The organism is Pontibacter virosus (genome assembly GCF_003096355.1).
GTDB lineage: Bacteria > Bacteroidota > Bacteroidia > Cytophagales > Hymenobacteraceae > Pontibacter > Pontibacter virosus.
This window is the reverse complement of sequence record NZ_QEKI01000011.1, coordinates 94,761-142,000: the sequence shown is the minus strand read 5'-3', so window position 1 is coordinate 142,000 and position 47,240 is coordinate 94,761. Positions and strand designations below refer to the sequence as shown.

Below are 47,240 nucleotides of genomic sequence, written 5' to 3'. Positions count from 1 at the left end.
TCGCCCTCGGCGGTGGGGAGCGTCAAGTTCGAGCTGAGCGGGGCCCAGAGCAAGACCTTCACCGACAGCAAGGCCCCCTACGCCCTGCACGGCGACAACGGCAGGGGCAACTACTACTTCGGCAACTGGAACCCGCCGGCCACCGGCGCCTACACCCTCAAGGCCACCCCCTACACCGGCGCCAAGGCCACCGGAACGACCGGGACTCACATGACCATCAACTTCACAATTGTGAAGGGCGATAAGGTGGGCAAAGAACTTTCTAAGGTACAGGTAACACCACCAGGACTTATAAAACACCCTAGTGGCACTCACCCAGTCCTTGAAAAACTAAGTGTCTACCCTAATCCCTTTTCAGACAAAGCCAGAGTACGTTTCATTGCTTCAGAGAACGAGGATTATACTGTCTCACTTTATGACAGCAAAGGTACATTACTGAGGGTGATACATCATGGCAGAGCCGTATCCGGACAAGTTTACGAACTAGACTTTGATGGATCTGATTTAGGAAAAGGACTTTATATGATTAGGCTACAGTCAAGTAGTGAAAACGAGACATTTAAGTTAATGCTCGAAAGGTAACACCCATTATCAGCAGTATTTTCGCTATTGCTCTAATTTAACTTCATCCTCGTCCCTTCCAAATTATATTCGGTGAAGGGGCGAGGATTAGTTTTTAACCTTTTTAATCATTGATAATTTTTAGAATTCCCCTTAGGTTCCAGACTCACGAAATATTATTTTTCTGTTAAAGGTTAGATGATAGAATGATCTAAATAGCTTTAGTGCTATCGTGGAGAAAATGTTAGAAAATCAAACTGGGCTTTATTCTTTATATAGGTGAGGTTAGTAAGCAAAGGAGATCGAAAACAAGAGCTTGATGAAAGTCGCTGACAAGAATACTATATAGCATCCTTATTGTACTACAGCTAGCTTTACTGTTAATAGCTAATAGAATTTGAATAATGTGTACCTAGTTACTGTAAGGTATTACAATATAAAATTTTAAGTTTAAAATATAGCATAATATTTTAACCCTTAATTTCATTATAAATAAACATTGTTTCTCCACTGAATTGATTAGCTCTTAAATTAAAGATATAATGCGAATTTCTATAGTTTAATAGTGCTTAATAACTTGCACTAATTACACTATAATTTATCGCATAATTTTATTGAACTGGATTTTGTTTTATGTAAATGTATCTGTTTATTATTATATACGTAAAATTAACTAAGCATTACTCCCAGTAAGTCTGCTTCAGATAAGATCCCAGATAGGCTATATTATACTTTCTAAAGATGTAACTATACCCTTAGCTTGCCTTTTACTGTCAGTTATTTCTGTATGTCTTAGAATATAATGTATGAAAAAAACAGCTACACTTATCCTACTTTTCACCCTTGCATTATCATTTGAAGTATTGGCACAGTTCATATCTATAACTGACTTAAATCCCTTGGAAGCCAGAGATTATGCAACAAGAGAAAAGCAACAGGCAAAGGTGTTTACCCATGCCGGTAAACAGTGGTCTATTCTAGCAAACTCCACTGGCACGCATCTTTGGCAATTAGAAGGCATCACCTGGATACACGCTTTAAATTTAGTTACAAAAAATTCCAGGGCTGATTATGTTATAGATGGTGATGTAGTGCATATTCTTTTATACTCAGGTGTATCCTCCCAATTTATCTCAATTGTGTATGATCATACGGTAGCAAATTTTACATATGCTGGAGAAAAAAAGCAGGTCAGTGAAATTCGTTTGGAGGATGGAATCAAGGTTGCCTCTATTGATCGGGATAACACCGGGCGATTGTGGCTCGCTTCTAGTGGGATCAGCGGTCACATAAACGTGAGATGGAGTGATGCACCATATACTAACTGGAGTTCACCTATAACGATTGCTTCCGGTATAAGAGAAGATGATATCGCAGCCATCATTGCGCTGCCTCAGACAAACAAAATCGGGGTGCTTTGGTCTGATCAGAAAGCAAAAAGATGGGGATTCAAAACACACAAGGACGGTGAGAATCCTGCCATATGGTCAGATGACGAAATTCCTGCTTCTCAATCAGCTCTAAATACTGGATCCGGTATGTCTGATGATCACATAAGCATGAAAGTAGCAAGCGACGGCACATTATATTGTGCTGTAAAAACAGGGTACAATACTGCCGGTCTTCCACTTATTGCGTTACTCGTTCGACGGCCTTCAGGAGAGTGGGATAATATGTACGAAGTGTCTGATCGCGGAACTCTTCCGATCTTAATACTAAATGAGACTTTAGGGAAAATAAAAGTAATATATACAACTGATACTTACGGTGGTGACATCGTCTACAAAGAGTCCTTGATATCTAATATTTCCTTTTGTGATGAATACACACTTATTAAGGGGAACTACAATTACGCAACAAGTATAAAGCATAACTATAGTAAAGATGTCATTATATTAGCTTCAAATGAAAACAGTGTTGTCGGTGTACTCGCAACTGACGACTTATCCAAACAAGGCGGCCCTCAGTCTTCTAGTTGCAATTTAGATAATGTTGAGCGGGATTTTTATGCTTACCCCAATCCTTTTGCATTACAAACCACTGTAAATTTCACTCTAACTAAAGAGCAGGATTATACTTTAACTCTTTTTGATAGCAATGGCGCTAAAATTTCACAGGTGTCAAATAAAACAGCTACTGAGGGGGAGTTAAATAAATTAATAGTTGATGCCACTTCTTTAGCCAGAGGATTATATATTCTGAAACTTGAGACTAGCGACAAAGTAAGAACTTTAAAACTAGTACACGAGCGTTGAACCGGGCAAAACACTTAATTATATCCTTTCATTCCCTCATTCCCGTATTACCCCATGTGAATACATGGGTTCTATGAGCATACCGGAAACAAACGGCATTTTTGCGGCGCATTATTTATTGAAGGAGCAACTGAGTTCGGGCAGGGTTGAAGAGGTCTGGAAAGCAGAGGACTGGACGGCAGAAGGGGCTCCGGTGACGCTGAGGCTGTATGCACCTCACATCCGGCTTGACCACCACAGCCTGGAAATGCTGCAGAAGGAGCAGGAACAGCGGGCGCTCCTACATCACCCTCACTTACTTATACCTTCTAACTTCGGTGTTCACCAGGGTATACCTTTTGAGGTGGCTCCGTTGCAGTCACAGCATACGCTGGCGCAGGCCGCACCGCTACCAGAAAGAGAGATCGCTCAATTAATCTCACAGGTGGGCTCTGCTTTGGGTTACCTGCACACTCAACAACCTCCTTTACCACACCGGCAGATTAACCCGGATAATATTATATTAGATGCCGAGGGGAATTACCTCCTGGCTGTGCCTGCATTAAGCAGCCAGTTGCGCACGCTTCTGCACCGCGCCACCGGTACCCCACTGGCGCAAGGTACAGCTTATGCTGCACCGGAGTTGTTTGGCCCCCACCCGGCACACTCAGGCGCGAGTGATATATTCGCTCTCGGCGTGAGTTTGTACGAGTTGTGCACCGGCGAAACACCATGGCTGGGCAACGGTGGCTTGAGCTTAAGCCAGGGAGCAGAAATTCCGATCATTTCAGCGCCCTACTCTCGCATATTGAGCAACCTAGTGAGGGCCTGCCTGCACCCCGATCCTGAGAAAAGGCCTACAGCCCAGGTACTTGTTGAAGAAGCAAACTATTTTCTGGAATATGGCAAATGGAAATCTTACGGCTCCTTTGGGAATGTGACGGCAGAGTCTATTGTGTATAAGAAGAGGTCTTGGCTATGGCCCGTGTTGCTTATTCTGCTGCTCATAAGTGCCCTTGCTGCGGCCGGATACTACTTTTATGTATGGAAGGCACCTGACAAGGAGTTGGCTGCTGATACTGGTGTAATTACGAACACTCCCATTATACCTGATATTGCAGACACAGCAGTAGCCGACAGTACCCCGGCAGTGGCTAAGCCCGACACACCAACAAACAGACAACCCAGTCAAAAGCCGCAGGCTGCGACACCACAAAAACAAACTCCTCCGGCTACTAAACCGGCTCCATCACGTCCGGTGCAGCCTGCCTACCCACAGCCAACCAGCCTCGAGGGCTACCTGAACGGCTTACTCAACGAGGAAATACCGCTGCAGGTACGCGACCGGTGGCGTGCGCCCATCGGCAAATATTTCTCGCCTGATGCCATTATCTATGCCCGTATGCACGATGCTCCCTTAGGAAGCTTCGGTGTGAGTGAGTTTATTGACATTCTTTTGAGCACTGAGGAGGGCAACAGTATCATTATTGACAAGATCATCTACGACTCAGAAGAAGAAGGCGCTATAGATGAGATCAACGTGAGCATCATAGCCGTTCAGTAAATTTTTGTTCAAAGGCTCAATAGTTTCGGCTTTTCTAGCCACAGAGTAATTGTCGGGATCTACCCTGATCAAAGCACTTTGGTCTCTTTTAGCTCTTTTACTTTCTGGTAGACTCACTATACCTGAAAAGAAATGAATAAGATGATTGAAGTAATAGACCTTGTAAAATCCTCGGTCCTAAAGCTGGTGGCTTTCGCTTTTAGATGTGCTAGGTCAACTACTATCGACCTAATAGAAAACTTTACGTTTAAGCTTACAGTAGTATAACGCAGTTAAGTTTTAGTTTAACTCACCAGGTATAAACAAGCGATTCTCCTCCATGAAAACCTACCTTCTTTTCTTCTCGCTTTTACTCAGCTTATACCCAGCCCTGGCACAGCAGCCAGTCAACTCCCGCGAAAGGGAGGTGGTTTTTCGTTCTGTGAATGTCATCCCGATGGATAAAGAGAAGGTACTTGAGAACCAGACGGTGGTGGTGAAAGACGGGAAGATAACCGCTATTGGAAACAACGGCAAGGTTAAGCACAGCAAAAATGCGCTGATCGTGGATGCCAAAGGGAAATACCTGATGCCCGGCCTAGCCGAGATGCACGCGCATGTTCCTCCTGTCGATGACCTGGAGCCGATGAAAGAGGTGTTGCAGTTGTTTACGCTGCACGGCATCACCACCATACGGGGTATGCTGGGGCATCCGCGCCACCTGGAACTGCGCAGCAAACTGCAGTCAGGTGAGTTGGTCGGTCCCCGGTTTTATACCTCTGGCCCCTCTTTGAATGGTAACAGCGTGAAAACCCCTGAGGCCGGCACCGCAATGGTCAGGCAGCAGAAGCAAGCGGGCTACGATTTCCTGAAACTTCATCCCGGACTCAACAACGAGACTTTTGCCGCCATCGCCAGCGCTGCCAACCAAGAGAAAATGCCCTTTGCAGGACACGTATCTTACGAGGTTGGTGTATGGCGCGCTATTGAAGCGGGCTATGCCTCCATCGACCATATGGATGGATTTATCGAAAGCCTGGTGCCGGGATTGGAGTCCATACCCGAGCAGGAGGCTGGCCTCTTTGCCATGTACATCGGCGACCAGGCAGATACCACCCGTATACCTAAACTGATGAACGCTTTGCGGGAAAAGAACATTTGGGTAGTGCCCACACAGGCCCTTGCCGAGCGCTGGATGTCACCTGCAGAATCTCCTGAGGTACTGGGCAACAAGCCTGAGATGAAGTACATGAATCCCAAAACAGTACAGAACTGGGTGGCCACCAAACAGAAACTGATGGCAGATCCGCGTTATGATGCTGATGCTATAAAGAGGTATGTAAACCTCCGCCAAAAGCTGATCAAGGCTTGCAACGACAACCAGGTGGGGCTGCTGCTCGGCTGCGATTCCCCGCAAGTGTTTAACGTACCCGGCATCTCCACGCATCAGGAGCTCGAATACCTGGTAGCAGCGGGACTCAGCCCATATGAATCCCTCCGGACGGGCACGGTCAATGTGGGCAAATACTTTGATCGTGACGACATAGGCGTGCTGAAAGTGGGGGCTGTAGCAGACCTGTTACTGCTCCACGGCAACCCGCTCAACGATATTTCCCAAACCCAGCGTATAGCAGGTATAGTGATCGGCCATACCTATCTGCCAGAAGCCTACATCAAGCAAGAGCTGAAGAAAATGGAGAAAGCAAAATAAACGACAGCGCCATAACCAAAAGCCTGCTGACTTGTTAGGAATCCGATACTCTGAAAAAATCAAGACACATTAACTGTAAATCTATGAAATTGAAATCCATATTCTTGCTTAGTGGCCTGCTGCTGATGCTGACGGCTCAGGCCCAGCAAACAAAGAACACCGACCGCATTGAAACCGAAAAAGGACCCCTTGTCATACAGCCTGTGCTGCACGGTACATTGGCTCTCACCTGGGGTGGAAAAACAATTTACGTTGATCCGTACGGCGGTGCAGAGGTATTTAAAGGTATAGCCGCCCCGGACCTGATCCTGATCACGGACATCCACGGCGACCACCTCGACCTGAAAACCCTGGAGGCGATCAATACCGACAAAGCTACTTTTGTGGTGCCACAGGCCGTGGCCGATAAGATGCCTGAAAACTTAAAGAAACGGGTAGTAGTAATCGGCAACAACGACCATACCGAGCAGCACGGCATTTCAATTGCGGCACTGCCCATGTACAACCTGCCTGAAACCGAAGACTCCCGTCATACCAAAGGACGTGGCAATGGCTATGTGCTGGAATTCGCTGACAAAACCGTATACCTCTCAGGTGACACGGAAGACATACCAGAGATGCGTGCCCTGCGCAACATCGATGTCGCCTTCGTTTGCATGAACCTGCCTTATACCATGGATGTCGACCAGGCTGCTTCCGCGGTGCTTGAATTTAAGCCGGCCATCGTATACCCTTATCACTACCGGGGTCAGGACGGACTGAGCGATGTGGAAGCCTTCAAGCGAAAAGTAAACGAAGGTGACAAAAACATTGAGGTACGTCTGCGCAACTGGTACCCGGAAAACAGCAAGCAATAGCCGCACACAACCTGACGCCCCACATGCACGACTTTAGGCTGTACATTGAATATATTGCCCGTGCCATAGAAGCGATTGGCGTCCTGATCATTGCGATCGGGGCAGCCATTGCGCTCATTCACTTTATATTTCCACTGCGCCACAACTCCCGCCGCTCTTACAAAGTGCTCCGCCACGAACTCGGCAAAGCCATCCTGCTGGGGCTTGAGATACTGGTTGCCGCCGACATCATCGCGACCGTGGTGACAGAGGCCACCATGGAGCGTGTGCTTACCCTAGGTTTGATCGTGCTGATTCGAACCTTCCTGAGCCTCTCGCTGCAAGTAGAGCTTGAGGGCCGTTTTCCGTGGCAACCCAGAAGACCCGAAGCAGAACACCCCCTCTAGCGCCCATTGCCGGTAAGAGAGAACGCAACATTGCCTGATTAAATCTTTGTCTTTACTAGGGAATAATCACCTAACCGATCGGCTATAATTTAACTTTCGGGTTTGCTCTCGTTTTAGAGATTTTCATTCACAACAAATAGGATTTAGAAAGCTGCCCTGCCTAGGTTTAAAGGCGTTAATACGTCATAACCCCTATGCCAGGAGAGGCATGATGACTTGACTACAAAGCTATTGCTACTAGAAATCAGAACTTTAACAGGGCAGCTTGTGTTAACGGTGGATGAAAAGCCATTGTGCCCGGATGATCGGCTACGCAAGAAGCCAGATCTTTTAGATCTGTTTTGGCAATAAAAAATAAACTTTTGAAGTTAGTGTAAAAAGGTTTTTGGATTCACAGCATAAAATCAATCATTCGACTTTCTCAAAAAAATATTATTTTTATATTTACCGCAATTCAACTTTTACCATTATTCAAAAAAAACATGAAAGCATTCTTTCTTTCCTTATTGATTGTGCTGACTGTAGCGGCACCAGCAGTGCAGGCACAGGGAACGGCTCAAAATGAGAACAAGTCGGCCAATGCTCTTACCGGGCAGTTTAACGATCTCAAAAGCAAGTCCAACTCCTACATGGAAGGCAACAGAGAGTATAAGGTAGTGAATGTAGGCCTGCTTAACTCATTCTGGCAAAGTGTGCAGGCTACGATCAAAGACGTAGAGCAGAAACAAATTAAAGACCTGAATGCGACCCGCCAGGATCTGGAGACGGCACAGGCCCGCATTACCGAGCAGGAGAAGGAAATTGAGGCCCTGAAGCTAGACAATGCTCAAAAAGAAGCTGCCGTGCAACAGAGTGAAGATGCCGTGAATAACCTGCATGTGCTGGGCATTCCGATTCACAAGCAAATCTATGTGATCATCAACACAGCCATTATCGCCCTGCTTCTTATTGCACTGGGTGTGGTGTATACGCAGTTTAAGAGCAGCAAGAAGGTGACTGACCAGAAGAAAAAAGAGTTTGACGACATCGACCGCGAGTTCGCCGAATTCAAGAAAAATGCCCGTGAGCGCGAGATCAAGATCAAGCGTGAGCTGCAAACTGAAATGAACCTGGTGGCAGAACTCAACGATCAGGTTGCCGCCCTACAGAAGAAAGCACACGTGTAAGCAACGCCTTACAATAGCCAATATGCAGAACAGGCTGCCCTATACTTTGGGGCGGCCTGTTTTTTTATGGCCAGAAGTGATCGTAAAACTTCTTTTTGCGCTTTGTTTTTCTATCCCTGCCATACATGTAGTATACAAAGTAACCAACGCCATAAAGGATTAGTACCGATATGATGATTATGATCTCCATGCCCCTTTATACGTAAAAGCTGCACAAAAGACAGCCAGCCGTTGCTCGGCCCTGTACATCACATCTCCTCAGCATACCTGCCATAGAGCAGCCTATAGTTCTACCTGACTAGCTATACCAGACCCAATTCTACATTTGACCGATGTAAGATCGATTGGGTTCTAATCTGCTTTAAGTGCTACGACACATTTAACAGCTATCTTATATTATAAGCTGCATCCGATTTCACCCGTCTGGCACCACACAATCCCACACTTCAATGCACTTTAGCCTAAGTTCAACATAGGGGCACGAGTCTGCCAAAATCTATCGGGTTTAAGTCAAATCTTGCATTGAGCAGCATATTTTACCTTGGTTTGTTTCCCTTTCTGCGTATTTAACGTATAGAAGACAACTTTTTTATCTTTTAATCATATAACATACATTAACCCACGATTCAATTCAATCTCTATTCATGACGGTATGCCAGGTTTCTTGCAACAGGAGGTATACGGTACCTTGAGCTATACCTTCCAGATCAAGAGCAAGCAATTTGCTTCCTGATTTTAGATTAACTGTTATGTTGAATACCTGAATGTCAATGCGCTTTAAATAAATTTTATGATGCACTAAATGGGATCATTATGAAGAACACCTTTACACTCATTTTATTCATGCTATTTGTACTCGGCACCTCAGGGGCCTGGGCACAGCAGCGGCAAGTCAGCGGACGAGTAACCGCCTCTGACACAGGCCAGGGCATGCCGGGAGTTAGTGTGGCCGTAAAAGGCACTACCACCGGTGTGGCAACCGATTCGGAAGGCAGCTACCAGATTCAGGTGCCCGACAACAATGCGATACTTGTCTTTCGTTTTCTGGGCTATCAGACAAGGGAAGTAACGGTAGGCAGCCAGTCCACCGTCAATGTAACTCTGGCGACAGACGCACAGGAGCTCGGCGAAGTAATGGTAACCGCCCTGGGTATTACCCGCGAAAAGAAGGCCTTGGGGTACGCGGCTCAGGGCGTGGATGCCAAGGAGTTAACAGAACACCGACAACCCAACGTACTAAATGCCATGCAGGGCAAGGTGGCCGGCGCGACCATATCGAGTACAGGTGGTGCGCCGGGCCAGGGTACCAAAATCCAGATCAGGGGCATTAACTCCATTGATGTGAACAAAAGCAACGAACCACTCTTTGTGATCGATGGGGTGATCATGGATAACAGTACTTCTACCTTTGGGCAGAGTGCTGAGCTGCGAGGTATGAGTAACCGCCTTGCCGACCTGAACCCTGATGACATCGAGAGCATCAACGTACTGAAAGGTGGCGCGGCCACAGCCCTATACGGCTTGCGAGGAGCCAACGGGGTAGTCGTGATCACGACTAAAAGCGGACAGCAAGGTGAACTGCGCGTGAACTACACCGGCACTGTAGGTATAGAGGAAGTGAACAAGTTCCCGGACATTCAGGACACCTATACCCAAGGCTATACCGGCGTGTACGACCCAAACAGCTTCTGGCCATCCTGGGGCCCAACCGTAGAAGAAGCACGACGCCTGGACCCTACCCACCCGGAAAAGCTACACAATCACTTTAAAGATGCCTACGAGATGGGGCACCAGTATCGCAATAGCCTCTCCTTCTCAGGTGGTACAGAAGCCATCACTTTCCTGTCTTCGCTTTCACATTTCCGACACGAAGGAGTACTTCCGTTTACTGACTACGAAAACTTCTCTGCCCGCCTCAACACCGATTTCAAGATCAGCGATAAGGTACGATCCGGCGCCAACTTTAACTATATCAACTCAGGCGGTTTCCGCTACAACGCCGACCGCTTTAATGAGAGTTTGAGCTACTGGTCGCCGCGCTGGGATGTGAAGGATTACCGCAAGCCGGACGGCACCATGTTGAGCTACGGCAACGACAATCCTGTGTATGGTGCTGCCACAAACCGCATGGAAGATGATGTGAACCGCTTTATCGGTAGCTTTCATGTAGGGTATAGCCCTCTCAGTTGGCTGGATCTGAGCTACCGTGTGGGTCTGGACAACTATACCGACGATCGCACTCGCACTGCGCCCGGGCCCAGAGGTTTTGCAGACGAGCGGGTGTATGAAGACAACGACCAGGGCTTCGTATATGAGTATACGACTAAGTTCCGCACCATCAACTCTTCGTTCCTGGCCACCGTCAACACTAGCTTCGGCGAGGATTTTAACGCCACTTTCCGACTGGGACACGAGCTGTACGACAGAAGGGTGAAGGGCTTTGGCGTAGAGGGTGATAACCTGACCGTGTTTGACTACTTCGACCTGCGCAATGCCCGCCTCCTTCGCTCCACGCAAAACCAGTCAGACTACCGGCTGATGGGTGTGTTCGGGGAAGCATCGATGGACTACCGCAATTTTTTGTTCCTGACCCTAACCGGTCGTAACGACATTACCTCCACCCTGCGCAAGCCGAACAACTCTTTCTTCTACCCATCGGTGAGTTTGAGTTATGTTTTCTCGGATCACCTCCAGTTGCCGTCCTACATCAACCAAAGCAAACTGCGCCTGTCTTATGCAGGTATAGGCAAGGACGCCGCGGAGTATGCCACCTCATCTGGTTTTGCGCCTTATGCCGGATTACCGACCGGATACACCGGTTTTACAAGAGCGGCACTGCTCGGCAACGAGGGACTCAAGCCGGAGTTTACCAACACTTTTGAAGCTGGCCTGGAAATGGCGTTCCTGGACAACAGGCTGGGCTTTGACTTCACCTATTACCACTCCCTTAGTAAAAACCTGATTATTAACATCGATGTGGCTTCGTCCACAGGCTATGTGCGTGCCGCTGTGAACTCCGGCGAAATGCGCAACAGAGGGATAGAAATAATCTTAAACGCAACGCCTGTTCGCACCGAGAGTTTCACCTGGGATACTAAGCTGATCTACTCTGCTAACCGCAACAAGATCCTGAGCATCCGCGAGGGCCTCACCGAAATTCCCTACGCCTCGCAGTTTGGCTACGTGGGTTCTACCGTTACCATGAAGCTTATACCTGGACAGCCCTTCGGCAACATCTACGGATCGCACTGGCAGCGCTACTATGGTCCGGGGGAAGAGCCTGACCCGCTGTTCATCGACACTGACCGCCCTATCGTGATTGGGGAAAATGGCTTCCCGGTGCGCGCACCCCTTACCAGCCAGAAAATTTTGGGCAATTCCCAGCCTGACTGGATCGGGGGCCTCACCAATACTTTTACTTACAAAAACCTGAGTTTGACCAGCTTGTTTGACGCCCGCGTAGGCCACGAACGCTACAACCAGATGGGCAACTTCTTCTCTGCCTTCGGTATAGCCGAGTACACCGAAAACCGCAACGAGACTAAGGTGTTTGAAGGCGTACTGGCCGATGGCACCCCGAATACCAAGCAGGTATGGCTCGGTCAGGGCATCGGTCCGGATGGCGTCAACTATGGCGATGGCTTCTACCGACGATTCCACAGAGGGGTGTCCGAAAACTTTGTGGAGGATGCCTCCTGGGTGCGCCTGCGCTCCCTTACGCTGAACTACTCATTGCCCAACAGCTGGTTTGAAAATACATTCATCCGAAACGGCTCAGTTGGGCTTACGGGTAACAACCTGGTGCTGTGGACTGATTTCTCAGGCTTTGACCCGGAGAACAGCGCCACCCCAAGCGGCAGCAACGTGGACGGCTTTGCCGGCTTCACTTACCCGGCTGTAAGAAGCTACCTGTTTACGCTCAATGTCGGATTCTAAACCTAAATGAAGATCATGAAAAAGATGTATCGATATGCGATGGCCCTGCTCCTGACAGGGGCTTCGCTTGGACTCCAGAGCTGCGAGGATTACTTTGACCTGCACGACAACCCAAACCTGGTGTCGAATCCGCCGCTCAATGCCATGCTTTCCACAGCCACCCACAAAACCGGCCTCAACAGCCAGCGTGTGGCCGCTACCACGGCGTTTTATGTGCAGTACCTGGCCAGCCCTGTGGCAGGCAACGCCACCGATACCTACCAGGTAGTGGACCTGACCGGTTCCTGGGATGCGATCTACCTGGCCATGGCTGACATCTACGACATGAAACAGCGGGGCCAGGAAGAGGGCGCCTCGGACTATGTGGGTGTTGCCAACATCCTGATGGCTTATCACCTTAACTTAGTGATCGACCACTGGGGAGATGGTCCTTATTCGCAGGCCTTCGACAACAGCACGCTCACGCCTGCCTTCGATTCTTCGCAGGACCTGTATGCTGAGGCCCTGCGGCTGCTCGATGAAGGTATAGCGGAACTGAACAAGACGGACTCGCGCATACAACTAAGCGAAGAAGATGACCTGATTCATGGGGGTGACAAGACCCAGTGGATTCGCACGGCCAATGCCTTTAAGGCCCGTATGCTGAACAAAGTAAGCAAACAGCCATCTTACAATCCGGGAGCGGTGCTGAGTGCTGTTGAGAACTCCTACCAGTCTAATGCAGATGACGCTGAAATGATGGTGTTTGCTGACATTAACCCATGGGCTGCTGTGTCGCGCAGCAATACCTCCCTCATACTGGGTGGTTGGCTTTCGGAGCAGTTTGTCAACCAGCTGAATGGCACCACCTACGGCGTGGTGGATCCGAGGCTTACGCGCATCACCGAGCCAACTGTGACGGGCACCTTTGTAGGCACGCCAAACGGCGTAGGCAACGTTGGTCCTGCCAACAACACCGTGCGAGACGAGGTGTATATTTCGCGCAACTCTCCCCTAACCGGTGACCTTGCGCCTGTCACTATTGCTTCTTATGCCGAGATGAAATTCATTGAAGCGGAGGCTGCTTTCAGAGCCGGTGACCAGCAGCGTGCCTACACGGCTTACCTGGATGGTATACGCGCGCACATGGACAAATTAGGCGTGCCAGCCGGAGAGCGGGATGCCTACCTGAACAACCCAGCCGTAGGCGTAGGTGCTGCCAACCTCACCCTGGACCTGATCTTCAAGGAGAAGTATGTCGTGACCTACCTGAACACGGAAGCTTGGACCGACGCCCGACGCTACGACTACCAGTACGCCAACTTCGACCTTCCAGCCAACGCTGATCTAACGACCTTTATACGCAGAATCGCCTTTCCACAGGGGGAGGCCAGCAAAAACCCAAACACTCCGGATTCGCCAGCCTTGTCAGAGCCCCTGTGGTGGGACCAGTAGAAGTTTAGGTGTTTGAAAGTTTAGGAGCTATTTAAACTTTCTCACTATAGTAGTAACAAAAGGCAGCAGCTGTTCGGGGTGGATCGGCTGCTGCCTTTCCTTTTAAGGTGATCAGTCAACTGAATGCCTGTTATGGCAGCTGAGACGATCAACTTCCGGATACGCGTCTTCTGGCCTTTTCAAAAGCTATTTTGTCCTGATTGGCTTAGCCACATCAACAGGTATGGCCAATCCTCTCAGTACTGCAATTTGAATTTGTCGAGCTTGGGAAGGTGTTGTTTTTTGCGTTGCAGCTCGTGCTCGTAGAAGGCACGACCCAGGTTTTGCATGAAAGGATAGCCCACTGTTTCGTACTCATACTTGCCGTCATTGAATACTTCGTTTTCATTTACCAATATAACCGCTGTCAGCATGAATTCCACCTGCTTGTCAAAATCTACGATGTAGGCATTGTCTGTCAGGAAGCCATAGGCGTTGCCGATCTTGTTGAAGATGCGGATGTTTTCAGGTATGCGCTCCTTCGAGTTGCCGTACATCAGGAACTTCACATAGCCATCCGGGTACTCAATCGGGTCATAAGCCGGATAGTCGCTTTCGCGGGGCAGCATACTCATGTATTTGTAAAGGAAGGTATAGTCATCCGCTGTCAGGTTGAAGCGCTGCTCCGCTGGCACTTCCTCCGGGAACAGCACGGCTTTAAGTATACCCTGCAGGGCCTCTATCGAGATGTAGTTTTTGACCGTGAAGTCCATCGGACCTTCCACCAACTTGTCGCCTGCTATATGCCCCTTGCCCAGCACCCCTTCAAACTTAGCCTGCGTGAATGGTGTCGGATTGTTGACGAGCGGCTGCTCATAGATAAGCTGATCGTTTTTGTAGAACCGGAAAGGGTTAGTGTGGCGGTTTTCATCAGGACTCAAAGAAATGCTCAAACGATGCACCAGCTGTACATCTTTAAATCCTTTCTGGTGCAACGACTGGTTCAGCTGCTGCTGCCCTACGAACTCGTACAGGCGGTTGTAGGCATCGTTGTCGCTCACCAGGAATAGTTTCTTGATGTAGTGCGCAATAGTGGCCTTTCCGTCAGCCGAAGTACTGTCGCCGCGCACGGAGGTCTGGCAGCTATATGCGCTGTCAACCTGCAGCGGCGTGTACTTGTCGAGGCCCGCTATACCTAGCTCATTGAGTTTCTCCAGTGCTACCACAGCGCCCGGAAGTTTGACAGTACTGGCCGGGTAAAAGTACTCCTGCGGATTGACGCGGTAGGTATAGGACGTAAAGTGCGGTTGGTTATGCTCGTCGCGGTCGATCTGGGTATACAGGATCTGCACCCTGTACTGGTCCGGGTTATCGAGTATGGCCCTGAACTGCTCTGGTTTGTTTTCAAGAATCTGCTCTATCATGCTGATTTGTCTGCTCGTTGCCTGCTTGTTGCCTGCACAGGCCGCCATGGTGATACAACAGATCAGACCAAGGTATAGCGAAATGCTTCGCCGTTTGGTAAATGAGGTTACTTGCATACTGACAAGCTGTACATGATTTGAATTTAGAAAGCTTTTTGGGGAATGCAATGTAATGGCAGGTATAAAATGGCTTGGTTTCAAAGAAGCAATCTACCTTTTTGACGAACTGAAGAATGGGCTGACAAGAATAACGACGTATATTTCCAAACTTTACCCAAGCGTTTATAGGAGTCCATTGGATAAATTTGGAATAGAACATTAGCACAAATACGTGTTCAGCAACTTAAAAAAGGACTTAAATAATAAATATAATGAGTAAACACCTAACACCCAAATAAACGCGTACCTTCTCATACCTAAGCGAATACACCATGCGGTACAAGATCCACTTAATTATCCTGCTGTTGCTTCTACTGCTCACCGGTTCCTGCGAAAGGTATGACGTAGATATCTTTACGATTGAAGGGTACGTAACTGACGAGCTAAACCAGCCAGTGGCAGGTATAGCGATCGGGGTTGATGCTGTTAAGACTCCTTCAGGTATGGGCATCATTACTGATGGGAAGCGCAAGAGCGCCGGAAACGCAACTACACAGGAAAACGGGTATTACAGTGCCAAACTAAAGGTTTTTAAGGACGCTGACCGACTTGAGGTAGCCTTGAATGAAAATATGCTGGATGGCTATACCTACCGGACTGAAAGTGCTTATCTCCCTACGCTAAACAGCAAAGGCAAAAACACGCTAAATTTCACCCTCTACACTACTGCCATTCTCAGAATCAAGTTTGTGAATACAAAGCCCGCGTCCGACAACGATACGTTTAAGTTTTACTACTATGGCATCTGGACAGGAAAGCCGCATACCCGCAAAATGGAGAGCTGTGCAACAGTGCAGGAGAATGACAACTTTCAGTGGATTGGCAAAGACGTTTGTGGAATCTATACCGTAGAAGCCATCGTTGGCGATGAAGCCCCGATTGTGTGGTATGTTACAAAAAATGGTGAAACGAAGGAGTTCAGGGCAACGATACTGATTGAAAGAGGGGTGGTAAATGAATACCTGATTCAGTACTAGAACTCCCTCTCAAAGATACTGTTGCAGCCGGCAAGTCTTCTCCGTTACATCACACGTGTTCCCTCGCATTTTCTTGCCTGCTCCTCAGGCCATGCCAGATGAACTGGTCATATCGGAGCCTTGACTGATTGCTGTAGCTGCAGATAAATCCTACTGCGGATTCTCTATAAATGACTGTAATTCAAGCGTAAATTATACTTGGCATAACACCGGTCCTAATTATAGCCTGCCTGCTTGCAACCTCTGTTACGAAAATTGAATCTTCTTGATAGCCGCTATACCTAAACAGGGTATAGCTTTCCTAAACCTTCAAGAGATTCACCCGATGCCACAGAACAAACTGCCCCTACTGCTTTTCTTTTTCATTTTCTTTCTCACTCCCCACTTCACGTTTGGACAAAGCTTGCAGATAAGTGGTACCGTTATAAGCGCCAAAAAACAGGAGGCTATACCTTACGTCAACATTGGCATCAAAAAGAAGAACACCGGCACGGCAACCAGGCCTGACGGTAGCTTTCAAATCGACCTGAAAGAAGAGAACAGACAAGACACACTTACTTTCTCAGCCATTGGGTATAACGAGCTCTCGTTGCCCGTCTCTTCCATCCTCTCCGGCAGCACGACCTCTTTCGAACTCTCTGAAAAAACCACGGTACTCCGGGAAGTGGTGATCAGCAGCAAAGCCCCCAAAATAAGGAAGTTTGGAACCACTTCGCGCAATCCGTTCCTGTACGGCTCAGCCGAAACGATTCACTCAGAGGATATCTCGGAACTGGGCAAATACATCAACCTCAATAACAAAACTTCCGAGCTTCTGTCTGCCACGGTATACCTGCGCAGCATCAAGCGTGACTCAGCTACCTTCCGCATCAACCTGTACAAAAACGCAGCAGGTATGCCGGGTGAGAGATTAGTTGAAAAAAGCATCATCAGGCGGCTTTCGCTTACGCAGGGCTGGGTCACGGTTCCGCTCGAGCAGTATGGGCTGGTGGTAGACGAAGACTTCTTTTTAGGGATAGAGTACCTGCCTGATTACAGCAACCACGAGAAATACATTTTCGCTTACGGCGCCGCACTGGGTGGCAGCTTCTACTCCAGGAAGGCCAGCCTCGCAGATTGGGAAAAAGCTGTGGGCGGACGATTGGCAGCATTTGTGACGGTAAGGCAGTAACGCGCCAGGTTCAGACAAGCTGCATGAAAAGAAACACCGCGATCTACTCCGTTGCGCTTTTGTTTTTGCTGCTATCAAACGAAGTATCGTTAGCACAAAACCTGCCTGCACCAAACAAACAAGTGATTCAATTCTCGGGTATGGTATATGGGGGTGACAGCCTGACGGCTTTAGAGGGTGTTGCCGTATATGTGCCGGGTACTACACGGGGCACGCACACACGCAAAAGCGGCTATTTTTCGATGCCGGTTGTAGTAGGTGACACAGTGGTATTTGGAGCACTGGGCTTTGAAAAACTATACCTGACCGTGCCTGCTGAAAACCAAGAAAAGCAACTGACCCTTAAGATTTTGCTCGAAAGAAGAGAAAACAAGCTGCCTACGGTGGACGTGATGCCCTGGGCGACGGAGTATGATTTGAGGCAGGCCGTATTGCGTACCAAGCTACCCGAGGAACCCAAAGATCAGCTACCTACTATACCGCCAACCGTCGTCTACAAATCGATCACGGATATGCCAGCTATGGGTGCTGAAGCCAATTTTAAGTATGGTCAGAAACTACTGCAGGATCAGCGGGAATCACGCTACAGGGTGCCGGATATTCTAAAGATTTTCTCTATTCCGATTCGATAGCATAAGCCGGACAGGAATAGCCTAGGCTTCTTGCTTGTCGAGGTTAAACAGTGCGCTCAAACCCTCCAACAACGCCTCAGATTCACCACGCTGGCAAGCTGCTTTCAGCTCCAGGGCAGGTAGTTTTACGATCTTGTTGAGGATGTTTTTGGTGATGGCTTCTACCAGCTCTTTCTGGTCATCGCCCAGCTTTTTAGTATAGCGGGCCAGTTCCTGCTGCCGGATTTCCTCTAGGCGGCTCTTGAACTGCTGCAAAGCTGGCGACATGGCCATTTCGCGGGTCCAGGTGTTGAACTCAACCATGGCTTCCGCTATGATTTCCTTCACCTGCGGTATAGCAGCCATACGCATGGTAAGCGCCTCTGTGGCACGGTTACGGATATTGTCTACGTTGTATACCTTGGCGTTTGGCAGGGCCTCAATGGCAGCGTCGATGCTGCGTGGCATGGAAAGGTCCACAAAGAACTGGGGAGCATTTTCGCCGAGCTGCGCAATATCCGCCTGCCCGATAAAGAAGCAATCGCCTGGCACGGACGAAATCACCACATCCGCGTTCGCCATTTCTTCCCAGACATTCTCCCAGTAAATAGCACGGGCATTCGTTTTCTGGGCTAGCTCCAGCGCTTTGTGATGCGTACGGTTGGCGATGGTGATGTTGCTGATCTTCGACTTGCCGAAGTTATCGCACACATTCGCGCCGATCTCCCCTACTCCGATCATCAGTACACGCGGATCAGCCATACCTCTGGTCAACTCTTCTACCAGCTCCACTGTGGCATACGACACCGAGGCGGCACCGTCAAAAAAGGCGGTCTGGTTGAACACCTGCTTGTTGGTGTAAAAGATCGTATGCATCAGCCTGTGCAGAAATGGACCGGCCATAGCGGCATCAGCGGCCCACTGGTAGGCTTTCTTCACCTGGTTCAGTATCTGCATATCGCCTACCACCTGCGACTCCAGCCCCAGCGACACATAAAATAGGTGCTGCACTGCTTGCTGGTGGTCGGTGATGTGCTGGAAATAAGACGTAATCTCTTTTGTCGCGATAAAGCCTTTCTCAATCGCAATCAGCTTAATAATTGCGTGTGAGAGGTCCTGCGCAGCAGTATAGTATACTTCTGTGCGGTTGCAGGTAGAAAGCACCATGACATCCTGCGCGTCGGTGAATTCGCTGATCTTATCGAGCAGGTTACGACAACCGATCTCGTTCAGCGATACGGCTTCACGGATAGCGATAGGTGCTTGCTTGTAAGATAATGTAAGGGCTTTAAACTGATTTTGCATGTCTTTCTCTCAGATACAATGCAAATTTCTTAAAAGCTGGATTCGGAAAGTATGACTTTCGTCACTTTCAGGTAGGAGAAATGTCAGTGTTTCCCCTAATTCCGCATCCGCTCCAGCTTCTGTGCATTCAGGATCGTGATTTTGCTGCCGCGGGTGTCAATCAGGTTTTCGTCTTTGAAATCGGCAAGGGTGCGTATCACAGTCTCTTTGGAAGCACCAACAATGCTGGCCAGGTCTTCTCGGGTAATTGATACCTCTGACTTGTAGTTCGGGTCTTCTTTGTACTGCTTTTCCACGAACAGCAATGCCTCCGCTACACGCTTGCGCACTGAGTTATAAGCCAGCTTCAGCAGGCGCTCCTCCCGGTCGGCCAGGTTATCGGACAGTATTTTGATGAACTTACCCGCTACGTCGCGGTTCTGGTACAGCAAGGTATAGAAGTCCTCGCGCGGGATGATGTATACCTCCGAGTCCTCCAGCGCCATCGCCGATTCGCGGTAGGCTTTCTCTTCCAGCAGATCAAGGTAACCGATAAAGTCACCGTCTTTGTAGAGACAGGTGATGTACTCCCGGCCTTCTTCGTTCGACTTATAGGTTTTGATCTTGCCTTTATTGAGGAAATACAGGTTGCTCGGGTAATTACCTTCTGAGAACAGGTGCTGCTTCTTGCGGAAAACCGTCACACGGCGGTTCTCAGAGATCAGTTTATTGAGCTCCTCGTAGCCTTTGGCTTCCTGTATGAAGTTGTCGAGTCCCTGCACGTTGCGCTGAAACTCAGCCTTCATAATCTCATTTTTCTTCAGGCGTATCTCCACCACGTCCAATAGCTCCACATCGTCGAAAGGCTTGGTCAGGTAATCGTCTGCGCCCAGGTTCATGCCTTTGCGGAAATCGTCTTTCTCTGACTTGGCCGTCAGAAAAACGAAGGGAATGCTCGCCGTTTCAGGGAATTTGCTGAGCATGTGCAACACGCCGTAGCCATCCAACTGGGGCATCATGATGTCGCAAATGATCAGGTCAGGGTGTTCTTTCTTGGCAAGGTCCACGCCGAGTTTGCCATTCGGTGCTTCGAGCACCTGGTAGTTGGCCAGCGTCAGGATCTCGGCCGTGTTCTCGCGTATCTCCTGGTTGTCTTCAATCAGCAATATCTTTTTCATATTTGTGCGGTATATGGCAAAGTGATAGTGAACGTGGTGCCGTGGCCCAACTGGCTTTCATAGCGCAGCTCGCCACCCATAATCTCTACATATTTTTTTACAATGTTAAGCCCAAGACCCGTTCCCTGTATATTGGTGACGTTCTGAGCCCTGAAGAAAGGCGTAAACAGGTGTGTCTTGTCTTCGTCAGGTATACCGATCCCCTCGTCGCGCACCTCCAGCGTCACAACATTTCCTTTAATGGTTGACGTAAACCAGATCGTGCTGTCCTCCCCGGAGTATTTGCTGCCGTTGGAGAGCAGGTTGATCATGACGTTGCGCATAAGCTGCTTGTCCAGGTATACCGTCAGCTGAGCGCCTTCGTGTTGGTAGTCAATGCGCTGCCCCTCTTTCAGGAAGCCCTGCATTTCGTCAACGACCTCTGCCGCGAAACTCTGCAGATCAAAGGTGCTCGGCACATTGTGTATTTTCCCCTCCTCCATCCTGCTAATGGACAGGAAGTCGTTCAGGATATTGGTCAGATTGTGCACCGCCGACTTAATGCGTCCCACGTGCTTCAGGCGCTTTTCGTCGTCTTCGGCGGTCTTGTACTTGGTTATAAGGGATGCCGAAGAAAGCACGGTACTAAGCGGTGTTCGGAACTCGTGCGAGGCAATAGTCACGAAGCGCGATTTGAGCTCATGCAGCTCTTTCTCTTTTTGCAGCGCCTTGTATATTTCAGTCTGCGCCTTTTTCAGGGTCCGGTTCGCCTTCTCCAGGTTCTGTATGGCTGCGGCCAGTTCCTGCGTACGGTCCTCTACCCGCTGTTCGAGCTCCGTGTTCAACTTCTGGATCTCGGCCAGACTCTTGGCGTGCTCAATGCTATACCTGATCGAGCGCTCCAGGTCATAAGGGTTAAAAGTACCCTTCACCAGGTAATCCTGCGCTCCGACCCGCATGGCTTTCTCGTCTGTTTCGCGGTCGCTTTGGCCCGTCAGCAGAATGAATGGGGCTGCTATACCTTCGTTTACCGCCTGCTCAATCAGCTCCAGCCCATCGTGTGCGCCCAGCCTGTAATCGACCAGGTACACATGATGCCGCTGCTCCCTGATGATGCCGATCGCCTCGTTAAAGGAAGGCGCCCACTCGAGCAGGTAGTTGCGCCCGGGTATATCGTCCATAATATCCCGCGCAATGATGAAATCATCTTCATCATCATCCACCAGCAAAACACGAATTCTGTCAGGCAAAGTCTATTGAGTTAAGAGTTAAGAGTTGAAAGTTATGAGTTAAAAGTTGGAAGCTTATTGAAGACAAAGCGCTGATCTGAATTCCAGTAGTTAATAACAGAAAGTCGATCCATTAAATTACTGAAAACTCATAACTCTTCACTTTTAACTTTTAACTAAACTAGGGTTTCGGCAGTTCTACAATTTCGAACCAGTATTTGCTTAGAGTGCGCATCACGTCTACAAGCGAACTGAAGGTGACTGGCTTAGTGATGAATGAGCTCACGCCCAGGTCGTAGGTGCGCAGGATGTCCTCTTCGGCCTTGGAGGTGGTGAGCACCACTACGGGCAGCACGCGCAGGTGTTCGTCGGCTTTTATTTCCTTCAGCGCCTCTCGGCCGTCCTTTTTCGGCATGTTCAGGTCTAGCAGGATAAGGCCTGGCGTCTGGTATTTCTCCTTGTCGGTAAACTTGCCACGGTTGTGCAGGTAGTCCATCAGCTCCTCGCCGTTTTCCACAAACTCAATTGCGTTGCTTAACCGGTTTTCGTCCAGCGCTTCCTTTATGAGCATGCGGTCTTCTGCGTCATCGTCGGCTATCAGTATCACAATAGATCTATTTGATTTCATAGTTGATTATTCCTTCAGGTGAGTTTTTGCTAAAGTAACAATAAAATGCGTACCCTGCCCCGGCTTACTTTTGGCTGTAATATCGCCCCCGTGCCGGATTGCAATCTTACGGCAGATGGCCAGCCCTATACCGGAGCCCTCGTACTTCTGGCCCTCCAGTCGCTGGAAAATGTTGAAGATCCGGTCCAGGTACTTTTCATCAAAGCCGATGCCGTTGTCCTCCACATGCAGCTCCACCAGCTCATCGCCCGGGGTGGAGGTCATGTGGGCTTTCAGCTGTACTTCTTTGGCGTATACCTTTACCAGAGGGGCAACATCGTCTCTGCGGAACTTGATGGCATTGCTGATCAGGTTCTGCAATAACTGGCGCAACTGGGTAGGCTCCGCCTGTATGACAGGTAGCTCGCCCAACTCTACTGTAGCGTGCGCGTTTTCGATGGCAATCTCCAAATCCGATATCACATCGTGCGCAATCTGGTTCAGGTCTGTATCCACAAACGGCTTGGACTTGGAGGTAACCCTAGAAAAGGTGAGCAGATCGTTGATCAGGTTCTGCATCCGAACGGCTGCGTTGAGCATGCGGTCCACGTAGTCCTTGCCCTGCTCGCTCAGGTTCTCGTACTCTTTTAGCTTGAGGCGGTCGCCGAAGGCCTGGATCTTGCGCAGCGGCTCCTGCAAATCGTGCGATGACACGTAAGCAAAATCCTGCAGCTCGCGGTTGCTTCGCTCGAGTTCGGCGGCATAGCGGCGCAGGCGCTCTTCGGTTATTTTCTGGCGGGTGATGTCGTGTATGAAGCCGGTGTACACCTTACGGTCGGCCAGCTTCACTTCGCTGATGCTCAGGAATAGCGGGAAGATGGTACCGTCTTTTTTGAGGCCGGTTACCTCGCGGCCTATACCTATAATGCGCTTCTCGCCGGTCTCGTGGTAGTGGTGCATGTAGTTGTCATGCAGGCTCTTATCAGGCTCTGGCATGAGCATGTTGATCTTCTGCCCTATTACCTCCGATTCGCCATAGCCGAACAGCCTGCAGGCAGAGGGGTTGATCATCTCGATGACACCGCGCATGTCGATGGTAATGATGCCGTCTACAGCAGTCTGGATGATGGAGTTAATGCGGCTTTCGCTTTCGCGCAGTGCGACCTCCGTTTTTTTAAGATCGGTGATGTCGTGGATGATGCCCGTAAAGATCTGCTTGTCGTGCAGGTTCACTTCGCTGATGCTGAGCAGGAACGGAAATACGGTGCCGTTCTTCTTCTTCCCCAGCACTTCACGTCCTTTGCCGATGATCTGCCCTACCCCTGTGCGGTGGTAGTTGTCGAGGTATTTATCGTGCAGGCTATGGTCGGGCTCCGGCATGAGCATGCTCACATTGTTACCGATTATCTCTTCCGGTTGATAGCCGAAAATATGTGCCGCCGCCGGGTTAACGGACTCCACCATGCCTCTGCGGTCGATGGTGATGATGCCATCGATAGCCGTTTCAATAATGGCTTTCAGTCGCGACGCATTGTCTAAAAGCTGATTAGATGAATTTTCGTACTCTTCCAAGTGTGTTAAATTTCCTAAATATAAGCAGTACGGCCCTATTCTCAAAAAAGTGACCCTATACCTGTTTCAGGAGCATTAACTTAAACTATGTTATCCAGGCTATACCGTTCGTCAGGCAGTGCTTCCGTCAGGAAATGCCCGCCTACGCTTTCACGCCTGGCAAGCGCGGCTTTCGTAATTAATTCGGCTACAGTGAGCAGATTCTGCAGCTCCTGCACTTCCTGGTGCAGCCCTGTCATACAAGCTATACCTTTCACCTTCCGTTGCAAAGCGTCGATTTTGGCCTGGCATTGCATCAGACCTTTTACGGAGCGTACAATACCGGCCTGTTGCCAGAGTAGCGCTTGCACTTTCGCACGGGTCTGTACTATCTCAGCCCGCATACCTGGCCACAATACACCTAGATAGTTTTGCTCCGTGGGCAGATCAGGAACAGCCTCGGATTGCCTTTGAGTCAAGCCTGCCACATGCACAGCAGCACGCTTTGCAAACACCACGCCTTCCAGCAGCGAATTACTGGCCAGTCGGTTTGCTCCGTGCACACCCGTGCAAGCTACCTCTCCTATTGCGTATAGCCTGCCAATGGAAGTTTGCCCGTGCAGATCGGTCCTCACACCCCCGCACTGGTAATGCGCAGCAGGTACGATGGGTATAAGGTCGTTTTCGACATAAATTCCAATAGTGGCACACTTATGATAAATAAAAGGAAAGTTTTCACGCACCTTTCCGGCAGGCAGGTGGCGCACGTCCAGGTATAGACAAGGATTTTGGTGGCGCTGCATTTCGGTGAGCACGGCCCGGGCCACAATGTCGCGCGGGGCCAGTGAACCCAGTGAATGGTAGTGGTGCATGAAACGGCTGCCGTCCGGCAAGACCAGCTCTGCCCCCGCTCCCCGCAATGCCTCGCTGATCAGGAAGACCTCACCGTTTGGTTGGTATAAGGCGGTCGGGTGAAACTGGAAGAACTCCATGTTCTGGATCTCGGCTCCGGCACGGGCCGCCATGGCCAGTCCGTCGCCGGTGGCTATACCTGGGTTGGTGGTGTACTGATATACCTGTCCGGAGCCACCTGTGGCCAGCACCACCGCTTGTGCCCGTATAGACCGTGCCTCCTGTGTGTGCAGATCCAGCACCTGTACGCCATAGCAAAACGTACCTGTGTTGCTGGTCTCAGCGAGTAGTTCTATACCCATCTGATGTTCCTGCACGGAGATGTTCGGGTGCCGGCGCACAGCCGCTTCCAAGGCTTGCTGTATGCTGCGACCCGTATGGTCTTTTACATGCACAATACGGTGACGGCTGTGACCTCCTTCCAGACCAAGTGCCATATCGCCAGATTCCACCTCATCAAAACCCACGGCTATACCTTGCAACCACTGTATGGCAGCCGGGGCCTCCTGCACCATATACCTGACCGCAGCTTCGTCGCAGAGACCGGCACCCGCCTCCAGCGTATCCTGCACGTGCTGTTCGAAGGAGTCGGTTGGGTCGAGCACAGCAGCGATGCCTCCCTGCGCGTAGGCGGTATTGGTTTCGGAGAGGTGGGCTTTGCAGAGCACGAGAACGCGGCCATGGGCAGCGGCCTGCAGGGCAAACGTGAGGCCTGCAATGCCACTACCCAACACCACGAATTCAAAATCTGGCACTTTCACTTTTAATTAACAGGATAAAAACTTTAGACAGGAGGCTTTCAAATGATAAATGACTGATATCCAAAAGTTATTTATTTTAATGCCCCTCCTTTGAATATTTTTAAAGTCGACTTGCCTAAGAAAAGGCCAGCATCCGCTCAATTGGAAGCAAAGCACTTTGACGGATATCCTCTGCCAGGTCCACAGTATACAGGCGCTCCGACTCGGTGCCAATAGCCCGCAAAGCCTCCAGCGTGCGCTGTATCGTGATCTGCTTCATGTGAGGACACTTGATGCAGGGCACAATAAATTCCTTTTCCGGATACATGCCGCGCAAGGTCGCACCCAGGTCGCACTCCGAGCCCAGGATGAACTGACGAGACTTGCTCTCACCCACAAAACGGAGGATATCGGACGTGCTGCCTACCACGCCGCCGGCACCGGTCAGGGCGTCGGCTACCGTATCGTCCGGCACTTCCCAGTGCACCAGCACCTGCGCCTCGGGGTACATCAGTTTGAGTCCGTTGATGCGCTGCGGCGTGAACTGTTCGTGCACCTCGCATTTGCCTTCCCACAGGATCAGCTCCTTGCCGGTCTCCGCTTTGATACGGGTCTGCAGGTTGCGACCCATGAACAGATCTGGAAGGAAAATAAGCTTGTCGGAGTCGAAGGAGCGGGCGATGTCCATTGCGTTGCGGGAGGTGCAGCAGATGTCGGCTTCGGCTTTGGTCTCGGCGTAGGTGTTGATGTAAGCCACCACCGGTACCCCCGGGTACTGCGCTTTGAGTTTGCGCACATCGGCTCCCGTAATGCTTTCGGCGAGCGAGCAACCCGCCTCAAAACTGGGCAGCAGCACTTGCTTGGCGGGGTTCAGGATCTTGGCAGTTTCGGCCATGAACTTCACACCACAGAAAATGATGTTGTCGGCCTCTACGCTTTTGGCGGCCACACTCAGGCCGAGCGAGTCGCCCACAAAGTCGGCGATGCCACCATCCTTGTGGTGCACCTGCAGCTCGGGCGACATGTAGAAGTGCGACAAGATCACCGCGTTCTTCTCGCGTTTCAGTTCACGGATCTCTTCTACCACCTCCTGCAGGGCGGCAATCTCTTCGGTTTGGGCAAAAGGGTGCATGGCTCTGAATTTTTCAGAGAAGGCACCCCGTGTCAGGGTCGCTGTCATTGAATGTTTTAAGATAGTTTAAGCGATGCCGCGGACGGAGCCGTTCAGCATTTCTTCAGGTTGGTTTTTAATGAAATATTTTCCGGTTTTCACGTCGTCTACCAGACTCTGTATCGTTTTTTCGCGGAATACCTGCAACAGGTGATTGCGGTATACCTTGATTTCATCGTGCAGGGGACAAGGGTGTGTGTCAGAGCACTGTTTCATGCCCATGCCACATTTCCTGAAAGCTTCGAGTCCGTCTATAATGCTGATCACCTCCAGTAAGCTGATCTCACTGGCGGGCCGGTGCAGAAAAAAACCGCCGTGAGGGCCTTTGATGGAAGCAATGACACCTTTGCGTACCATGTCCTGCAGGATCTTACCCATGAAATGGGCAGGCAACTCCAGTTCGTTGGCTATCTCTTTTATGCCCACGCGCTTGCCTTCTTCATCAGCCAAAGCAATGTACACGATGGAGCGCAGGGCGTATTCTGTTGTTTTCGAAAGCATAACCTTGTCTTAAATCGGGGTGCAAATCTATCAGGTATTTCCTAATTGTCGCATTCCTTCCTCACTTATCATATCTGGCGTCCACGGCGGAAGCCATACCAGTTCCACTTCAATCTCCAGGTTCGGGAAGCGCTTGTCCAGCATTTGCCTGGCCGCCGTCGTGATGGTGCCACTCATGGGGCAACCCGGCGTGGTCAGCGTCAAATCAATATGCAGCTTCTCCTCCTCTTCCTTCAGGGTTACTTTATATACCAGACCAAGGTCGACAATGTTTATGCCGATCTCCGGGTCGATGATGTATTTGAGCGCTTCATACGCTTCGTTGACGATTTCCTGTTCCTGCGTTTTCATAATTTATAGCCTTCTGAGTCCCGATTTCTTTGTCTTGAGTCATTTAGTTTGCTCCTTTTGCTGCCTTTTCGTAGCCGAATGGCTTTAAGTCTTTCACCTTGTGCAGCAGCACCTTAAACACATTGCCCGCATACAGCACAGCCGCTATACTCAACAGCACCGCTCCCAGCAAAATAACGGTTTGTTCAGCTAGCAGCACACCAGCCAGCAAGGCCACCAGCCCAACAATATAAGCGATATTCTGCCAGCGCAGCAGCGTCACACTATAAAGGTCCTTCGGCATGGGCGTCTTGAATCGACCCACATAGTCTTCGTAGCTGTGCATCCAGACAATAAAGGGAAGCGTCTTAAAGGTTTGTCCTAGTATCAGTGCCGACACAAAGCCGAAGAAGATCGAGAGTCCGTACACTAGGTATAGCGCCGACAGCTGGCGTTGCGGCAAACCAAACTGCAGCGTCACCCCAAACACCAGCACGATCGGCAGGATCAGCAGCGCCAGGGCCACAAAAGTTTGCTTCATGCCCAAATCCAGGTCAGGGCGTTTACCGAGGCATTTGGCCTGGTACAGAAAGTAAAGGAAACAGCCTATACCTGCTACGACCATAGCCGCATACACTGCATAGAAACCGGTATGTAGAAACAAGTGGTCTGCCGCGAAAAGCACGAGTCCACCATTGATCAGGTAATAGCTCCAGTTCAGGCTTCTGGTATCTTCCGGGTGCGCCAGCAGGAACATCGGGATCAATTTGGAACCTACGCCCACGATCAGCAGCAGGAACCAGCCGGCCATACCTATGTGCGCGTGCAGTTGCAGGTAGTGCACGTGATCCTGCGGCAGAAACGGATACTGAAAGTTGAAGACCATCAGCACGCCGACCAGCCCAGTCGCTACCAGCCAAACCACGGAGGTGACCATAAAATCGGCCTCAATCCCCCATTTTTTCACCTGCCGGGCGGTTTGCACGACGTTATAGGCAAAGAGCAGAAAAGATATGAACAGCAGACAAGCCGCTATGTGCATGATGGTGCCCACCCAGAAATTCCAGAAAGAAACGGTGAGCAGTATCGTACCAGTCGAAAGCAAAGCAAAGGCTGCTGTTCCCAGTTTCTCGCTGAAGAGCCGTACCTCCAGCACGACAGGCAGCAGTTGGTAGACCGAACCGAAGATGATCATCGTCGCCCAGCCCAGCGCCGCCACGTGGGTAAGCGTGAGCAGTTTCGGGTGGAAATAGTGCCCGCCGAAAGCATCTGTGGAGAAGACCAGCAACAGGCATAGCACCACAAAAGACACCGCCGCAAAGGCGTAGTGCGGCAGCACAAGCCATTTAGAGGGTGAATTGGATATCGTTGCGGCGCTCATGCGTTTGGTTGTTTATTGTTGGTTGTTAATTGTTTGAATCTTTATATAGGGCCCCTACCCCAAGGATTTACAGGATTAAAGGATTAGCAGGATTCTCGTGCACGATTAACCCACCCCCGCCCCTCCGAGGAGGGGAATACTTGTGCAAGGAAGTCCCCCTTTGAAGGGGGCAGGGGGATGACAATCGTTCCTTGTACTCTCCCCTTTTTGTAAAATTCCTTATTTCCCCCGCCAATCGAAATGACAAAAGTCATTCGTAAAGACAGCATTGGCCCAGAATAGGTCTATCTGTATATAAGCAGATAAACCTCGTTCGGCCCCACTTCCTTTATGCTCACTTGAAAGCCCCGCTCCGTTAATTGCGGCAACAGGAACTGGGGTACTTTGCGGTGGTGCACATACAGTGCCTCACCTTCTGGCAGCGTCTCCAGCGCCCCGAGGATGGACACCATCGGTTGTGGCATCTCCATCTGGCGCACGTCTATTGGCTGGAGCTTGCCGCTATACCTGGCCAACAGTTCATCAAAGTTCTCTTCGCTGACAGTTTGATTTACTTCTACCTTTTCTCCCGCGCTTTGCTTTTTGAAATAGGTCTTCACCAGGCTAGGCCCCAGCGTTTCGGTATAGTACTCAAAGCCTTTGGGACGCACGATGGCGATCAGCGGAATCGGCTCGAAGGTGTTCACAATGCAGAGCACCTGTTCGGGACTCAGCTTGTTCACCGCGTCCATGATCTGAAGAAAGGGGTCGTCGCCTTTGGCGATCGTATCGCGCACGTCCAGCACGATGGTGTTTTCCTGACTCAGGTTCGCCATAAAGGCGGGTCTTTCCAGAACGTCGGCTTCCATAGGTATAGCCCTTTTGTTGTGAGTAGGTTTTGATGCGACGCTGAAGCCCAGCGGTTCGAGCTTTTCATAAAAGTCCTCCACCCGGCACTTGCCAATGCGGGCGGCATCGGCAATGGTCACGCGCGACGCCAGCACCTTGCGCAGTACGGGGTTCCGCAGCTTCTCAAAGTGCTTGTTGATCGACACGATGGCCTCGATTGCCGCAGGGTTTTCCCGCAGAATAGTGGATATTCGGGTAGTGGCAGAAAGCTCCATGGTTAGGCTGCTTTTTTGTTTTCCCAGAAAGCAGGTTCATACTCGTCTTTCGGCTCCTGCAGGTCATGCTCCAACAGTCTGCCCACATCGGCTAACTCCTCTGGGTCGGCCACCGTTTGGAGGTATGGGAACAGCTCCCGCTCTTCCCAGCGGATGTGGTCGGTTAGGTCCTGTTGCAATGTTGCGATCAGCGAGGTATTCAGATTCTTTTGCTCTTTGATCAGCCCGATGATCGCTTCGATCAACTGGTGTTCTTCGTGCAGCCTGATAGAGTTCACATCATCTTTGGGCAAAAGCCTTTTCACAATCACTTCCTCCTCCTTGCAGTGCGCTTTCAGGATATTTTTCCAGAAATACTGGATATACTGACGCATGATCTCAAAGGAAGTGCCGTTGGCCATACCTTGCTTCAGTTTCCAGCAAAAGAGCAGCCCGAAGTGGTGCTCCCGTGAGAGCGGCACAAGGCTCTTGTCACGTTTCAGTGGCCTTGGTTTTGTTAAAGTTGTCATAGTTGTAGTGGGCTTTGCCCGTTGCGGTTTATTTTTGCTGAAGGTTTTCAGGGGAAGAGTGGGGAACGACTGTCATCCCCCTACCCCCTTCAAAGCAGGGTCGTTTCATTCTACTTTTTTTGTCATCCTGGAAGGATCTTGGTAGCAAATAGTATTGGCTTAACCTCCCTTCGACCAAGTTTCTTAACAGAATGACAGTAAGTTTGAGCGTGTTTTCTTAGAATGAAACGACCCTGCCTTCAAAGGGGGACTTTCTCCTCTGATAGGACAGCACTTATTCTGATAAATAAATCCTGTCAATCCTGGGGGTTGGGGCCCCCTTTAAAAATCCTGAAAATCCTGATTCAGACAACTAATTCAGCACTTCTTTCTCTAGCTCCACCGCTTTCACGAACAGCACGTTGTTCTCGAGGTGGATGTGGCGGTGCAGGTCTTCTTCGAACTCTTGCAGTTTCGAGAACATTACTCTATACGTAGCGCAGGCGTCGGCTGGCAAGGTATAGTCGTCGGTGAGTCTGCGGATGGCTTCCAGTTCGCCGCCAGCTGCCTCGTGCTCCATCTCCATCATGTTGATCGGGTTCTGGATGCTGCCGAAGGCCGGACGGTCTATCTTCACACCGTTTTTCTTGGCTTCTGCCATTTGCTTGATGAATGGGAACAACACGCGCTCTTCTTTCGGCATGTGGGCCTCCAGTTCATTGGCGATGTTCACAAAGTGCTTGGCCACTTCAATCACTTCCGGGTGACGGCTGCCGTGCACACGGGCTACTTTGGTTGTATATTCATAGAGCGTCGGGATGGCCTCACGCACATAGCTGTGGTGCATGTTCACGATGTAGTCGCCCAGGAAGCCCAGGTCCCATTTCTCGTATTCGTTGCCGCGTGTAGAGGCGCTGCCTGTTTCAGGTATAGCGTTGAGTTCGTTCTCTACTACTTCGGGGTTAATGCCTTTTTCTTCGCACACCTGCTTCAGCGATTTCTTGCCGCCGCAGCAAAAGTCAATGCCGTATTTTTTGAACACCTGTGCTTTGCGATAGTCTTTGGCTACTAATTCACCTACACTCTCTCCTTCTTCTTGTGTCAGTTTTTGGATCTTAACTTCCCAGATCTCCGGGCCCTGCAACAGGTACTCCCACTTAAAGGTATTGCCGCGCTCGCCCAGCAGTTGGTAGTACAGTGGCTTCGGGTCATGGTCGTTGTGAATCACGAAAGCTTCGCCGCCATTCAGGTTGTCAAACCATTGGAAAATGGTCGGGTGCTTCATGCGTGGTTCCAGTACAGTTACGTCTAATTTTTCTATGGTTTCCATGGTGTTTTTTTAGTTGACTAATTGGTTGTAAATGATTGCCGATGTAAAAGTATACACTAGCACAACAAAATAAAAGATAAAAAGGTCTTTTTTTCTTAAATTTTTTCTGATATATTTATGATATCAAATGCTAAGGCTCCAGACATATATTAAAGTACTGATAATCACACCATTAAATCAAAAGCCATTTTATGAAAAAAGAGAAAGCAAAAAGCGGTGGGCTCCCCATCCCCCGTTATTTTACCCGGCAAGGTGAGAGCGCCTATACCTTGTCTGACTATGAAAAACGGTCCTCCACCATCCGCGACCCCACCGGTGCGATCGTGGCTGAGATAAAGGACGTGGAAGTGCCTGCGAACTGGTCGCAGATCGCGACGGATATCCTGGCGCAGAAGTACCTGCGCAGGGCAGGTGTGCCGCAGCCGGATGGCAGTACGGGATCAGAAAAATCAGTGAAGCAGGTGGTGCACCGGCTGGCGGATTGCTGGAGAAGTTGGGGTGAGGGGAATGGCTATTTTAAGACAAAGGAAGACGCGCAGGCTTTCTACGACGAACTGGTGTACATGCTCCTCGGGCAGTATGCCGCGCCCAACTCGCCGCAGTGGTTCAACACGGGCCTCTACTCTTCCTATAAACTAAAAGGCAAGGCACAGGGACACTATTATATAGACCCCGCAACCGAAACCCTGCAGGAGTCGACGTCGGCCTACGAGCGTCCGCAGCCGCATGCCTGTTTTATACTGGCTGTGGACGATGACCTCGTGAACAAAGGCGGTATTATGGACCTGTGGGTGCAGGAAGCCCGCATATTTAAGTATGGCTCCGGTGTGGGCACCAATTTTTCGAACATCCGGGGCAAAGACGAAGCGCTGGGCGGTGGTGGCAGCTCCTCGGGGTTGATGTCTTTCCTGAAGATAGGCGACCGTGCGGCGGGGGCGATTAAGTCAGGCGGCACAACGCGGCGAGCGGCTAAAATGGTGTGCCTCGACCTGGACCACCCCGAGATTGTGGAGTTCATCAACTGGAAAAAAGAAGAAGAGAAAAAAGTGGCGGCCCTGATTGCGGCGGGCTACCCGGCGGACTACAACGGCGAAGCCTACCAGACCGTTTCGGGCCAGAACTCGAACAACTCGGTGCGGGTACCGAACTCCTTTTTTAAGGCGCTGAAAAATAACGAACCCTGGCACCTGCGTGCCCGCTCCACTGGCAAGGTGCTGAAGTCCATACCTGCCCGCGAGTTGTGGGATACTATTGCCGACGCTGCATGGTCTTGTGCCGACCCGGGACTGCAGTTTGATACGACGATTAACGAGTGGCATACCTGCCCCGCCGAAGGGCCTATCCGCGCCTCGAACCCGTGCTCGGAGTACATGTTCCTCGACAACACGGCCTGCAACCTCGCCTCGCTTAACCTGATTCGCTTCTTTGATGAAGCGACGCAGACCTTTGATGTGGAAGCCTACCGCCACGCCTGCCGCCTCTGGACCATGGTGCTGGAGATTTCGGTGCTGATGGCGCAGTTCCCCTCCGAAGAAGTGGCGCAGCGCTCCTACGATTACCGCACCATTGGCCTCGGCTATGCCAACCTCGGCGCTTTGCTGATGGTGCAGGGACTGGCCTATGACAGCGACGAAGCCCGCACCGTAGCCGCCGCGCTCACCGCGATTATGACAGGTACCTCCTACGCGACTTCTGCCGAGATGGCCGCTGAACTGGGTGCTTTTCCGAAGTATAAACTGAACAAAGAAGCCATGCTGCGCGTCATCCGCAACCATCGTGCGGCCGCGCACAACACCCCCGAAGCGTATAAAGGTTTGTCTATACCTGCGCAGCCGCTTGACCCTGCCCTTTGCCCCGATTACCTGCACCAGGCTGCCTGCGCTGCTTGGGACGAAGCCTTGGAACTGGGCCAGAAGCACGGCTACCGCAACGCACAGGCCACGGTCATCGCCCCGACGGGCACCATTGGTTTGCTGATGGACTGCGACACGACAGGCGTGGAGCCGGACTTTGCGCTGGTGAAGTATAAGAAGCTGGCGGGTGGCGGTTATTTCAAAATCATCAATCAGTCTATACCTGCCGCGCTGCGCAAACTGGGCTATACCGAAGCCGAAATGCAGGCCATCGTGAACTACGCCAAAGGCCACGCGACGTTCAAGGGCGCTCCGCACATCAACGAGACCTCACTGGCTAGTGCCGGCTTCACACCAGAAGAAATCCAGCAACTGGAAGCGGGCCTGTTGACGGCTTACGATGTGGCCTCGATGTTCAGTGTTTACAATCTGGGAGAAGCTTGTCTACAGCGGCTGGGCTTTGTGCCCGAGCTCTACAACCTGCCTGATTTCAACCTGTTGCGCGCCCTGGGCTATACCTACCAACAGATAGAAGAAGCCAGCGATTACATCTGTGGTACCATGACCACCGAAGGCGCGCCATACCTGCGCGAAGAACATTACCCGGTGTTTGACTGCGCTAACCGTTGCGGACACAAAGGCAAGCGCTTCATCAAGCCCGAAGGCCACATCCAGATGATGGCCGCCGTGCAGCCGTTCATCTCGGGGGCCATCTCCAAGACCATCAACCTGCCCAACGAAACCACCCGCGAGGAAGTGGCCCGTTGCTACCTCCTGTCGTGGGAGCTGGGCCTGAAAGCCTGTTCGATTTACCGCGACGGCAGCAAGCTTTCGCAGCCGCTCTCCTCGGGCAGCAAGAAAGCCGAAACCAACGAAGCACCCGACGCGGAAGCGCCGCAGACCGACAACAGCATTAGCGCCGAACAGGTGTTGCAGGCGGCCAAAGCCATTCTGGAAGACGCCGCCAACGAGCCGTTTCGCAAGCAACTGGCCCACATGGTGGAGCGCCGCAAACTGCCCGACAAACGCAGCGGTTTCACCCAGAAAGCCAAGATTGACGGCCACACCGTGTACATCCGCACGGGCGAGTACCCGAACGGCGAGCTGGGCGAAGTGTTCATCGATATGTACAAGGAGGGCGCCTCGTTCCGCTCCATCCTCAACTGTTTCGCCATTTCGGTGTCGCTGGGCCTGCAGTATGGCGTGCCGCTGGAGGAGTTTGTGAACCGTTTTACGTTTACCCGTTTCGAGCCAGCGGGCCGTGTGGAGCACCCCAACATCAAGTCGGCCACCTCGGTCTTCGACTACCTCTTCCGCCTCCTCGGCTACGAGTACCTGAAGCGCGAAGACCTCGTGCATGTGCCGAACGAGAAAACGGAAGTCCCCGCCCCGCCCCTTGCTGCGGCTATACCTGCCGTAACCAAGCCAGCGGCGCAGCCCGAGCCCGCCACCGACGTGAAAGCCAATGGCTATACTCTGGTGTCGCAGAGCCGCACCGTGCTGATGGAACAGACCCAGCAAGTGCTGGCCAGCATGATGGGCGACGCCCCCATCTGCAACGTCTGCGGCCACATCACCATCCGCTCGGGCACATGCTACAAATGCCTAAACTGCGGGAATAGTTTGGGGTGTAGTTGAGGGAGATTAGTGGAAATGAAACAGGAGCGTCTGGGGATGGGCGCTCCTGTTTTTTTCAATCCATTTTTTTAGGAAGATAGCATTCTCTTATTAGGTTCAATTCTTAATAGAATTGAACCTAATAATATCTAATATTATTCATACATTTGAATACTTTATTCATGGGAATTTATGTTATGAAAGCAAATCTATTACTTCTAATTATTTTTATCATCTTAGCTTTTCGTGTTGATGCTCAGAGAAAACATGAAAATATTTTCTTCTGCGGATATACTACCAATACTAACGCTGATGCGCTTTGCAATTATTTTCAGAGTAGTGCAATTCTGCCAAATAAGAGCGCAGAAAATGCAGTTGATAAAATCTTAGCCCCTCTTGGTCTACCTAGAAACTTCGTATTAGTTTCATGTCCCAAAATTAATAATGCCATTGCTATAACTCCGTCTGATGGCATTAGATATATTGTATATGACAATGAGTTTATGAAACAAATTGATCAGTCAACAACAAACTGGTCAAGCACGAGCATATTAGCACACGAAATCGGTCACCATTTATCTGGTCATACGCTAATTGGATCTAAAGATTTGCATGATCATCGTATTAAGGAACTTGAAGCAGATGAATTTTCAGGCTTTATATTATTTAAAATGGGGGCTACTTTAGAGCAAGCTCAGGCAGCTATCAACAAAGCCTCTACTGATCATGATGACACTTATTCTACACACCCTAATAGAAAGAAACGCCTAGATGCAATAGCGAAAGGGTATCAAAAAGCTAAATCCCAACAAAAGATAAACGGCATTGATGATGGTCCAACTTTTGAGAATTACCTTTCATTAGGTATAAAAGCAATGGATAATCAAGCTTACGAAATAGCAATCGTTAACTTTAATAATGCTATAGCATTTAATCCGAAAAATAGTATTGCATTTGAGAGAAGAGCAATTGTAAAGTCGTTAATGAGAGATGAACCTGGAGCACTAGCAGACTATACTAAGGCTATAGAACTTGATCCTACTAACGTTTCTTCCTATACTAATCGAGGTATATCAAAAGCTAGATTAAGTGATGATAAAGGGGCCCTTAATGATTATACGAAAGCATTACAAATAGACCCCTATTATGATTTCGCCTATTATAACCTTGGAATATATTATGCAAGAAAAGGCTATGAAAACGAAGGGGATAATAAAATTAGTAACGATTATTACTCTAAGGCTCTAAACAATTTAAATAAGTCGATAGAGCTCAATTCGAATAACCAATATGCTTTTGTTACCAGAGGAAAATTGAAAGCTAAAGCTTATAGCGATCATTTTAGCGCAATTAAGGATTTTGATTCTGCATTATCAATTGATAGCAAATGCTATGAAGCATATTATGAAAGAGGTAACTCTAAGTACAGTACTAATAATTTTTCTGACGCAATTCCAGATTATGATAAATTTCTAAAATCTGATCCTTATCATGCATATGCTTATTATTTCAGGGGCTTATCGAGAGAAAAATTAAATGATTATCCAGGTTTAATTTCTGATTTCAAGAAAGCTATTGAAAATGAAATAGATAATGCGGGTGCCTATTATATGGTTGGCTGGTCTTATGCGTCAGAAGGAGATCAAACAAGGGATAATGAAAAAGTCAGCAAAGATAAATTTAATAAAGCTCTAGAGTATTTAAATAAATGTCTAGAGTTAGATAGCAAATACACCATAGCTTATTACTATCGAGGTATGGTTAAAGCTGATGCTAAAAATGATTCTAAAGGAGCGTTAGAAGACTTTAATGTTTTTCTAACGTCAGTGAAAGATAGCCCTGATGCATACTTTAGAAGAGGATTATGCAAAGTTGATTTATCTGATTTCAAAGGAGCTGTTAAAGATTTTGATAAAGCCATAGAATTAGACCCTAGTATGCCTAATTACTATTATAATCGAGGCACTGTTAAACAGTTTGATTTAATGGACAATAGCGGAGCACTACAAGATTATAATAAAATAATTGAGACTGGCCAAGGTGACTTTGCCATCTATTACCTTAGGGGTAGAGTCAAGGCTGAATTAGGAGATATTAAAGGAGGTCTATCTGACTTAGACTACTCTATAAAACTTAATAGTGAGTCTTCCGAATCTTACTTTACTAAAGGTATGATTTTAGGACAACAAGGCAATTCTACTAAGGCTTGTGAGCAACTAAAAAAGGCCGCAGAGCTTGGACATGAAGATGCTTTGATAAAAATTAAGGAGCTATGTAATTAATGATCTTTAGATGATTGAGGAGCTTAATTTAGAGTACCTGAAATGCGAGAATAGTTTGGGGTGTAGATGAGTGAATTAAGTGAAAGTGAAACAGGAGCGCCTATAGCTAGACGCTCCTGTTTTTTTTGGAAAAGGCGATAACTTGTTTAAATCAAAATACCTATATTAGATAAATTCAGTGCTGATGGAGTTTTTTTAAATTTAAGGAATACTTAATATTCCGTCCAAACTATCTTAGCATATATAGTGAATTAGCATAACAGTGCTAAATATATATTAATACCATAAGAAATAACAGATTAAATGTCTAACAATGAAGTAAAGCGCCAACATTATGTACCTAGAACATACCTAAAACATTTTAGTCATGAGCGCTCAGGGGAATACTTTATAAAAGCTGTCCAAAAAGAAATTTGTCAACCCGACAAAATGCTTGAATTAAATGTAACAAATGTATGCCTCCAAAAAGATCTGTATACTTTACCAGGAAATACGGCAGAAGAACGAATGCTGCTTGAAAGATTTTATTCAGACAATTTTGAAACACATTACAATCAGATTTATAAAATACTAATAAACCCTGATAAGAAAGTATTGACAGACAGCGAAAGAGAACTTATTATTTCTACGGTTGTAACAATGCTTTATCGGACTACAAAGTGGATTAACCTCCACAATGAATTAACAGACAGGGCGCTAGAAAGTATTTTTTTATTATGTCAGCAGACAGGAAAAGACTTTTACATATTTGAAAATGAAAAGATATCAATCAAAGGAAAAACTTTAGAGCAACTAAAGAAAGAAAACAAATCTGAAAGTCGTCCTGCACAAGTACTTACACAATTAAAAGTAGCATTGCGTCTAATTAAGTTAAGGACTGAAAGGGATGGAATATTTGTTTCAAAGTTAGTAGATGGCAAAAGTGAGTTCATAACTAGTGACAATCCTGTAATCTTTTCAAACTCTAAAAAAGGTCATGTAGCACCATTTGACCCAGAGAATACTTTAAAGCTGCCTTTAGATAGTCAACATTTGCTTATGTTAATGCCTTACGCAGAGGAAGACACAAAGCATAATATAGTCAGACGCAATTCAAGCGGAATAATGTGCTTTACCGAAAAACTAACTTCGAACTACCAACAATTTTGTAATTCAGAGAGATTTATTTTAGGCTCTGAAAATGCTTTGTTAGGTTATTTAGCGACAAAAGAAGTTTCGGAAAAGCCATTATCTGCGGAAGAAGCTAGTGGAATCAATTCACATGAAAGCTATTTGAAAAAATTAAAAGACCTTGGTCTAATATAAAATTTACTTAATTCGTAAATTTAGAGTAGCAACCTATTCCATTAGCTATGACAGAAATACCACTCTATACAAAACTTAGTACGCTTCCACCAGCGTTCAAGGCGGAAGTGAATGATTTTGTTGACTTCCTATTAAGCAAGAAAAAGAAAGCCGTTAAAGCGAACAAGCCTACATTCGGCTATGCAAAAGGGCAATTCAAGATGGCTCCCGGCTTTGATGCACCGCTTGATGATTTCAAGGAATATATGCCGTAAGCACAGCCAACCCATCTGGTGATGAACAGCTCTCTAAAACGGCAAGGGTCGCCATTGAATAGGAAACAACATAAGTAAACAGCCATGACTGATTATAAAAGAATCAAAACATTTGATGAGGTGACTGAAAGGGAGCACGGTAAAATCGGGATAGAGAGCCGCAACAAATATGAAGAGAACGCCCAGCTGTTTATCGTGAGTGAAATGTTGGAAGAAACCCAGTCCTCGAAAGAGGAATGTTGTGACGAGTTATCCATGGCAGAAAAAGAAGCTATTGATAAGGGTTTGGAAGACGCCGATAAAGGAAACGTAACGCCCCACGAAGAAGTGAGAAAACGCTATTCAAAATGGCTATAACATAATCGTGATACTGAATAGATTTTCAGCTATTTCTGATTATTAAAAGTTAAATAGGGTATGCAGGAAGAACTGATAAACAGAATAACAATAGACCCCAGCATTTGCAACGGCAAACCCACTATTCGAGGGTTACGGTACCCTGTTTACAACATGCTGGAGCTTTTGGCTTCGGGTATGACTATAAAAGAACTTCTCGAAGATTACCCTGATTTAGAGGAAGAGGATTTTCTTGCCTGTCTGGCATACGCGGCAAAACTGATGCAAGTAACAAGTATCTTCAGAATAGCTTCATGAAGTTAAATTGCTATTTACGCTGACACTAGACTTGCGACTTAGTCCACAGCCTACCAACATTCCCAATCCTGCCAATCCTAAATTCCTGTAAATCCTGATTCAGACAACCTTCCCACCCCACTCACCTTTAACCCCCGCTGCCCCAAAAAGAACAGCCCCAAGCCCAGCGGCATGGGCACACTTGCCCAGAACATCAGCCAGTTGAAACTCGGCAAAGCCGTCAGCCCGAGCCAGTGCAAGAAGCCTTGCCCGAACATAAGCATTTCCGTGGCGAAGAAGCCTGCCAGAAAAAGCGTTAGTCCGATACCTCCATACCTGCCGAGCCGGTAGAGCCCTTGCAGCAACAGAAAGCCCAGCACAAACAGCGACACAAAACCGAGTAGCGACAGGTGCAGATAGCCGATGATGAAGTAACGGAGTTTATAAGCCAGATCCGCCATATACGGAAAGGCAGAAGTGGTTTGCAAAGCCAGTTTCAGCACGAAAAATACCAGTGCCATACCTACCAAAACACGTACCCAGGGCTTGAGCAAAAGCACTGCTTCCGCCCATACCTGCCGCAGCACTTTTATCAGGTATAACAAGCCCGCCAGTTGCATCGCCACCGACACATACCCGATGGCGTATACCCAGTCCGCAGGTTTGGTCCACAGCACCGAGAGCGCATAGGCCGGCAGACAGGCCAAAGCCAGCCACCAGAAAGCCCGCATGGCCCATTTGCGGTTGAGGTATATCTGGTGGTGCTCCAGAAACCAGAACAAAAGCCCGAGCACGGCAAAGGTAAACCAGCCGTTGTACTGGAAGTGCAGGTAGAAATAAATGGCCGAGTAGTAGAGTTCGCCGCCAATGGTGCCCTTCGCCATAATCGGCCCCATGGCCCACGGACCGATGGAAGACACCACCATAAACAGCAAGGCCGTCCCGATGTACTTCAGGGAAGTGGCGTGCGTGCCGGTGTCGACGTTGCGCTGCACATGCTGCCAGTAGCTGCGGGCAAACCAGTAGCTGAGCAAGATGTGCATCGTTGAGAAGATGATGGAGAACAGCGCATAGCCCTGTACCGGAAAGGTAAACAGCATGCCCAGCACCGATACCTGCGTCAGGAAAAACTGCCGCCTGAACGACTTGCGTGCCGCGCCCGTCACGGCTGGAAAAATGTAGAGCAAGCCCGCGAAAAAAGCACAGTAGAGCCAGCCCAGCAAGGCTACATGCGAGTGCGCGTGCAGGAAGTTTTTAAAGTTGACGCCATCAACTGGCGACACCATCAGCCAGCGCAGAAAAAGGCCCAGCACCGCCACCAGCACAAAATACCCCAACGCGATGCGTGCCCGCACCAGTGTGTCCTGTCCAGTTTGTGATACTTGCTGCAGTCTTTCTCTGACTTCTGTCATCGTTTACTCAAAGTACTGATTATATTCTTTCAGCCGTTCACTTACACGCGCGAAAGCTGCTTCAGACTGGTGCTCATCTTTCTCAGCCAACAGATTCACGTCCTCCACCAGCGGCATCAGGTATACGTGCAGCATGTCGTGGGCCGGACCCTTCATGCGGCAGTCTTTGAAAAGCTCCTGCATTTCCGCTTTCATCGAAGTCCCCAGATCGTTGTAAGCCGCTGCCGAGTTGTTCTCGGCCTGCGCGTTGAACTCTTGCAGCATACCTTGTAACTGTGCGATGTGGCGGTTAGTCGGCTCGTCGGCTTTCCAGCGCTCGGTGCCGTTCAGGGCCAGGGCCTGCTCTCCGTGAATCACTTCGGTATGTTTTGTCTCCAGGTCACGCTCGGTTCCGCACATAGAGGTTAAACTGGCCAGGAAAATCGCGATGATAACTAACTTCATGCTACTAGCCCCTCCTCTTTTTCCTGAACAGGTATAACGCTTTGTGCCAAACGTAGCAGATCCTGCTGCAGCGATTGGCTTCGATCTTTTGCATACAGGGTATGCACCAGCGTATGGACTTCCTCTTTCGTTGCGTTCGGGTTTTTCTCCTTTAACTGCAAAACCTGCTCGAGAATCGCCAGTGGCCATGGTCCCCATGTGAAAAGACGCTCATTTGTATCGGCGTTCAGACAGATCAGCTTGGGTATAGCGCGGCTGCCGTTGGTCAGGCATGTGTCCATCCAGGCCGGGTTTTCATCACGTAGGATCACCGTCAGTTCGATGGTCGGCACGGCGTCGGCGATGGCGGCAAGGGCCGGCAATTGCTGCGCCCCATCCCCGCACCACGATTCTACCAGCACCACCCAATGCCACTCAGGGCGCGGCTGCTGCAGGGATGCTAATAGCTCCGGATCCATTTTGAATTGCTTCTCCACACGCTTCATGCGTTGCTGGTTGAGCTTGGTAAAGGCAATGCGCTCTTCAGTCTGGTCCGGACCTGTGGTTAGGTTATCAGTCACAAGCTCATCTACCAGTTTTTTGAAGCTTTGATAGGTCAGCGGGTTGATCAGCTCTGGGGTAAGTATGTCGGGGGTGTTCATATGGCGTGTGGTTAAAATTTTATGCAAGTCTATCAATTTCCCCTTGTTAACAAAATGACTTAAGTCACTCACATACAATATTTAACAAACATTGATTGAGATGTAAAAACAAATACAGAGAAAATGATCTATGTCATTATTTAGACTAACTATCCTCATTTCCGGGGTGTGGTTACAGCGGTAACTTGTGCCTTCATCTAAACTCAAATTTATTAGCCATGCTGCACCGGATATTTGGTAGCCCATGCGCTCAGGTTGGTATCTGCGCCAGGTATAGGAGTCGACTATACGCCGCACCTAACTGACCAGATAAAATGGTATACCTAAATTAGAATACATACATCCAAAGAATTGCAACCTACATGAGTACGACTACCATCCAACCGACTAGTACTTTCAACCCCAACGACCTTAAAATTGCATTCAGCAACAAGACGGACAGGGAGCTTAAACTCGCCCATTTTCTTTTCAGGATGATGGGCAAACCTACTTTGGTAAAACTGGGCGGCGTGGCCACGGTATGGGCCCTTAAACTGGGGCTCCCGATCAAGGGTCTGGTCAAGAAAACGATCTACAGTCACTTCTGCGGGGGCGAAACGGCACAGCAGGCCCAGCGGGCCATCCGCCGCATGGCCAACGCCAGGGTATACACCGTGCTCGACTACGCCGCCGAAGCCAAGGAAGACGAAGCTGGTTTCGACCATGTGCTCGACGAGATCATGCGTAACATCCGGCTGGCAAAAGTAACGGGCGACATTCCCTACATCAGCGTGAAACTGACAGGTATAGGCTCTCGTGATATTTTCCAAAAACTGCAGGAAGGCGAAACACTGTCACAAGAAGAACAAGCTTCTTTTCAGCGCACAGAAAATCGCCTGAACCTGATCTGCAAAGCAGCCTACGAAGCCAATATTACGGTATACATTGACGCCGAAGAAAGCTGGCTGCAGCAACCCATGGACGAATTGGCCGAAAAGATGATGCTGCGCTACAACGAGCGCCGTGCCGTGGTGTTCAACACGCTGCAAATGTACCGCACCGACCGCATTGCCTACCTCACCGATTTGCTCAAAAGAAGTGAAGGCTACGATGTGGTATTAGGTATAAAAATAGTGCGCGGCGCTTATATCGAGAAAGAGCAGGAGCGCGCTGCAGAATATGGCTATCCGAGTCCGGTCTTCCACATCAAAGCGGACACCGACCGTAGCTTCGACGGGGCCATTGACATCTGTCTGCACAACCTGCACCGCGTGGAGCTTTGCGCTGCCACGCACAACGAGGCCAGCACGCGCTACCTCGTTAACCAGATCAACCGCCAGGGAATAGCCGATCACCACAAGCGCATACACTTTTCGCAACTCTACGGCATGAGCGACAACCTGACTTACAACCTGGCCAGCGCCGGTTTCAACGCCTCCAAATACCTGCCTTACGGAGATGTGGCCACCACCCTGCCTTACATGATTCGTCGGGCAGAAGAAAACACCTCTATTGCCGGGCAAATGGGCAGGGAGTTGAGCTTGCTGGAGGCAGAGATAAAACGGAGGGGATTGTAACCTCACGTGGATAATTAACTTACCCCTCCGAGGAGGGGAATTGGGGAACAATTGTCATCCCCCTGCCCCCTTCAAAGGGGGACTTCTTTGCACAAGTATTCCCCTCTGGGGGTAGGTGCCCTCTTTAGAGAGAGGGGCAGGGGTGTGTCGAGGCAGCTTAAGTCTTAGTAAACAAACACTATGAAGCTTATACCTGTCGATTGGCAATACCCAAAGTCCCCCTTTGAAGGGGGCAGGGGGATGACCAATCTCAGCGAGGAAATCCCCACCTCAGAGGGACAGGGGCAGGTTATTTAGGAAAGCAACAATATTAAAACTCCAGATTTCTCCCTTCGGTCGAAATGACAGAAAGGACATAAAGTAAAAACAAAATCAACCCGATACAGCATTTTCATTCATGATCAAAAACACACCGCACACCTTCCACATCCCGGTAATGGGTCTGGCCTTTTCCATCGACTCGCCTATGAAAGTGGCGCAGTATGGTATTTCTTCGGTTGTCTCGCTCAGCGACGACACGCTGATTGAGCAGATGCGTGAATATTACAGCCAGGTATACCAGGAGCCATTTACGCCGATCACACAGAAAGAGGAGGACTACCGCGCCCGTCGCATAACAGCTTATCTGAACCTGGCCGACCGCATTGTGAAACTCCAGGTAGAGGCGCTGAAAAAAGAGCCCTTCGATTCGGAGTCGCGTCTGACCAAGTATTTTCTGTTGCTGCCTGACAATGCCCCATTAAAAGCGATGTACAGAAAAATGCTGCAGACCAGCAATCCGGAGCTGAAGAAGATTATGCAGGATGAGTTGCGACAGGCTGTGGTGCCCGGAAGCATTGATGTGAACATCATGACGAAGCTCGACAAAACCAATTACGACAAAGACGGCAACCCGCTGCCATCGGAGTACTCTGACGCACTGGCCGCACTGCGTGGTTTTGCCAAAAGCACGGTACATGCCTCGGTGATTTTCTCAGCAGGTATGAACATGCGCCTTTACAGTTACCTGGAGCAGTTCCCGTGCTTCTTCCCTAACGAAAACGGCTACCTGCAAAAGCAAGTGGTGATCAAAGTGAGTGACTACCGCTCGGCTTTTGTGCAGGGCAAGATACTTGCAAAAAAAGGCATTTGGGTGTCGGAATTCCGCATTGAGTCGGGTCTGAACTGCGGCGGACACGCCTTTGCTACCGATGGCTATCTGCTCGGCCCGATCCTGGAGGAATTCAAGCAAAACCGTCAGGCGATGCAGGAAGAACTCTATACCTTGTTCAGCAACAACCTCGCGGCCAAAGGCTACGCTGTACCTGAAACTGCGCCTACCATGCACATCACGGTACAGGGTGGTATCGGCACATCAGACGAGCACGAGTTTTTGCTGGAGCACTACGGCATGGACGCCGCCGGATGGGGTACGCCATTTCTGCTCGTTCCCGAAGCCACTACGGTCGATGCGGAAACCATGGAAAAGCTGGCGCGTGCGAAAAAAGAGGACCTATACCTGAGTCCGATCTCCCCTCTTGGCGTGCCGTTCAACTCCCTTCGCGGTACCAGTTCCGAGGCGCTAACGCTGGCGCGCATCGAGCGTGGCAAGCCGGGTAGTCCTTGCGAAAAGAAGCACCTGGTGTCCAACACCGAGTTCACCAAAGAACCTATCTGCACCGCCTCCCGCAAGTACCAGCGCAACAAACTGGTGGAGCTACAAGGTATGGGTATGCCAGAAGCAGAGTATAAAGCGGCAGAAGCAAAAGTGCTTGAAAAAGAATGTCTCTGTGAGGGATTGGCCAACACCGCGCTGGTGAAGTTTGGTATCAGCCGCAAGACCGTTGCGTCGCGCCCTGTCGCTATTTGCCCGGGACCAAACCTGGCTTACTTTTCCAACATCTTCAAACTGCAGGAAATGGTCGACCATATCTACGGTCGTGTGAATGTGCTCAACAACACCTACCGTCCACATGTGTTTGTGAACGAGCTCAACATGTACGTGCAGTACTGGAAAAACAAGAAGGCCGAACTGCAGGAAACCATGACCGATAAGCAGGAGAAATACCTGCAGAGTTTCTGGCAGAACCTGCAGCAAGGCATCGCTTATTACAAAGAACTGGTGCCAACGCTTTTCAAAGATCAACTCGAGAAGCGCGTACTCATGCTGGATGAATTACTGGAGGCCGAAGACCAGCTGCAATTAGCGAATCAGAAGATCTAACAGGACATGAGTAGAATACGATTAACCCGCCTGTTCACGTTTGAAGCCGCGCACGCCCTGCAGAACTACAAGGGTGGCTGCCGCAACATTCACGGGCATTCTTACCGGCTGGAAGTGACTATTACCGGCACGCCGATCGTGAGCGAGACCCACCCGAACGATGGGATGGTGATGGATTTCAAAGACCTGAAAAAGATCGTGCAGGAAACCCTCATCGACCCGATCGACCATGCGCTTTTGCTACGGCAGGATGCGCCGCAGGAGTTGGTGGAGGCGCTGCGCCACCTGGATCATAAACTGGTGCTCACGCCTTTTCAACCAACCTGCGAGAACATGCTGATCGATTTCAAACAGCGGCTACGCCACTTGTTGCCAAGTCACGTGGAATTGCATAGCCTCAAGCTCTGGGAAACGGAAAAGTCCTTTGCAGAGTGGTATGCGACCGATAATGTGTAGCTAAGAATTTCCTGCATGCAAAACCGCCCTGTTCGTCTGACTAAGGTCATGAACAGGGCGGTTTTTTTGTGTTTTATCCGCATTTGTAATTGGTTTTCAGCACGATACTTTGAAACGAAGCCGTTTTAAACTCGTTTTAGAAAGTTCAAACCAAAACATACGACTATGAAAAAGACACTTATAATTTTTGCCGGTATTTTCTTCTTCTCCTGCAGCTCTGACAATACAACCCGCGACACTGCCGATGACGCGGATACCCGAAACACCGAAACAATGGATGAGAGCGTAGAGATCGGATCTGGCGAAGAAATAAGCCCGCAATTGGACATGCAGGGCGATACAGCGGCTTTTGAAGTAGACACCGTAACGACTCCGACTACTACAAATCAACAGTAACACGGATAACACAAAAAATCCCCGCCTTTCACAAGGCGGGGATTTTTTATAGTAGGTATATCAGCTAAGTAGTGTCTATATCTGGATTACAAATCCCTTGTCTGGAATACCTTTCGGGAGGCCAGCAGGGGCACGAGCACCCAGAGCAGGAGCACCACGAAGGCCAGGCCCACCCCCCAGCCGCTGCCGAAGATGCTCTTGTAGAGGGCCCCGGTGTAGCCCATCATGGCCGAGACGTCCAGGTGGAGCAGCACC

General features: G+C 49.4%; 39 protein-coding genes and 1 pseudogene. 22 read left to right on the top strand and 18 right to left on the bottom strand.

The window, feature by feature from the left end; translation table 11 throughout:
* The 9 genes from C8E01_RS15590 to C8E01_RS15550 all read left to right on the top strand — a co-directional run.
* Window positions 1-582, top strand: a 582-nt coding sequence (locus C8E01_RS15590; RefSeq protein ID WP_133242780.1) for a T9SS type A sorting domain-containing protein, incomplete at its 5' end; no start/stop codon positions are given.
* A gap of 785 nt (window positions 583-1,367) precedes the next feature.
* Window positions 1,368-2,816, top strand: a complete 1,449-nt coding sequence (locus C8E01_RS15585; RefSeq protein ID WP_116544383.1) for a T9SS type A sorting domain-containing protein — start codon at window positions 1,368-1,370, stop codon at window positions 2,814-2,816.
* Window positions 2,817-2,889: 73 nt separating this feature from the next.
* The gene (locus C8E01_RS15580; protein WP_165820665.1) at window positions 2,890-4,359 is read left to right on the top strand and encodes a serine/threonine protein kinase; all 1,470 of its coding nucleotides are present in this window, start codon (window positions 2,890-2,892) and stop codon (window positions 4,357-4,359) included.
* A 319-nt stretch (window positions 4,360-4,678) separates the two neighbouring features.
* Window positions 4,679-6,049, top strand: coding sequence for an amidohydrolase family protein (locus C8E01_RS15575; RefSeq protein WP_116544381.1), 1,371 nt, complete (start codon window positions 4,679-4,681; stop codon window positions 6,047-6,049).
* Between the two features lie 83 nt (window positions 6,050-6,132).
* The gene (locus C8E01_RS15570) at window positions 6,133-6,906 is read left to right on the top strand and encodes an MBL fold metallo-hydrolase (protein ID WP_116544380.1); all 774 of its coding nucleotides are present in this window, start codon (window positions 6,133-6,135) and stop codon (window positions 6,904-6,906) included.
* Window positions 6,907-6,929: 23 nt separating this feature from the next.
* Complete coding sequence (locus C8E01_RS15565) at window positions 6,930-7,292, top strand: DUF1622 domain-containing protein (RefSeq protein WP_116544379.1); 363 nt, start codon at window positions 6,930-6,932, stop codon at window positions 7,290-7,292.
* 482 nt (window positions 7,293-7,774) lie between these two features.
* The gene (locus C8E01_RS15560) at window positions 7,775-8,458 is read left to right on the top strand and encodes a coiled-coil domain-containing protein 22 (RefSeq protein ID WP_165820664.1); all 684 of its coding nucleotides are present in this window, start codon (window positions 7,775-7,777) and stop codon (window positions 8,456-8,458) included.
* Between the two features lie 813 nt (window positions 8,459-9,271).
* Window positions 9,272-12,394, top strand: coding sequence for a SusC/RagA family TonB-linked outer membrane protein (locus C8E01_RS15555; protein ID WP_116544378.1), 3,123 nt, complete (start codon window positions 9,272-9,274; stop codon window positions 12,392-12,394).
* Between the two features lie 15 nt (window positions 12,395-12,409).
* Window positions 12,410-13,828 (top strand): SusD/RagB family nutrient-binding outer membrane lipoprotein, encoded by a 1,419-nt coding sequence (locus C8E01_RS15550; RefSeq protein ID WP_116544393.1) that lies wholly within the window; start codon window positions 12,410-12,412, stop codon window positions 13,826-13,828.
* A gap of 236 nt (window positions 13,829-14,064) precedes the next feature.
* Here the strand turns inward: C8E01_RS15550 and C8E01_RS15545 are convergent, their stop codons facing one another.
* A complete protein-coding gene (locus tag C8E01_RS15545; protein WP_116544377.1) occupies window positions 14,065-15,348 on the bottom strand; it encodes a serine hydrolase in 1,284 nt (427 codons plus the stop codon).
* Window positions 15,349-15,662: 314 nt separating this feature from the next.
* Here C8E01_RS15545 and C8E01_RS15540 point away from each other — a divergent pair, with 314 nt between their 5' ends.
* The 3 genes from C8E01_RS15540 to C8E01_RS15530 all read left to right on the top strand — a co-directional run bounded on the left by C8E01_RS15540 (window position 15,663) and on the right by C8E01_RS15530 (window position 18,170).
* A complete protein-coding gene (locus C8E01_RS15540; protein WP_116544376.1) occupies window positions 15,663-16,367 on the top strand; it encodes a carboxypeptidase-like regulatory domain-containing protein in 705 nt (234 codons plus the stop codon).
* A gap of 325 nt (window positions 16,368-16,692) precedes the next feature.
* Complete coding sequence (locus C8E01_RS15535) at window positions 16,693-17,538, top strand: carboxypeptidase-like regulatory domain-containing protein (RefSeq protein WP_116544375.1); 846 nt, start codon at window positions 16,693-16,695, stop codon at window positions 17,536-17,538.
* Between the two features lie 23 nt (window positions 17,539-17,561).
* The gene (locus tag C8E01_RS15530; RefSeq protein WP_116544374.1) at window positions 17,562-18,170 is read left to right on the top strand and encodes a carboxypeptidase-like regulatory domain-containing protein; all 609 of its coding nucleotides are present in this window, start codon (window positions 17,562-17,564) and stop codon (window positions 18,168-18,170) included.
* Between the two features lie 21 nt (window positions 18,171-18,191).
* Here C8E01_RS15530 and hemA read toward each other — a convergent pair whose 3' ends face one another.
* The 13 genes from hemA to ric all read right to left on the bottom strand — a co-directional run bounded on the left by hemA (window position 18,192) and on the right by ric (window position 31,933).
* On the bottom strand, window positions 18,192-19,454 hold the full coding sequence (gene hemA, locus C8E01_RS15525; protein WP_116544373.1) for a glutamyl-tRNA reductase: 1,263 nt from the start codon (window positions 19,452-19,454) through the stop codon (window positions 18,192-18,194).
* A 95-nt stretch (window positions 19,455-19,549) separates the two neighbouring features.
* Entirely contained in the window at window positions 19,550-20,611 is a 1,062-nt protein-coding gene (locus C8E01_RS15520; RefSeq protein WP_116544372.1) for a response regulator, read from the bottom strand.
* Entirely contained in the window at window positions 20,608-21,840 is a 1,233-nt protein-coding gene (locus C8E01_RS15515) for a hybrid sensor histidine kinase/response regulator (protein ID WP_116544371.1), read from the bottom strand. Before C8E01_RS15515 ends, C8E01_RS15520 begins: the two co-directional genes overlap by 4 nt.
* A 160-nt stretch (window positions 21,841-22,000) precedes the next feature.
* On the bottom strand, window positions 22,001-22,447 hold the full coding sequence (locus C8E01_RS15510) for a response regulator (RefSeq protein ID WP_116544370.1): 447 nt from the start codon (window positions 22,445-22,447) through the stop codon (window positions 22,001-22,003).
* Between the two features lie 6 nt (window positions 22,448-22,453).
* On the bottom strand, window positions 22,454-23,998 hold the full coding sequence (locus C8E01_RS15505; protein WP_116544369.1) for a sensor histidine kinase: 1,545 nt from the start codon (window positions 23,996-23,998) through the stop codon (window positions 22,454-22,456).
* An 80-nt stretch (window positions 23,999-24,078) separates the two neighbouring features.
* Window positions 24,079-25,650, bottom strand: a complete 1,572-nt coding sequence (nadB, locus tag C8E01_RS15500) for an L-aspartate oxidase (RefSeq protein WP_207774906.1) — start codon at window positions 25,648-25,650, stop codon at window positions 24,079-24,081.
* 115 nt (window positions 25,651-25,765) lie between these two features.
* Complete coding sequence (gene nadA / locus C8E01_RS15495; RefSeq protein ID WP_116544368.1) at window positions 25,766-26,809, bottom strand: quinolinate synthase NadA; 1,044 nt, start codon at window positions 26,807-26,809, stop codon at window positions 25,766-25,768.
* A gap of 18 nt (window positions 26,810-26,827) precedes the next feature.
* The gene (locus C8E01_RS15490; RefSeq protein WP_116544367.1) at window positions 26,828-27,301 is read right to left on the bottom strand and encodes an RrF2 family transcriptional regulator; all 474 of its coding nucleotides are present in this window, start codon (window positions 27,299-27,301) and stop codon (window positions 26,828-26,830) included.
* Between the two features lie 30 nt (window positions 27,302-27,331).
* Window positions 27,332-27,652, bottom strand: coding sequence for a metal-sulfur cluster assembly factor (locus tag C8E01_RS15485; RefSeq protein ID WP_116544366.1), 321 nt, complete (start codon window positions 27,650-27,652; stop codon window positions 27,332-27,334).
* Window positions 27,653-27,695: 43 nt separating this feature from the next.
* The gene (locus C8E01_RS15480; RefSeq protein WP_116544365.1) at window positions 27,696-29,012 is read right to left on the bottom strand and encodes a heme-copper oxidase family protein; all 1,317 of its coding nucleotides are present in this window, start codon (window positions 29,010-29,012) and stop codon (window positions 27,696-27,698) included.
* 284 nt (window positions 29,013-29,296) lie between these two features.
* Window positions 29,297-30,115 (bottom strand): DUF2249 domain-containing protein, encoded by an 819-nt coding sequence (locus C8E01_RS15475; RefSeq protein WP_116544364.1) that lies wholly within the window; start codon window positions 30,113-30,115, stop codon window positions 29,297-29,299.
* Between the two features lie 2 nt (window positions 30,116-30,117).
* Complete coding sequence (locus C8E01_RS15470; protein WP_116544363.1) at window positions 30,118-30,624, bottom strand: hemerythrin domain-containing protein; 507 nt, start codon at window positions 30,622-30,624, stop codon at window positions 30,118-30,120.
* A gap of 352 nt (window positions 30,625-30,976) precedes the next feature.
* Window positions 30,977-31,933: an iron-sulfur cluster repair di-iron protein gene (gene ric, locus C8E01_RS15465; protein WP_116544362.1), complete on the bottom strand. Its 957-nt coding sequence runs from the start codon at window positions 31,931-31,933 to the stop codon at window positions 30,977-30,979.
* 191 nt (window positions 31,934-32,124) lie between these two features.
* On the opposite strand from ric, the gene C8E01_RS15460 reads away from it, so the two are divergent.
* From C8E01_RS15460 to C8E01_RS15435, 6 genes are all read left to right on the top strand, one after another.
* On the top strand, window positions 32,125-35,424 hold the full coding sequence (locus C8E01_RS15460) for a vitamin B12-dependent ribonucleotide reductase (RefSeq protein WP_116544361.1): 3,300 nt from the start codon (window positions 32,125-32,127) through the stop codon (window positions 35,422-35,424).
* Between the two features lie 176 nt (window positions 35,425-35,600).
* Window positions 35,601-37,685: a tetratricopeptide repeat protein gene (locus C8E01_RS15455; RefSeq protein ID WP_207774905.1), complete on the top strand. Its 2,085-nt coding sequence runs from the start codon at window positions 35,601-35,603 to the stop codon at window positions 37,683-37,685.
* A 303-nt stretch (window positions 37,686-37,988) separates the two neighbouring features.
* The gene (locus C8E01_RS15450) at window positions 37,989-38,990 is read left to right on the top strand and encodes a DUF4238 domain-containing protein (protein ID WP_116544359.1); all 1,002 of its coding nucleotides are present in this window, start codon (window positions 37,989-37,991) and stop codon (window positions 38,988-38,990) included.
* Between the two features lie 47 nt (window positions 38,991-39,037).
* Window positions 39,038-39,244 carry a type II toxin-antitoxin system VapB family antitoxin gene (gene vapB / locus C8E01_RS15445; RefSeq protein ID WP_116544358.1) on the top strand — a complete coding sequence of 69 codons (207 nt, stop codon included), beginning with the start codon at window positions 39,038-39,040 and terminating at the stop codon, window positions 39,242-39,244.
* 84 nt (window positions 39,245-39,328) lie between these two features.
* Window positions 39,329-39,601 (top strand): transcriptional regulator, encoded by a 273-nt coding sequence (locus C8E01_RS21960; RefSeq protein ID WP_243409612.1) that lies wholly within the window; start codon window positions 39,329-39,331, stop codon window positions 39,599-39,601.
* A 60-nt stretch (window positions 39,602-39,661) separates the two neighbouring features.
* Window positions 39,662-39,898, top strand: a complete 237-nt coding sequence (locus C8E01_RS15435) for a DUF433 domain-containing protein (protein WP_116544357.1) — start codon at window positions 39,662-39,664, stop codon at window positions 39,896-39,898.
* Between the two features lie 77 nt (window positions 39,899-39,975).
* Here C8E01_RS15435 and C8E01_RS15430 read toward each other — a convergent pair whose 3' ends face one another.
* The 3 genes from C8E01_RS15430 to C8E01_RS15420 are packed head-to-tail and all read right to left on the bottom strand — an operon-like array spanning window position 39,976 to window position 42,374.
* Entirely contained in the window at window positions 39,976-41,289 is a 1,314-nt protein-coding gene (locus C8E01_RS15430; protein WP_116544356.1) for a hypothetical protein, read from the bottom strand.
* A 3-nt stretch (window positions 41,290-41,292) separates the two neighbouring features.
* Window positions 41,293-41,733, bottom strand: a complete 441-nt coding sequence (locus tag C8E01_RS15425; protein WP_116544355.1) for a hypothetical protein — start codon at window positions 41,731-41,733, stop codon at window positions 41,293-41,295.
* The gene (locus C8E01_RS15420; RefSeq protein ID WP_116544354.1) at window positions 41,730-42,374 is read right to left on the bottom strand and encodes a thioredoxin family protein; all 645 of its coding nucleotides are present in this window, start codon (window positions 42,372-42,374) and stop codon (window positions 41,730-41,732) included. Before C8E01_RS15420 ends, C8E01_RS15425 begins: the two co-directional genes overlap by 4 nt.
* A 362-nt stretch (window positions 42,375-42,736) precedes the next feature.
* On the opposite strand from C8E01_RS15420, the gene C8E01_RS15415 reads away from it, so the two are divergent.
* From C8E01_RS15415 to C8E01_RS15400, 4 genes are all read left to right on the top strand, one after another.
* The gene (locus C8E01_RS15415; RefSeq protein ID WP_243409611.1) at window positions 42,737-43,930 is read left to right on the top strand and encodes a proline dehydrogenase family protein; all 1,194 of its coding nucleotides are present in this window, start codon (window positions 42,737-42,739) and stop codon (window positions 43,928-43,930) included.
* 397 nt (window positions 43,931-44,327) lie between these two features.
* Window positions 44,328-46,133 (top strand): nitronate monooxygenase family protein, encoded by a 1,806-nt coding sequence (locus C8E01_RS15410; RefSeq protein WP_116544352.1) that lies wholly within the window; start codon window positions 44,328-44,330, stop codon window positions 46,131-46,133.
* A 6-nt stretch (window positions 46,134-46,139) separates the two neighbouring features.
* Window positions 46,140-46,589 (top strand): 6-pyruvoyl trahydropterin synthase family protein, encoded by a 450-nt coding sequence (locus C8E01_RS15405; RefSeq protein WP_116544351.1) that lies wholly within the window; start codon window positions 46,140-46,142, stop codon window positions 46,587-46,589.
* A 165-nt stretch (window positions 46,590-46,754) separates the two neighbouring features.
* Window positions 46,755-46,985: a hypothetical protein gene (locus C8E01_RS15400; protein WP_116544350.1), complete on the top strand. Its 231-nt coding sequence runs from the start codon at window positions 46,755-46,757 to the stop codon at window positions 46,983-46,985.
* 86 nt (window positions 46,986-47,071) lie between these two features.
* On the opposite strand, the pseudogene C8E01_RS15395 reads toward C8E01_RS15400, so the two are convergent.
* Window positions 47,072-47,240: pseudogene (locus tag C8E01_RS15395) on the bottom strand (ABC transporter permease); the annotation flags it as partial.

Bases quoted from the DNA above. Each gene is read 5' to 3' on its own strand.
- C8E01_RS15585 (WP_116544383.1), top strand. From the start codon at position 1,368: ATGAAAAAAACAGCTACACTTATCCTACTTTTCACCCTTGCATTATCA.
- C8E01_RS15580 (WP_165820665.1), top strand. From the start codon at position 2,890: ATGAGCATACCGGAAACAAACGGCATTTTTGCGGCGCATTATTTATTG.
- C8E01_RS15575 (WP_116544381.1), top strand. From the start codon at position 4,679: ATGAAAACCTACCTTCTTTTCTTCTCGCTTTTACTCAGCTTATACCCA.
- C8E01_RS15570 (WP_116544380.1), top strand. From the start codon at position 6,133: ATGAAATTGAAATCCATATTCTTGCTTAGTGGCCTGCTGCTGATGCTG.
- C8E01_RS15565 (WP_116544379.1), top strand. From the start codon at position 6,930: ATGCACGACTTTAGGCTGTACATTGAATATATTGCCCGTGCCATAGAA.
- C8E01_RS15560 (WP_165820664.1), top strand. From the start codon at position 7,775: ATGAAAGCATTCTTTCTTTCCTTATTGATTGTGCTGACTGTAGCGGCA.
- C8E01_RS15555 (WP_116544378.1), top strand. From the start codon at position 9,272: ATGAAGAACACCTTTACACTCATTTTATTCATGCTATTTGTACTCGGC.
- C8E01_RS15550 (WP_116544393.1), top strand. From the start codon at position 12,410: ATGAAAAAGATGTATCGATATGCGATGGCCCTGCTCCTGACAGGGGCT.
- C8E01_RS15545 (WP_116544377.1), bottom strand. From the start codon at position 15,348: ATGCAAGTAACCTCATTTACCAAACGGCGAAGCATTTCGCTATACCTT.
- C8E01_RS15540 (WP_116544376.1), top strand. From the start codon at position 15,663: ATGCGGTACAAGATCCACTTAATTATCCTGCTGTTGCTTCTACTGCTC.
- C8E01_RS15535 (WP_116544375.1), top strand. From the start codon at position 16,693: ATGCCACAGAACAAACTGCCCCTACTGCTTTTCTTTTTCATTTTCTTT.
- C8E01_RS15530 (WP_116544374.1), top strand. From the start codon at position 17,562: ATGAAAAGAAACACCGCGATCTACTCCGTTGCGCTTTTGTTTTTGCTG.
- hemA (WP_116544373.1), bottom strand. From the start codon at position 19,454: ATGCAAAATCAGTTTAAAGCCCTTACATTATCTTACAAGCAAGCACCT.
- C8E01_RS15520 (WP_116544372.1), bottom strand. From the start codon at position 20,611: ATGAAAAAGATATTGCTGATTGAAGACAACCAGGAGATACGCGAGAAC.
- C8E01_RS15510 (WP_116544370.1), bottom strand. From the start codon at position 22,447: ATGAAATCAAATAGATCTATTGTGATACTGATAGCCGACGATGACGCA.
- nadA (WP_116544368.1), bottom strand. From the start codon at position 26,809: ATGACAGCGACCCTGACACGGGGTGCCTTCTCTGAAAAATTCAGAGCC.
- C8E01_RS15490 (WP_116544367.1), bottom strand. From the start codon at position 27,301: ATGCTTTCGAAAACAACAGAATACGCCCTGCGCTCCATCGTGTACATT.
- C8E01_RS15485 (WP_116544366.1), bottom strand. From the start codon at position 27,652: ATGAAAACGCAGGAACAGGAAATCGTCAACGAAGCGTATGAAGCGCTC.
- C8E01_RS15480 (WP_116544365.1), bottom strand. From the start codon at position 29,012: ATGAGCGCCGCAACGATATCCAATTCACCCTCTAAATGGCTTGTGCTG.
- C8E01_RS15475 (WP_116544364.1), bottom strand. From the start codon at position 30,115: ATGGAGCTTTCTGCCACTACCCGAATATCCACTATTCTGCGGGAAAAC.
- C8E01_RS15470 (WP_116544363.1), bottom strand. From the start codon at position 30,624: ATGACAACTTTAACAAAACCAAGGCCACTGAAACGTGACAAGAGCCTT.
- ric (WP_116544362.1), bottom strand. From the start codon at position 31,933: ATGGAAACCATAGAAAAATTAGACGTAACTGTACTGGAACCACGCATG.
- C8E01_RS15460 (WP_116544361.1), top strand. From the start codon at position 32,125: ATGAAAAAAGAGAAAGCAAAAAGCGGTGGGCTCCCCATCCCCCGTTAT.
- C8E01_RS15455 (WP_207774905.1), top strand. From the start codon at position 35,601: ATGAAAGCAAATCTATTACTTCTAATTATTTTTATCATCTTAGCTTTT.
- C8E01_RS15450 (WP_116544359.1), top strand. From the start codon at position 37,989: ATGTCTAACAATGAAGTAAAGCGCCAACATTATGTACCTAGAACATAC.
- vapB (WP_116544358.1), top strand. From the start codon at position 39,038: ATGACAGAAATACCACTCTATACAAAACTTAGTACGCTTCCACCAGCG.
- C8E01_RS21960 (WP_243409612.1), top strand. From the start codon at position 39,329: ATGACTGATTATAAAAGAATCAAAACATTTGATGAGGTGACTGAAAGG.
- C8E01_RS15435 (WP_116544357.1), top strand. From the start codon at position 39,662: ATGCAGGAAGAACTGATAAACAGAATAACAATAGACCCCAGCATTTGC.
- C8E01_RS15430 (WP_116544356.1), bottom strand. From the start codon at position 41,289: ATGACAGAAGTCAGAGAAAGACTGCAGCAAGTATCACAAACTGGACAG.
- C8E01_RS15425 (WP_116544355.1), bottom strand. From the start codon at position 41,733: ATGAAGTTAGTTATCATCGCGATTTTCCTGGCCAGTTTAACCTCTATG.
- C8E01_RS15420 (WP_116544354.1), bottom strand. From the start codon at position 42,374: ATGAACACCCCCGACATACTTACCCCAGAGCTGATCAACCCGCTGACC.
- C8E01_RS15415 (WP_243409611.1), top strand. From the start codon at position 42,737: ATGAGTACGACTACCATCCAACCGACTAGTACTTTCAACCCCAACGAC.
- C8E01_RS15410 (WP_116544352.1), top strand. From the start codon at position 44,328: ATGATCAAAAACACACCGCACACCTTCCACATCCCGGTAATGGGTCTG.
- C8E01_RS15405 (WP_116544351.1), top strand. From the start codon at position 46,140: ATGAGTAGAATACGATTAACCCGCCTGTTCACGTTTGAAGCCGCGCAC.
- C8E01_RS15400 (WP_116544350.1), top strand. From the start codon at position 46,755: ATGAAAAAGACACTTATAATTTTTGCCGGTATTTTCTTCTTCTCCTGC.